The following is a 57545-nucleotide window of genomic DNA, read 5'->3' on the forward strand; positions in this document are numbered from 1 at the left end:
CTTCCCCTCCCCTCCCCCCACCCCCCCCCCCCCCCCCCCCCCCCCCCCCCCCTCCCCCCCCCCCCCCCCCCCCCCCCCCCCCCCGCTCCGGGGATCCCCAGGGAAGGTTCCATGCTGCGCACTCCGACAGGCGGTGCCGCGAACGGCTCCGCAGGCCAGGCCGACCGGCTCGTGAGCATCGGCGCGGTGATCACGATGCTGCGGGACGAGTTCCCCGAGGTCACCATCTCGAAGATCCGCTTCCTGGAGGCGGAGGGGCTCGTCGAGCCCCGGCGCACCCCCTCCGGCTACCGCAAGTTCAGCACCGCGGACGTGGAGCGGCTCGCCCGCATCCTGCGGCTCCAGCGCGACCACTACCTGCCGCTGAAGGTCATCCGCGAGCAGCTTGACGCGGTCGACCGCGGGGACCGGATCCGCATCCCCGCGCCCGCGGTCCACGGGGAGTCCGCCGATGCGGCCCCGCCGCCGGCCGCCGCCGACGGGGAGCCCGCGGCCCCCGCCCGGGTGGGGCGGGCCGAGCTGATCGCCGCCGCCGAGGCGGACGAGGAGCAGGTGGCCGCCTGGGAGGCTTACGGGCTGCTCGCCGAGGCCCCCGGCGGCGGCTTCGACCAGGATGCGCTCACGGTGGCCCGCCTGCTCGCCGACCTGGGGCGGTTCGGGCTGGAGCCGAGGCACCTGCGGGCCATGAAGGCCGCCGCGGACCGGGAGGCGGGCCTGCTGGAGCAGGTCGTGGCACCGCTGCGCCGCCACCGCAACCCGCAGACCAGGGCACATGCGGAAGCCACCGCGAAGGAGCTGGCGGGGCTGTCCGTACGGCTCCACGAGGCCCTGGTGCAGAGCGCCCTCGGGGTGCGGCTGCACTGACCGGACGGGCCCGACTACCCAAACCTGCCGGGCACGTCCTAGGGTTGCTGTGTGAACGAGCTCGACGTTGTGGGTGTCCGGGTGGAAATGCCCTCGAACCAACCGATCGTGCTCCTGCGTGAAGTGGGAGGCGACCGGTACCTCCCCATCTGGATCGGACCGGGGGAGGCGACCGCGATCGCCTTCGCGCAGCAGGGCATGGCCCCCGCCCGTCCGCTGACGCACGACCTCTTCAAGGACGTGCTGGAGGCGCTGGGTGAGGAGCTCACCGAGGTCCGGATCACGGATCTGCGGGAGGGCGTCTTCTACGCGGAGCTGGTCTTCGCCAGCGGGGTCGAGGTCAGTGCCCGCCCGTCCGACGCGATAGCGCTGGCCCTGCGGACCGGCACGCCGATCTTCGGCAGCGACGGCGTGCTAGACGACGCCGGAATCGCCATTCCGGACGAGCAGGAGGACGAGGTGGAGAAGTTCCGCGAGTTCCTCGACCAGATCTCTCCGGAGGACTTCGGCACGGGGCCGCACTGACGGCCGGTTCCCCGCAAACTGCGGAGCCGGCAGCCCATTCGGCGATCCTTTCCCGGTTTTGGGGCACGGGAAACCACTCTCAGGGTGATTATCACTCGGCGTGCCGAGTGTGGCGATCGTTGACGCACCCCTGGCGACTGCCTACCTTCGAGGGGGCAGGCAAGGACGGAGGGTCGGCGTGAGAGTCACGGGCGACGGTACGACCGGGGGCATCCCCGCACGGAGTGACGGTGGGCCGTACCCGCTCCACGGCAGTGCGGCGGGCTCCGCTCACCGTCAGCCGGAGACCACGCCGGGCACCGCGCCGGCGGCGCCTCCGGCCGCCGAGGTCGTCGGATACCGCGGCCCGACCGCCTGCGCGGCGGCCGGGATCACCTACCGGCAGCTCGACTACTGGGCCCGCACCGGGCTGGTGGAGCCCACGGTGCGGCCCGCGTACGGGTCGGGGACGCAGCGGCTGTACAGCTTCCGCGACGTCGTCGTCCTCAAGATCGTCAAGCGGTTCCTCGACACGGGCGTGGCCCTGCAGAACATCCGCAACGCCGTGCAGCACCTGCGGGAGCGCGGATTCTCCGACCTCGAGCGCGTGACGCTGATGAGCGACGGCGCCACCGTCTACGAGTGCACCTCGCCCGAGCAGGTCGTCAGCCTGCTCCAGGGCGGCCGGGGCGTCTTCGGCATCGCCGTGGGCGTCGTCTGGCACGACGTGGAGAAGGCGCTGTCCCAGCTGCACGGCGAGCGGGTCGACACCGGCGAGACCGTCGTCGGGCACAACCCCGCGGACGAGCTGGCCGCGCGCCGCAACCGGGCGGGCTGACCGGCCGCACGCCGGCCGCCGCCTTGTCAGAGGCATAGGGCAGCATCGGGCCGTGAGATCCGCGCCGACCATCCTCCACCTGGACATGGACGCCTTCTACGCCTCCGTGGAGCAGGCGTCGAAGCCGAGCCTGCGCGGGAAGGCCGTGATCGTCGGCGGGCTCGGCCCCCGCGGGGTCGTCGCCACCGCCTCGTACGAGGCGCGCCGCTTCGGGGTGCACTCGGCCATGCCGACGGCGCAGGCCAGGCGGCTGTGCCCGAACGGCGCCTACCTGGTGCCCCGCTTCACCCTGTACCGGGCGGTCAGCGACCTCGTCATGGGGCTGCTGCGGGAGCTGTCGCCGCTGGTGGAGCCGCTCAGCCTGGACGAGGCCTTCGTCGACCTGGAGGCGGGCGGCACCGCCTGGGACGCCGCCTCCGCGCGGGAGGCGGGGGAGCGGCTGCGCGCGGACATCGCGGCCGCGACGGGCCTCAGCGGTTCGGTGGGGCTGGCCGGCTCCAAGATGCTGGCCAAGGTGGCCTCGGAGGAGGCCAAGCCGGACGGACTGCTGCTGATCGAGCCGGGGACCGAGCGCGCGCTGCTCGCCCCGATGCCGGTGCGCACCCTGCCCGGCGTCGGCCCGGCCACGGGCGAGCACCTGAGGCGGGCCGGGATCACCACGGTCGGGGAGCTGGCGGAGGCCGGCGAGGACGAGCTGGTGCGGCTCGTGGGGCGGGCGCACGGGACCGGCCTGTACCGGATGGCGCTGGGGCTGGACGACCGGCCGGTGGTCGCCGAGCGCGACGCGAAGTCGGTGTCCGTCGAGGACACCTTCGACGTGGACCTGCACGACCGGGTCCGGATCCGGACGGAGGTGCAGCGGCTCGCCGACCGTTGCGTGGGGCGGCTGCGCGCCTCCGGCCACTCGGGGCGGACGATCGTGCTGAAGGTGCGCCGCTACGACTTCTCGACGCTGACGCGCTCCGAGACGCTCCGCGGCCCCACCGACGACCCGGCCGTGGTGCGGGAGGCGGCGGCGCGCCTGCTGGAGGGGGTGGACACCACCGGCGGGGTGCGGCTGCTGGGCGTCGGGGTCAGCGGGCTGGCGGACTACACCCAGGAGGACCTCTTCGCGCAGTCCCTTGCCGATACGGCGGCCGGGGCGCGGCCGCAGGGGGCCGATCCCGGCGCGCAGGCGGCCGTACGGCCGCTGCCAGGTGCGGACGGTGCGGGAGGAACGGAAGGGGCGTCTGAGGTCGCCGGTGGCGGTGGTGCAGGCGGGGCGGCCGAGCCCGCCCCCGACCGGCACTGGCCGGCCGGCAGCGACGTCACGCACGCCGTGTACGGGCCGGGATGGGTGCAGGGCAGCGGCGTCGGGCGCGTCACCGTCCGCTTCGAGCAGCCGGGATCCCCGCCGGGCCGGGTCCGGACCTTCCGCGTGGGCGACCCCGACCTGGCGCCCTCCGAACCGCTGCCCCTCGTCGGACGCGGCGATGCCCCCTCCGCGGAGTCCGCCGAGGGGGCCGGAGCAGGACCGGGCGCGCTCTGAGGACTGCTCCCGGACTACTCCTCGTCCGGGTCGCCGGAGGCCAGGTGGCCCACATCACGCCGGAACGCGATCTCCGACGGCGGGGTCACGTCCAGGCCGTAGTGGTGGTAGAGCTGGAGCTCCTGCTCGGGGGAGAGGTGCCGGCCCACGCCGAAGTCCGGGGCGTTCCTGATCAGGGAGCGCTCGAAGGGGACCCGGAGGGTGTCCCCGACCAGCTCGCTCGGTTCCAGCGGGACGAAAGCGTCCCGGCTGAACAAACCGGTCCGGACGGCCGCCCACTCGGGGACGCCCGTCGCGTCGTCGAGGTAGACCTCGTCGACGGTGCCGATCTTCGCACCGCTGCGGTCCAACGCCTTGCGGCCGATCAGGGTGCGCGGGTCGATGTCGGTCTGCACGGTCACCTCCACGAGCTCGCAAGCCTCCGCTATGACAACAAAAGGGCATATCCGGGTGGGGGGCCACTCGAGGGAGCCCCCGGAAGCGCGCTGGTAGGCTGGGTATCGGCTGACGACCCTGTGCGGGAGAGTCCTCCACCGAGTTCGACGGAGGCGCCGAAGGAGCAAATCCTCCCCGGAATCTCTCAGGCATACGTACCGCACGGACGAGGCCACTCTGGAAAGCAGGAGCGGGTCCCGGGCGCGTGCCGGTCCCCCCTCCTCACCGACGGTGAAAGCCGGATCCCCGCGGAGATTCCGCAGGGGCCCGGTGAAGCTCTCAGGTTGAGATGACAGAGGGGGAGGCCGTCCGGGTGCCCGCGCCGTGGTGCCCCTCGCAGGTCGTACGACCCAGGAGGCCTCCGTACATGACCGCCAACCGCATTCCGCTCTCCCAGCTGGAGCGAGGCATTCCCTTCGAGCAGCGCCACATCGGCCCGGACGCCGAGGCGCAGGCCAAGATGCTCGCCCATGTGGGCTTCGGCTCGCTGGACGAACTGACCGCTGCCGCGGTGCCGGATGTGATCAAGAGCGCGGCCGCGCTGGACCTGCCGGAGGCGCGGACCGAGGCCGAGGTGCTGGCCGAGCTGCGGAGCCTCGCCGCCCGCAACGAGGTCCTCGCCCCGATGATCGGCCTCGGCTACTACGGGACGTTCACCCCGCCGGTGATCCTGCGCAACGTCATGGAGAACCCGGCCTGGTACACCGCGTACACCCCGTACCAGCCCGAGATCTCCCAGGGCCGTCTCGAGGCGCTCCTGAACTTCCAGACCGTCGTCGCCGAGCTGACCGGCCTGCCGACCTCCGGCGCCTCCCTCCTCGACGAGGGCACCGCGGCCGCCGAGGCCATGACCCTCGCCCGCCGCGTCGGCCGCGCCAAGGGCAGCGTCTTCCTCGTCGACGCGGACGCCCTGCCGCAGACCATCGCGGTCATCGAGACCCGCGCCGAGCCCATCGGCATCGACGTCGTCGTCGCCGACCTCTCCGAGGGCATCCCCGCCGAGATCGCCGAGCGCGGCGTCTTCGGCGTGCTGCTCCAGTACCCGGGCGCTTCCGGCGCCGTCCGCGACATCAAGCCGCTCATCGACCGGGCCCACGAGCTCGGCGCGATCGTCGCCGTCGCCGCCGACCTGCTCGCCCTGACCCTGCTGGCCTCGCCCGGCTCCCTGGGCGCCGACATCGCCGTCGGCACCACCCAGCGCTTCGGCGTCCCGATGGGCTTCGGCGGACCGCACGCCGGCTACATGGCCGTCCAGGACAAGCACGCCCGCTCGCTGCCCGGCCGCCTCGTCGGCGTCTCGGTCGACGCGGACGGCAACAAGGCCTACCGTCTGGCGCTGCAGACCCGCGAGCAGCACATCCGCCGCGAGAAGGCCACCAGCAACATCTGCACCGCGCAGGTGCTGCTCGCCGTGATGGCGGGCATGTACGCCGTCTACCACGGCCCCGAGGGCCTGCGGACGATCGCCCGCCGCACCCACCGGTACGCGGCGCTGCTCGCCGCCGGCCTGCGGGCCGGCGGGGTCGAGCTCGTCCACGGCTCCTTCTTCGACACGCTCACCGCGCGGGTCCCCGGCAAGGCCGCCGAGGTCGTCGCCGCCGCCCGCCGCCACGGCGTGAACCTCTTCCAGGCCGACGCCGACCACGTCTCCGTCTCCTGCGACGAGACCACCCTGCGCGCCCACGTCGAGGCCGTCTGGACCGCCTTCGGCGTCACCGCCGACATCGAGGCCCTCGACGCCGCCACCGCCGACGCGCTGCCCGAGGACCTGCTCCGCTCGGACGCGTACCTGACCCACCCGGTCTTCCACCAGCACCGCTCCGAGACCGCGATGCTGCGCTACCTGCGCAAGCTCGCCGACAAGGACTACGCGCTGGACCGCGGCATGATCCCGCTGGGCTCCTGCACCATGAAGCTCAACGCGACCACCGAGATGGAGCCGGTGACCTGGCCCGAGTTCGGCCAGCTGCACCCCTTCGCCCCCGTCGAGCAGGCCGAGGGGTACCTGACGCTCATCCGCGAGCTGGAGGAACGTCTCTCCGAGGTCACCGGCTACGACAAGGTCTCCATCCAGCCGAACGCCGGCTCCCAGGGCGAACTCGCCGGCCTGCTCGCCGTCCGCGCCTACCACCGCGCCAACGGCGACGAGCAGCGCACCGTCTGCCTCATCCCGTCCTCCGCACACGGCACCAACGCCGCCAGCGCCGTGATGGCCGGCATGAAGGTCGTCGTCGTCAAGACCGCCGACGACGGCGAAGTCGACACGGACGACCTGCGTGCCAAGATCGAGCAGTACCGCGACGAGCTCGCCGTGCTGATGATCACCTACCCGTCGACGCACGGCGTCTTCGAGGAGCACGTCGCCGACATCTGCGCCCAGGTCCACGAGGCCGGCGGCCAGGTCTACGTCGACGGCGCCAACCTCAACGCCCTGGTCGGCCTCGCCAAGCCGGGCCACTTCGGCGGCGACGTCTCGCACCTGAACCTGCACAAGACGTTCTGCATCCCGCACGGCGGCGGCGGCCCCGGCGTCGGCCCTGTCGGCGTCCGCGCCCACCTGGCCCCGTACCTGCCGAACCACCCGCTGCAGCCCACCGCCGGACCCGAGACCGGCGTCGGCCCGATCTCGGCCGCCCCGTGGGGCTCGGCCGGCATCCTGCCGATCTCCTGGTCGTACGTGCGCCTCATGGGCGGCGAGGGCCTCAAGAGGGCCACGCAGGTCGCGGTGCTGGGCGCGAACTACATCGCCAAGCGCCTGGAGCCCCACTACCCGGTCCTCTACACCGGCCCGGGCAACCTCGTCGCACACGAGTGCATCATCGACCTGCGCCCGCTGTCGAAGGCGACCGGCGTCAGCGTCGACGACATCGCCAAGCGCCTGATCGACTACGGCTTCCACGCGCCGACGATGTCCTTCCCGGTGGCCGGCACGCTCATGATCGAGCCGACCGAGTCCGAGGACCTCGCCGAGATCGACCGGTTCTGCGACGCCATGATCGCGATCCGCGCCGAGATCGAGAAGGTTGCCTCCGGCGAGTGGCCGGCCGGGGACAACCCGCTCGCCAACGCCCCGCACACCGCGGCGGCGCTGGGCGGCGAGTGGAGCCACGCGTACACCCGCGACGAGGCGGTCTTCCCCGGCGGCGTCTCCGCCGCGGAGAAGTACTGGCCGCCGGTGCGCCGCATCGACGGCGCCTTCGGTGACCGCAACCTCGTCTGCTCCTGCCCGCCGCTGGACGAGTACGACAACTGAGGCACCCGTCCGCTCGGCCCCCGCCGGGGCCGCGCGGACATGACACAAAGGCCGGCCCGGGAGCGACGCTCCCGGGCCGGCCGTCTACCGTCGGTTCCGTGCTGATTCCGGCTAGGCCGCGGCCTGCGCCGCCGCGAGCGGGCGGTGCGGGGCGATGATCTGGCCGTCCGGCAGCAGCTCACCGGTGTCCTCGAAGAGCAGGACGCCGTTGCACAGCAGGCTCCAGCCCTGTTCCGGGTGGTTCGCCACGGGCTTCGCGGCCTCCCGGTCGGCGGAGTCGGCTGACGGGCACGCTGGCTGGTGCTGGCACATGGATGCGTTCTTTCGCTGCGGTGTGGTCTGTGTGCTGCGGCTCGATGCCTGGTTCATGGCCGCCCCCCGTTGTCGACGACTAGATGCGGTCAGGGTCCCAGTGTTGCCCCACGGACTCGAGTCCGCAGGGATTTCCGGGAGCTGTCCTCACAGATTGATGACGCATCACTCGTGCGGGCGGTTCAGCCCAACTCCCCTGTCAATTCGGATGGTTCGCAGGTGGCCCGGCTGGGCTAGGCCGAATGGGCCATACGGGCGGGGGCCTGCTCCGTCAGGCGGCCGGAGCGGCGGGAGTGGCCAGTGGGGGGCGTACGGGCGGGGCCGGCGGGGTCAGCCGGTGGGTCATCACCGGCAGCAGCTCCGACACCGGGTGCGGCCGGTAGGCGGCGATCCCGGGAGGGGCGGGCGCGAGCGGGACCAGCAGGTCGGAGGCGGCCGGCAGGCCGGAGGAGGCGTCGGCCCCGACCGCCCCGTGCAGCCACAGCGTCAGCATGTACAGCTCCGGCACCGACAGCAGCCGGGGCTGGTAGCCCTTGCCCAGCGACTCGGCCTGGCGCAGGGCCCGTTCGGTGGCGGCGACGTACGGGCCCTCGAAGAAGTGGGAGAAGGCCCAGCCGTCGGCGGTCAGCCGGACGTCCGCCGCGGCGATGTGCCGGTCGCCGCCGCGGATCAGGAAGCGCCACCCGACGAGCCGGGTCCGCGGGGGGCGGGCCGGCGTGCCCGGGTGGGAGACGCCGAGCCGGTCCAGCACGTGGACGGGCAGGGGCAGTTCGGCGGTCAGCGGGCCCTGCTGGGCGCGCAGGGCGGGGGTTCCCGCCGCGACGGCTGCGGGGGAACCGAGTGCCGCGAGGACGCTGCGCAGGGCGGGCGCGGGAGCCGGGGGGACATGCAGCGGCATGGTGGGTCGCCTCTCGGTTGGGAGACCTGTGGATCGGGGCGGGGTGCGGGGACGGCGCTGTCGCATTCTGGGGTCAGAGGGGGGCTGAGGGGCAATGGCCGCGCGCCAACTCTCTGCCTCGTTTGCGGAGTTTATACGACATGTGTTCACACAGTGTTTCGGCTAGCCGTCCGGGCTATTGCCGGCAAGGCGCTTACCGGTCCCACTGAGATGGCATTCATGCCGTCTGTGCGCGAACATGTCGCGCTGACCTCGGAGGTTACCCGACGGGGGCTCGGCTGGAAAGCGCCGATTAACCGCGACCGGCAAAGACGATGCGGAATTTGCATACAGTGACTTGCCAGGCGAATGTGCCATGGCGCCCTTCGGCCAATCCGGCGCACGCCTCCCGCTCCGGCCGCCGCCGCCGCGTTATCGATCACGCCTCCGGGGCATCATCGACCGTACACGCGCGCCCGGGACCCGGGCGGCGCCCACTCGAGGAGGGACGCTCCGATGGGGGAGAAGGTCGTGGCGGGCGGATTCGACCTGTCCGATCGACGGCGGTACCGGAGGAAGCTCCACGAGTGCCTGGAGGGGCTGGAGCGGCTCTTGGCGGAGAAGAGGTTCGACAGGCCCAGGAACATGATGGGACTGGAGATCGAGCTGAATCTCGCGGGATCCGACGGTATGCCGCGCATGGTGAATGCGCAGGTTCTCGAGCGCATTGCGAGCCAGGATTTCCAAACGGAACTGGGAATGTTCAACCTGGAGGTGAACGTCCTCCCGCACCGGCTCGGCGGCCGGGTATTCGACCAGCTCGCCGAGGAGCTGAGCGCGGGCCTCGGCTACGCCCACCGGCAGGCGGCGGACATGGACGCCGGGGTGGTGATGATCGGCATCCTGCCCACCCTCACCCGCTCCGACCTGGTCACCGCCAACCTCTCCGCGGTGGACCGGTACTCGCTGCTGAACGAGCAGATCCTGATGCTGCGCGGAGAGGACTTCCTCCTCGACATCGACGGGGTGGAGCACCTGGTCTGGAGCACCGGGTCGATCGTCCCGGAAGCGGCCTGCACCTCGGTCCAGCTGCACCTGCAGGTGACGCCGGGCCGGTTCGCCGACGTGTGGAACGCCGCGCAGGCGGCGACCGCCGTGCAGATAGCCGTCGGCGCCAACTCGCCGTTCCTGTTCGGGCACGAGCTGTGGCGCGAGTCGCGGCCGCCGCTGTTCACACAGGCCACCGACACCCGGCCGCCCGAGCTCCAGGCACAGGGCGTGCGGCCGCGCACCTGGTTCGGGGAGAGGTGGGTGGAGTCCGTCCACGAGCTCTTCGCGGAGAACGTCCGCTACTTCCCGGCGCTGCTGCCGATCTGCGACGCGGAGGAGCCGCTGCGGGTCCTCGCCGAGGGCGGGGTGCCCGGCCTCCAGGAACTCGTCCTGCACAACGGGACCGTCTACCGCTGGAACCGGCCCGTCTACGGGGTCGTGGACGGGGTGCCGCACCTGCGCGTGGAGAACCGCGTCCTGCCCGCAGGCCCGACCGTCGCCGACGTCGTCGCCAACGCCGCCTTCTACTACGGGCTCGTACGGACCCTGGCGGACGAGCAGCGGCCGGTGTGGACGCGGCTGCCGTTCGCCGAGGCGGAGGCCAACTTCGACGCGGCCTGCCGGTACGGGATCGACGCGCGCCTGCGGTGGCCGCGGCGCGGCCGCGGCGCGGGCCTGGCGGCCGTGCCCGCCGTGCGGCTCGTCCTGGACGAGCTCCTGCCGATGGCCGCGGCCGGGCTCGACGCCTGGGGCATCGAGCCCGCCGACCGCGACCACTACCTCGGCATCATCGAGGAGCGCTGCCGGCGGCGGGTGAACGGGGCCACCTGGCAGGTGGACACCTACCACCGGGCGGTCGCGGCCGGGATGGACCGCGACGCGGCGCTGGCCGCGATCACCCGCCGCTACAGCGAGCTGATGCACAAGGGCGACCCCGTGCACACCTGGCCCGTCGGGCTCGTGGACGAGGAGGCGCAGGCCCCCGTTCCGGCGCAGCGCGGCTGAGCCCGCCGCCGCCCGCGGGCGGTCCCGTTACGCCGAAGCACTCCAATGATCCCGCCGCGCCCCGGAGGGGGCAGTATGGGGTGGTCGGAAGCAGAGGGCGGAACGGGAGACTCACGTGCGGGCGCAGCCGGAGCCGGTGGTCGGAACGTTGCAGGAGGACGGGCTGCGGCGGATGCTGCGGACCGAGACGCTGCTGGTGCTCGCCCTGTCGCTGGGGGCGAGCTCCGTCTCGTCGCTGATCAGCTTCATCGGCGCGCTGACCAAGCCGGGTGCCCTCAAGGACCAGGCCGCCACCCTCAACGGCTCGTACGCCCCCGGCCGGCCCTGGCTGGACCTGGCCTGGCAGCTGTTCGGCATCACCACCGCCCTCGTGCCGGTGCTGCTCGTCGCCCACCTCCTGACCCGCGAGGGGGCGCCGGGGCTCCGCGTCCTCGGCTTCGACCGGACCCGGCCCGGCGGCGACCTGGCCCGGGGGGCGCTGGTCGCCGCCGGGATCGGCAGCGCGGGGCTGGCGTTCTACCTGGCCGCGCAGGCGGGCGGGTTCAACCTCACGGTGCAGCCCGAGGCGCTGCCCGACGTGTGGTGGAAGTTCCCCGTGCTGATCCTCTCCGCGGTGGAGAACGCCGTCGTGGAGGAGGTCATCGTGCTGGCCTACCTGCTGCGCCGGCTGGACCGGCTGGGCTGGTCGCCGTGGGGCGCGCTCGCGGCCAGCTCGGTGCTGCGCGGCTCGTACCACCTCTACCAGGGCATCGGCGGGTTCGTCGGGAACATGGTGATGGGCGCCGTGTTCGTCCTCCTCTACCGGCGGTGGGGGCGGGTCGGGCCGCTGGTCGTCGCGCACTCCCTCCTCGACATCGTGGCGTTCGGCGGTTACGCGCTGCTCGCCGGCAGGGTCGGCTGGCTGCCCACCCCTGGATAGCGGTAGGGCCCGGATGACGGCAGGGCCCGGACAGCGGTCAGGGGCGGGCGAGGAGCTCGCCGTCGATGACGGTGACCGCGTGCCCGGTCAGGAGGGTGCGCCCGCCGGCGAGGGTGACGCGTACGAGGCCCTGGCGGGCGCCGCCCTGGAGGCCGGTCAGCCGGGTGCGGCCGAGCCGGGCGGCCCAGAACGGGGCGAGGGCGGTGTGCGCGCTGCCCGTCACCGGGTCCTCGTCGATGCCGAACGCGGGGAAGAACCCGCGCGAGACGAAGTCGTACCCGCGGGAGGGGTCCTCGGCGGGCGCGGTGACGACGACCCCTCGGCGGGCGTAGGCGCGCAGCGCGGTGAGGTCCGGGGTGAGCCCGCGTACGGCGGCCTCGTCGGCGAGCTCGACGAGGAGGTCCCCGATGTGCTCCGAGGTGTCGTGGACGGAGCGGATCCCGGCGCCGAGCGCGTCGCGGACGGCGGGGTCCGGCTCGACCGGCGTCAGGGACGAGGTGGGGAAGTCCAGGGTGATCGTCCCGTCCTCGGCGGCTTCGGCGGTGAGGACGCCGCAGCGCGCACGGAACCGGATCGGGCCGCCGCGGCCGGCGAGGCCGTTCGAGGCGAGGACGTGGGCGGTGGCCAGGGTGGCGTGGCCGCACATGTCGACCTCGGCGGTCGGGGTGAACCACCGCAGCGCCCAGTCGGCGCCGCCGCCCGGCGGCAGCGGGTGGGCGAAGGCGGTCTCGGACAGGTTCACCTCGGCGGCGACCTGCCGGAGCCAGGCGTCGGGCGGGAAGCCGCCGTCCAGGAGCAGGACGCCGGCGGGGTTGCCGCGGAAGGGGCGGTCGGTGAAGGCGTCGACGATTCGGAGGCGCATGCGGCGACGGTACGGCCGACCGCCGCCCCGCGACAAAAGCCGTACCCGTGCTACCGGGCGGCCCGGCGGAGCCGCAGGTCCCGGTGGAGGAGCCACGCCGTGGCGGCGACGACCGCCCCGCCGACCGAGGGCACGAGGGGCCAGGGGAGTCCCGTCCACACGGCCACCAGACCCGTGCCGGCGCAGACGGGCCCCGTGACGGTGAGCAGCCACTTGCCGTACGGGCGCCAGGTGAACAGGCCGGGATCGCGCGGCCGGGCCAGGCGCACCCCGCCGAACAGCAGCGCCAGCGCCGCCAGCAGTCCCGCGAGAGTGCCGATCGCGGCCGCCGTCTGCGGTTCGTCGCGGGGGGCGTCCGACGAGTCCTGCCTCGCGCCCCCCTCGGCGACCGCCACGACGGCGCCGCGCCACACAGTGCCGGTGACCCGGTCCCCCTGCCGGAGCCCGCTCAGCACCGGTTGCGTATTGCCGAACCTCACGACCGGCCTGGAGTGGGGCTCCGGGCCGAGGAGGGTGGCGTGCATGCGCCTGTGGCGCAGATCGACGTCCTCGACGGTGAAGGCGACCTCCCGCAGGCAGTCCTCCGACCCGGGTACCACCGTGCGGGCCGGGCACGCCCCGGCCGCCCGGTACTCGCGGTAGAGGGCGCGATCGGCGGGCAGCCAGGCGGTGAAGACCCAGTGGCAGGCCAGTGCGGCGGCCAGGGAGAGGAGGAGCAGCCCTGCGCCCGCCGGCCGGCTCCGGCCGGCCCTCGCCGGAGGCGGCGGTCCGCCCGCCTCCCGGACGGTGCCGATTCGCGTCGCGGCCATCGCTGTTCCCCCTGCCGTTCCCGTGGCGTGCGAAGGGCTCCAGGCTCTGCCAGCCGTGATCAAGGGGACAAGGAGATCCGCCAGCAGCCGGAGACCGCCCGTCCTTGCCGTACGCGGGCAACGTGTCCGCCCGCACCCGTGGGCGCGGCGCGGCGTGCGACCGGCCGCGCCGGGTTCAGGCGACCAGGGCCGCCAGGTTGCACAGGGACTCGTCCAGGGCCGCGGCCGCGGAGTCCTTCAGTCTTCCCGCCATCAGGGAGACGGCGGCTCCCGTGAACTCCCCGTCGATCCGGACGGTGGTGGCGGGGCCGTCGGGGAGGAGGGTGTAGCGGGTCAGGATGGACACGCCCATCGGGCCCTTCCCGGTGAGGGTGAGGAGCCGTTCCTCCTCCAGTTCCGAGACCGTCCAGACGACCTCGGCCGGGAAGCCCATCATCTTCATGTTCTCCTCGAAGGCCGCGCCGACCGCGAGGGCCGCGGGACCGCCCTTCGGGAATCCGGTGTGCGTCGCGCTCCACCTGCCGTACGCCGGCCAGTCCGTCAGCTGGGCCCAGAGCCTCGCCGGGGACGCCTCGATGCGTGCGTGCGCGGTGACTTCGGCCATGCGGCCACCCCATCTCGGTCGGATACGTGCGGCGGAACGTAGCCCCGGCGGGTCGAAGGCGCAATGCTGACGGCTCGTCAGAATCGATGGTACCGGTCACGGCCGGTTCCGGGGCCGTCTCAACAGGTGTCACCCCCATGACGCTCCTGACATCCCCCTGTCATGATGTGCGGATGCACGCGTCTGGAAAGAACGCGGGACTCGGCCTGGCCGTCGTCTCGGCGTTCGCGTTCGGTGGTTCGGGAGTGGCTGCGAAGCCGCTGATCGAGGCGGGCCTGGACCCGCTGCACATGGTCTGGCTGCGGGTGGGCGGGGCGGCGCTGGTGCTCTCCCCCCTCGCCTGGCGCCATCGCGACCTGCTGCGCCGCAAACCCCTGCTCCTCGCGGGGTTCGGCCTCGTCGCCGTCGCGGGCGTCCAGGCCTTCTACTTCGCCTCCCTCTCGCGGATCCCCGTCGGCGTGGCCCTGCTGCTCGAATACCTGGGTCCGGCGCTGCTGCTCGGCTGGATCCGCTTCGTCCAGCGCAAGCCGGTCACCCGGGCCGCCGCGGCAGGCGCCGCCCTCGCGGTCGTGGGCCTGGCCTGCGTCGTCGAGGTCTGGTCCGGGCTGAGCCTGGACCCGCTCGGGGTGCTGCTCGGCATCGCCGCCGCGTGCTGCCAGGCCTTCTACTTCGTCTTCGCCGACCAGGGCGCGGACGGGGACGACGTACCCGACCCGCTCGGCGTGATCGCGTACGGGATGCTCATCGGCACCCTGGTGATGACGGTGATCGCCCGCCCCTGGGAGATGGACTGGTCGGTGCTCGGCGGGCAGGCGCTGATGGGCGGTACCGCGGTGCCCGCGCCGGTCCTGCTGGGCTGGGTGGTGCTGGTCGCGACCGTCTTCGCCTACCTGACGGGCGTCGTCTCCGTGCGCAGCCTCTCCCCGCAGGTGGCCGGTGTCGTGGCATGCCTGGAGGCGGTCGTCGCCACCGTCTTCGCCTGGATCCTGCTCGGCGAGCACCTCTCCGCCCCGCAGGTGGCGGGCGGTGCGCTGGTGCTCGCGGGGGCCTTCGTCGCCCAGTCGGCCCGGGCCGCCCGCGCGTCCCGCGCCAAAGGCTCCGGGGTGGCGGCCCGGTCCGCCGGGGCGGGCGCCGAGGCGGCGGAGGATGCGGATCCGATTCTGCTGGACCGGGGGGCGGGCGCCGCTTAAGGTGGGCGCGTGTACTCCTCTGTGCTTTCGCCGCCGGCCGCCTGAAGCGGGCGGCCGCCGCGCATCCACGCGTCCCCGCCCGGGGTGGTCCCCGGGTCCGGCCGTGCTGCCCGCGAAGCGATGACCAGCACATCCGCTCATCCTTCACGACCGCACGGAGTCACACGTGTCGTATTCCACGCCCTCTGCCGGGCGCAGCCTGATCTACCTCGTCGTCGCCGGCGCCGCCTGGGGCACCGCCGGGGCGGCCGCCTCGCTCCTCTTCCTGGCCAGTGACCTCGGTCCGCTCGCCCTGACCTTCTGGCGCTGCGCGGGCGGACTCGCCGTCCTGCTCGGCGTGCTCGCCGTGCGCCGCCGCCCGCGCCCCGCTTCCGCCGCGCGGCCCTCGACCGGCTCGCTGATCGCGACCGGTCTGCTGTTCACGCTGTTCCAGGCCGCGTACTTCGCCGCCGTCCGCGACACCGGGCTGGCCGTCGCCACCGTCGTCACCCTCGGGGCCGGGCCGGTGCTCATCGCGGTCGGCGCCCGCCACTGGATGGGGGAGCGGCTCGGCAGCGGCGGTGTCCTCGCCGTCCTCGGGGCCCTCGCCGGGCTCGGCGTGCTGGTCCTCGGCAGCGGCGGCGGTGAGGTGCGGCCGGCGGGTGTCGCCTGGGCCCTCGTCTCCGCCGCCGGCTACGCCGGAATGACGCTGCGGGCCCGGCTCCTCGGCCGGCGAGGCGCGGGTGGCGACCCGCTCGTGACGACCGCCTGGTCGGCGGGGGTGGGGGCGCTGTGCCTGCTGCCGCTCGCCGCCGCCGAGGGGAGCGGGCTGCTGCCGCACGCCGCCGACCTCGGGCGGGTGGTGTGGTTGCTGGCGTACGTCGCCGTCGTACCGACGGCCCTCGCCTACGCCCTGTACTTCACGGGGGCGGCGGCCGTGCGGGCCGCGACCGTGTCCGTGGTGATGCTGATCGAGCCGGTCAGCGCGGCCGTGATCGCCGTGCTGGTCCTGGGGGAGCGCCTGACGGGCGCCGTCGTGCTCGGCACGGTGCTGCTGCTCGCCGCCGTCGGGGCGCTGATCGCGGCGGAGGCCCGCCGGCCCGCCGACCGAGGCGTCGCCGGCGGCGGCGGTACGGGCGGTGGCGGTGCGGGCGGGCCGGTCGGACGGCCCGGCTCCGCACGGGCTCAGAGCTCCGCGAGGTAGGGCGGGGCGGCGATCCCGGGGGCCAGGTCGGCGGCCGGGACGGGGGTGCCGTACGCGGGCGCGACCGGGACCACGCCCGACCAGTACGGCAGGCCGAGGTCCTCCGGGTCGTCGTTCGGGCCGCCGGTCCGCACCTTCGCCGACACCTCCGCCAGGTCCAGGCGGATCACCGCGGTCGCCGCGAGCTCCTTCGCGGAAGCGGGCCGGGAGTCCGCCGACCGGCCCGGCACCACCTGGTCGACGAGGGCGTCGAGGGCCCGGCGCCGCTCGTCCTCGTCGGTCACCTGGCGGGCCGTGCCGTGCACGACCACCGAGCGGTAGTTCAGCGAGTGGTGGAAGGCGGAGCGCGCCAGGACCAGGCCGTCGACGTGGGTGACGGTGACGCAGACGGGCAGGCCGGGGTCGGTGCGCCCCGCGGCGAGCAGGGGCCGGGAGCCCGTGGAGCCGTGGACGTAGAGGGTCTCGCCGAGGCGCCCGTACAGCGTCGGCAGGACGACCGGGGCGCCGTCCCGGACGAAGCCGAGGTGGCAGACGTACCCCTGGTCCAGGATGGCGTGGACCGTCTCGCGGTCGTAGCGCGCCCGTTCGCGCGAACGGCTCGGGACGGTCCGGTCGGTGGGCGCGTAGGAGGCCCCGGCCGGTGTCGGCGTCTCGGTCGTGGCGGTCATGGCGCACTCCATTGCACTAGTGCATAATCGGCTTTGTGCTAGGAGAATATCGGATCCGTGGGCGGCGCGCATCGGAGATCGCCGCCGCCGTCGAGGCGGGCGTCGCCTCCGGCGCCCTCGCGCCCGGCACCCTGCTGCCGCCGATGCGTGAACTCGCCGGGGAGCTGGGTGTCAACCCGAACACGGTCGCCGCCGCCTACCGCGCCCTGCGCGAGCGCGGGGTGATCGAGACGGACGGCCGCCGCGGCAGCCGCGTCCGCGGGCGCCCCGCCACCGCCCCGCGGGACCAGCCGCCGCTGCCCCCGGGGGTGCGTGACGCCGCCTCCGGCAATCCGGACGTCCGGCTGCTGCCGCCGCTCGGCGCGGCGCTCGCCGCCGCCGCGGCCCGCCACGCGCAGCGGCCCACGCTGTACGGGGACGAGCCGGTCCTGCCCGAGCTCGCCCGGGCGGCCCGCACCGCCCTCGACGCGGAGGGCGTCGCGGCGGGCCCCGTCGCCGTGACCTCGGGGGCGCTCGACGGGATCGAGCGGGTGCTGGCCGCCCATCTGCGGCCCGGGGACGCCGTGGCGGTGGAGGACCCGGGTTGGGGGAGCCTCCTCGACCTGGTCGCGGCGCTCGGGCTGCGCGTCCTGCCCGTGGCGGTGGACGACGACGGCCCGACGGCCGGCGCTGTCGCCGAGGCGCTCCGGCTCGGGGCGCGGGCCCTGGTCGTCACCGCCAGGGCGCAGAACCCGACCGGCGCGGTCGTCGCCGCCGGGCGCGCGGCGGAGCTGCGGCCCCTCCTGGCCGCACACCCGGATCTGCTCGTCATCGAGGACGACCACGGGCACGGCATCACCGACGCGCCCCTGCACCCGCTCGGCGGGGCGACGGCCCACTGGGCGCTCGTCCGCTCCACCGCGAAGGCGTACGGGCCGGACCTGCGGCTGGCCGTCCTCACCGGGGACGCGGTGACCCTGGACCGGGTCCGCGGGCGGCAGCGGCTGGGACCCGGCTGGGTGAGCCGGCTGCTCCAGGACGCGGTGGTCGCGCTGTGGACCGCCGGGGCGGTGGACCCCGTACGGGTCGCCCGCTCGTACGCCGAACGGCGGGACGCGCTGATCGCCGCCCTCGCCGGACACGGGGTACGGGCCCATGGCCGCAGCGGGCTGAACGTCTGGGTGCCGGTCGCCGACGAGGCGGGCGCGGTCGCGCGGATGCTCGCGGCCGGCTGGGCGGTGGCGCCGGGAAGCCGGTTCCGGGTGCGGTCGGCGCCGGGGGTGCGGGTGACGGTGTCGGGGCTGGAGCCGGCCGAGGCACCCGTACTGGCCGGAGCGCTCGCCGCGGCGGTCCGGCCGGGCGCGGGCGGCCGGACCGTCTGAAGGGCGGATGCCGGCTGGTGCCGTGACCCGGTGAACCCTCCCGGTCGCGCGGGCCCGGCCATGATCCGCCGGACAGGCCCTAGCGGCGGCGGGCCTGGGTGAGCGCCGCGCCCACCAGGATGATCGCGGCGCCCACCGGGGTGTTCCAGTGCAGGGTCTCGCCGAGCAGGGCGACGCCTGCCGCGGTCGCGATGACCGGGATGAAGTACGTGACCATCTGGGCCGTCGTCGGCCCGACCTCCGCGACCAGGCCGTACTGCATCTGGAGCGCCATGCCCGTGCCGAGCGCGCCCAGGGCGACCACCGACAGCGTCGGCCACAGCGGGAACGCGCCGGGGGCGGTGGTGAACGCGGCGCTCACCAGGAGCAGCTGCGCCGTGGAGAGCAGCAGCTGGCCGCCGGTCAGCGCGACCGGGGACCCCGGGACCGACGCCAGGGTGCGGCGGACGTAGATCCAGCCGATCGGGTAGCAGAGCGAGGCGAGCAGCGCGAGGGCGGTGCCCTTGGCGTCGATGCCCGCGAAGCCCTGCCACGCGCCGAGGACGGTCAGCACGCCGAGGAAGCCGAGGCCGAGGCCGGCCACCCGGCGGCGGGTCGGCCGGTCCTCCGAGAGGGCGACCAGCGACAGCGCCATGCCCCACAGCGGGGAGGTCGCGTTGCAGATCCCCGCGAGGCTGGAGGGGATGGTCAGCTCGGCGTACGAGAACAGCGAGAAGGGGGCGGTGTTGAGCAGCAGGGCGGCCACGGTGAGGTGCATCCAGGTGCGGCGGCCGCGCGGCAGCGGCTCACGGCGCAGGAGCAGCACCGCCACGAGCGCGAGCGCGCCGAAGGACACCCGGCCGAGCGCGACGTGGAACGGCGCGTACGCCTCGGTGCCCACCTTGATCAGCAGGAAGCTGAACCCCCAGACCACGGACAGGAGCGCGAAGCGCAGCCGCCAGTCCACGCGGCTCGCGGTGCGCGCGGCACGGGAGGTGCCGGTGGCCGGCGAAACGGAGGCTCGGGGTGTGGTGGGTGCGCTCATGACAGGTACTCTGCTGCGCTCAACTACGTAGCACAAGCAAGATTCTTTACGGACGACGGCGTAGCATCGCTTACATGTTGAACCTGGAGCGCCTGCGCACCCTCGACGCCCTCGCCCGCCACGGCTCCGTCGGGGGCGCGGCCGACGGGCTCCACGTCACCACCTCCGCCGTCTCCCAGCAGATGGCCAAGCTCGAACGCGAGGTCGGCCAGCCGCTGCTGGCCAAGAACGGCCGCGGCGTCCGGCTCACCGACGCCGGGCGGCTGCTCGCCGAGCACGCGGCCCGGATCCTCTCCCAGGTCGAACTCGCCCAGGCCGACATCGAGGCCCGGCGCGGCTGCGCCGTCGGCGAGCTGCGGATCGGCGCGTTCCCCACCGGAATGCGCGGCCTGCTGCCCCGGGCGCTGACCGAGCTGCGCACCCGCCACCCCGAGCTGAGGCCCCTCGTCCGGGAGCAGGAGCCCGCGGAGGGCATGGCCGCCGTCGTCCGCGGCGACCTCGACCTGGCCATGGCCATCGACTGGCCCAACAAGCGGATGCCGGTGCCGGGCGAGCTCACGAGGGAGCACCTCCTCGACGACCTCTGCGACATCGCGGTCCCGACCGGGCACCCGCTCGCCGGCCGCACGCTGGTCTCGCTGGGCGAGTTCGCCGACGAGGAGTGGATCTCCTGGAAGGAGGGCCAGTTCTGCCACGAGTGGCTCGTCCACACCCTGCGCGGCATCGGCGTCGAGCCCCGCATCCGGCACATCGCCGAGGAGCACCACACCCAGCTCGCCTTCGTCGAAGCCGGCCTCGGGGTGTGCGTCACCCCGCGCCTCGGCCGCGGGCCCGTCCCGGCCGGCGTGCGGCTGCTGCCGGTCGGCGAGGCCGTCCGCCGCCACGTGTACGCGGTCTGGCGCGCCGACGCCGACCGGAGGCCCTCCGTCCGGGCCGCCCTGGAGGCCCTGCGCATCGCCGCCGGGGCGGGCGAGCGGCAGGCGGGGACCGGCTGAGCAGGCCGGCCGGCCTGGCCCGGCGGGGCGTCACAGCTTGCGGAAGTCCCAGGAGGCGGCCGACTCCGGGGTGAGGCGGATCCAGGCGTGGCGGCCGTCATGCGGCATCTGCGCCACGCCGAAGTTCTTCACGGGGAAGATCCGCTCCACCTCGTCGAGCTCCGGGCAGGGCGCACCCGTGCGCGGGGCCTCGCCGACGAATTCCGCCCTGCCGGACAGCTCGATCCCGCGCAGCTCCCCGTACTCCTCGCCCGCGTCCACCACGACCGACAGCCGGGGGTCCGCCCGCAGGTCCGCCCAGCGGCGGCTGCGCGTCAGCGAGTACAGCCACAGCGAGGTGCCGTCCCAGGCGAACCACAGGGGCCCGACGTGGGGCCGGCCGTCCGGGGAGGCGGTCGCAACCCGGCAGGTCCGCTGCTCGCGCAGGAAGGCGTCCGCCTCCGCGGCGGTCATCATGATGCGGCGGCCGCGCCGCTGCGTTCCGAAGGCTCCGGCCAACTGACCCACCCCTTCACATCTGATGGCGTGTCAGGAATCATGGGGCTCCGCCGTCCGCCGCGCCAGGGGGAGCCATGCCGCAATCCGGTCGCCGCCCAGCCGACAGCCCCGGCCCTGGGGCTCCGGCCGACACCGCGCTCCTCACCGTCGAATGCCAGCGCGGGGTCGTGGGCGAGGGCAGCGCCCTGCCCGAGCTGGCCCGCGAGGCCCGCGACTCGGGCATGCTGGCTCGGGTGGCCGCACTGGTCGACGCCGCGCACGGGGCAGGCGTACAGGTGCTGCACGCGGTCGCCGAGCGCCGCCCCGACGGGCGCGGCTCCGGCGGCAACGCCCGGCTGTTCCGCGCCGCCGCGCGGCTCCCGGTCCGGCAGCTGGCGGGCAGCCCGGCCGTCGAGGTCGCGCCGCCGATCCGGGTCGCCGAGGAGGACCTGGTCGTACGGCGGCTGCACGGGCTGTCGCCGCTCGCCGGCACCGGTGTGGACGCGCTGCTGCGCAACCTCGGCATCCGCACCCTCGTCGTCGCCGGCGTCTCCGCGAACATCGCGATACCCAACACCGTCTTCGACGCCGTCAACCTCGGCTACCGCGTCGTCGTCCCCGCCGATGCCGTCGCCGGGGTGCCCGCCGCCTACACCGCCGAGGTGCTGCGCCACTCCCTCGCCCTGGTCGCCACCCTCACCACCACCGGCGCGCTGACCGCCCGGTGGGCCGCCGGAGGGGCCGCGGACGCCCCCGCGACGCCGCGCTGACGCTCAGCGGCCCGCCGGCCCGGAAGGCCCGGAAGCCCCGGCGGCAGCGGCCGGGTCTCCGTCCTCCTCCGCCGTCCTGTCGACGAGCACCAGGGCCACGTCGTCCGACAGCGGGCCCCCGGTGTGGCGGACCAGCTCCCGCCTCAGCCCCTCCAGGAACTCGCGGCCGCCGCAGCCGCCCAGCCGCTCCATCGCCTCCGGCAGCGGGAAGAAGGCCCGGTCGCCGTCGCGGGCCTCGATCACGCCGTCGGTGTGCAGCAGCAGCCGGTCGCCGGGCGCGAAGGGGTGGGACTCCGTGCGGCCCGGGGGACCGGTGATGAACTCCTCCAGGCCCAGCGGCGGCATCGGGGAGTCCGGTGTCAGCGGCCGCGCCCGGCCCGCGTGCAGCAGCATCGGCGGGGGATGCCCGCGATTGACGACCTCCACCACCGGCCCGTCCCCGACCTGGGCCACCAGCACCGTGACGAAGCCCTCCAGCAGTCCGTGCGCATCGGTCGCCCCCGCGGCGACGGCGTCCCGCCGCAGGGCCGCCGTGCAGTGGGCCACGACCTCCACCAGGTCCTTCTCGTAGTGCGCGGCCTCCCGGAACGCGCCCAGGACCACCGCCGCCGCCCGGACCGCGGGCAGGCCCTTGCCCCGCACGTCCCCCACGATCATCCGCACCCCGAACCGGGTCTGCACCGCCTCGTAGAGGTCCCCGCCGATCTGCGCCCCCGTCTCCGCCGCCAGGTACATGCTGGCCGCCCGCACCGGCCCCAGCCGCTCCGGCACCGGACGCAGCAGCACCTCCTGGGCCGCCTCCGCGATCCGGCGGACCTGGTTCAGCTCGCTCTCCCGGCGGGTGCGCACGGTGGTGCTCGTCGTCACGCTCGCGATCGACACGAGGAACAGCGCGAGGAAGTTGGCGTACACCTGCCCGCTGCCCCACGCCTGGTTGTACGTGGCCGTCGTGACGCTCACCGCGACCGCCAGCCCGGTTGCCGCCAGGGTGCCCTTCGGCCCCATCGTCACCGCCGCCAGCGCCGGCGTTGCGCACAGCAGGGGGCCGGTGTACAGGAAGTGCAGGGGCGTGAGTTCTATGATGAGCACCGTCAGGGAGATCGCGAAGGGTACGCACTCCGCGAGCACGAACAGGACCTGGTGGTGGCTGCCGGCCCCGGGTCGAGGGGCCGTGTGTACGGGCGCCCGCATGGATACAGCCTGCCCCTTCCGGCCCCGCTGCTGCCACCCGTCGCGGCCCGGCACCGCCGGGCGTCCGTCCTGGAGGTGGAGCACCATGAGCACCGGCCGCGCCGACGAACCCCCTCCGCCCCGGCCCCTTCCCGACCCGGCCGCGGCCGACCCGCCCGGCCATGGCCCCCTGCTCTCCCAGGCCGCGTTCGACGAGCTCTTCGACGCCGTCCGCACCTGGGGGCGCTGGACCCCCGCCGGCCGCGGCGCGTGGAACCGCGTCACCCCCGACCACGTGCGGCGGGCCGCCGTCCTGGTCCGCTCCGGGCGGACCGTCCCCCTCGGCCTGCCCTGGGACACCCGGCCCGGACCCGACAACGCCCGCCCCGCCCTCCACCACATGACCGACCTCGGCGACGTCGAGCCCGCCGAGCCCGCCACGCACAAGGACTTCCTCGGCGCCGACTACCACGGCAAGGCGGTCACCCACCTCGACGCCCTCTCCCACGTCGCCTACCGCGGGGAGCTGTACGGCGGGACGCCCGCCCGGGACGCCGTCGGCGCGGGCGGCGCCCGCTTCGGCTCGGTCGCGGACCTCGGCCCCCTCGTCACCAGGGGCGTGCTGCTCGACCTCCCCGCCGCCCTCGGGGTGCACTGGCTCGAACCCGGCCACACCCTCCACGCCCGCGACCTCCTCGACGCGGAGCGGGCGCTCGGCGCAGCCCTCGACGAGGGCTGCGCGCTGCTGCTGCGCACCGGCCGGCCCCGGCGCCGCCGCGAGGCCGGCCCGTGGGACTCGGGTGCGGCGAGCGCCGGCCTCCACCCGGACGCGGTGCCGCTGCTCGCGGAGCGCGGCATCAGCCTGCTCGGCGGCGACGGGGACAGCGACGTCCGGCCCTCGCCGGTCGCCGGCGTCCACTCGCCCGTCCACGCCCTGGCCGTCGCCGCCATGGGGGTACCCCTGCTCGACAACCTCGACCTGGAGGAGCTGTCCGCGGCCTGCGCCGAGGCCCGGCGGTACGAGTTCGCGCTGGTCGTGGCGCCGCTGATGGTGCCCGGGGGCACCGGGTCGCCCGTCTGCCCGGTGGCCGTCCTCTGACCACCCCCGGCACGGCTTGGCTGGATAAAAGGGATATTCTGGCCAACTAGCGGGGTGTCCGTTCTCGCCGCACCGGTGCGAGGGAAGTGGTGCAGATGGGGGTCGCGGGAGAGCCGATCAGCCCCGTACGCTCCCGTGAGCGGTTCCTTCTGGGCGAGCCGGTCGGGGCGGGCGTGCGGAGCCCGATCCTGCACTCCTGGGAGCGCTGCCGGCTCCTCGGCCTCTCCCCGGACCAGACCGAGCTCCCGTACCGCGACGACTTCGACCCCGACAGCCGGCTCGTCCGCGCCGCCGGGCCCGTCCTCGACCGGCTCGCCGCCCGCTTCGCCGGGAGCCGGATGAACGTCTCCCTCGCCGACGCGGCCGGGACCGTCCTCCAGCGCCGCTTCGGCGAACCCGGGCTCGCCCGCAGCCTGCCGCCCATCCAGACCGTGCCCGGCTTCGTCTTCGCCGAGCGCTTCGCGGGCACCAACGGCATAGGCCTCGCCCTCGCCGAGCGCCGCCTGGTCCAGGTCTACGGCGCCGAGCACTTCGCCGAGCGCTCCCAGTCGAACGCCTGCTGCGCCGTCCCCGTCCGCAACCGGCTCAACGGCCTCGTCGAGGGCGTCCTCTGCTTCGGCTACCCGCGCAGCTGCGAGGACCCGGCGCTGACCGCCCTGATCCGGCGCGCGGCCGAGTCCATCGAGCGCCGGCTGACCGAGCAGGCCTCGCAGCGGGAGCGCGCCCTACTGCGCAGCTACCTCGACACGCGGGCGCGCGCCGGCGCGGACGGGCGGCCGCCCGGAGCCGACGGGGCGTTCGCCTACGCCGGCCCCCACCCGGCGGCCGACACGTCCGGCACCGCGCTGGACCCGCGCGACGAGGCCGTCCTCAAGGAGCGGGCCGCCGAGCTGATCTCCTCGACCCAGCGGGCGGCCGTCGAGGTCACCCTCCTCCACGGCCGCCGGGCCACCCTCCTCAGCCGCCCCGTCACCAGCGGCACCGGAATCGAGGGCATCGCCGTCGAAGCCGTCCTCGCCGACGGCGAAGCGGCCGCCCGGCACTCCACGGCGCTCTCCGGGACGGCGGCGGCGCCCCCCGCCACCCCGCCCACCCCGCAGGCCCCGCCCACCCCGCAGGCCCCGCGCGCAACACCTGCACCTCCGGCCATGCCCGCCCCGCCTGCCGCACGCGCCGCCGCCGAGGGCGCCACCCCCGACGGCGACCGCCCCGACGGCCCGCGTCGCCGGCTCGTACTCGTCGGCGAACCGGAAGTCGGCCGGTACGCCCTCGCCGCACGCCGCCGCCTGGAACTCCTGGCCGAGGCCGGCGCCCGCATCGGGACCACCCTCGACGTCCGCCGCACCGCCCGCGAGCTGGCCGAGGCCGCCGTCCCGGGCCTCGCCGACCACGTCACCGTCGACGTACCCGAAGCGGTCCTGCGCGGCGAGAAGGCCGCGGACGCCGCCACCGCCTTGCAGCGCACCGCCGTCCACGGCATCCGCGACGACAGCGCCTTCCACCCCGAGGGCAGCCCCGTCGAGCTGCGCCCCGGGACCCCCCACCTGCGCTGCCTGGCCGAAGGCAGGGCCGTCGTCGAAACCGGCCTCACCGCCGGCGGACGGCTCCGCGGCCCCCACCCCGCCGCCGCCCTCGGCGGCCGCCCCGCGCATTCCGTCATCGCCGTCCCCCTGCTCGCCCGGGGGAGCCTCCTCGGCGTGGCCGCCTTCTACCGGTCCGAGGACCCCACCCCCTTCGCGGACGACGACGCCTGGCTCGCCAAGGAGCTCTGCGACCGCGCCGCCCTGTGCATGGACAACGCCCGCCAGTACACCCGCGAGCGCACCCTGGCGCTCGCCCTCCAGCGCAGCCTGCTCCCGCACCGCCTTCCCGAGCAGGGCGCCGTCGAGGTCGCCCACCGCTACCTGCCCGCCGAATCCGGAGTCGGCGGCGACTGGTTCGACGTCATCCCCCTCTCCGGCACCCGCGTCGCCCTCCTCGTCGGCGACGTCGTCGGCCACGGGCTGCACGCCGCCGCCACCATGGGCCGGCTGCGCACAGCCGCCCGCAACTTCGCCGAACTCGAACTGGCCCCCGACGAACTCCTCACCCACCTCGACAACCTCCTGGTCCGCCTGGACCGGGAAGAGGGCGGCGAGAGCGACCCGGGCAGCACCGGCATCGTCGGAGCCACCTGCCTGTACGTCATCTACGACCCCACCACCCGCGCATGCACCATGGCCCGCGCCGGGCACCTCCCGCCTGCGGTGGTCCGACCCGACGGCTCCGTCGCCTTCCCCGAACTGCCCGCCGGTCCGCCCCTCGGCCTCGGAGGACTGCCCTTCGAGCCGGCCGAGATCGACCTGCCCGAGGGCAGCACCCTCGTCCTCTACACCGACGGACTCGTCGAGGACCGCCACCGCGACATCGACGACGCCCTCGAAGACCTGCGCCGCGCCCTCGCCCACCCCGGCCGCACCCCCGAGGACACCTGCCGCTCGGTCGTCGACGCCGTCGCACCCGCCCACCCCGAGGACGACATCGCCCTGCTCGCCGCGCGCATCCGCACCCTGCCCGCCGAGCGGATGGCCGCCTGGGACGTCCCGGCCGACCCGGCCCGCGTCGGCGAGATCAGGGCCGCCGCCACCCGCACACTCGCCGCGTGGGGCCTGGAGGAGCCGGCGTTCGCCGTCGAGCTGCTGCTCAGCGAACTCGTCACCAACGCCGTCCGCTACGGCGGCGAGCCCATCCGGGTCCGCATGATCCACGACCGCACCCTCATCTGCGAGGTCTCCGACGGCAGCAGCACCGCCCCCCACCTGCGCCGCGCCGCAAGCACCGACGAGGGCGGGCGCGGCCTGTTCCTCGTCGCGCAGCTCTCCCAGGCCTGGGGCACCCGCTACACCCCCCGCGGCAAGGTGATCTGGGCCGAATGCGCCCTGGACGCCGCGTGAGCCGGCCCGCGGAGGCGCCCGCCCCGCCCGCTGACCCATTGGGACCACAGCGGGGGGCGACATGTCGGATAAGGGTGGGTGGTCACCAGTAGCATCCGGATCACGAACCCGCCAGGCGGCCCCGGAGACGTCCGTGCATGACCCTTCCGACACCCCGAAGAACCCGCCCCGGCCCCCCGCCGAGCCGCCGCTCGTCCGGATACGCGGCCTCGGCAAGCGGTTCGGCGGCACCCTCGCCCTGGACGGCGTCGACCTCGACCTCCACCGCGGCAGCGTCCTCGCCCTGCTCGGCCCCAACGGAGCCGGCAAGTCCACCCTCATCAAGATCCTCGCCGGGATCCACCACGCCGACGCGGGGGAGGCCACGGTCGCCGGACACCCCCTCGGCTCGGCGGCCGCCTCCGCCCGCATGGCCTTCATCCACCAGGACCTCGGCCTCGTCGAGTGGATGACCGTCGCCGAGAACATCGCGCTCGGCACCGGCTACCCGCGCCGGCACGGCCTGATCTCCTGGCACCGCACCCGGGAGCGCTGCGCCGACGCACTGCGGTCCGTCTCCGGGCACCTCGACCCCGACGCCCCTGTCACCGGCCTCGCCCCCGCCGAGCGTTCCCTCGTCGCGATCGCCCGCGCCCTGGCACGCCGCAGCGAACTGATCGTCCTCGACGAGCCCACCGCCACCCTCCCCGCCGCCGACTGCACGCACCTCTTCGCCGTCCTGCACGCACTGCGCGACCGCGGACACGGCATCCTGTACGTCAGCCACCGCCTCGACGAGGTCTACCGGGTGGCCGACACCTTCGCCGTACTCCGCGACGGCCGCGTCGTCAGCCACGGCCCCCTCGCCCCGTACGGCCCCGCCCGCCTCGTCCACGACATCGCGGGCAGCGCACCGGCCGCCCCGCGCCGCCCCCGCCGCCCCGCCGCGGCCCCGGCCGCCGTCCGCCTGCCCCTCCTGGTACTGGAAGACATCACCACCGAACGCACCCGCCCCGTCAGCCTCGAACTGCACGCCGGGGACGTCCTCGGACTCGTCGGCCTCACCGGCGCCGGCCACCTGCACCTCGGCCGGGCCCTCGCCGGAGCCCTCCCGATCCTCGGCGGCCGCGCCCTGCTCGCCGGCCGCCCGCACCGCCCCCGCACCGTCGCCGAAGCCGTCGCCGCCGGTGTCGGGTTCGTCGCCGGCAACCGCCAGGAGGAGGGCTGCGCCGCCGACCTGACCGTCCGGGAGAACCTGCTCGCCAACCCGCGCGCCAACGGCGTCCCCGCCTGGCGGTGGACCGGCGGCCGGCGCGAACGTGCCGAGGCCGCCGCCCTGATCCGCCGGTTCGCCGTGCGCCCCCGCGACAGCGAGGCGCCCATCGCCGCCCTCTCCGGCGGCAACCAGCAGAAGGTCGTCGTCGGCCGCTGGCTGCACGGGCGGCAGCGCCTGCTGGTCCTGGAGGAGCCCACCGCGAGCGTGGACGTCGGCGCCAAGGCCGCCATCCACCGGCTCCTCGACGACGCCCTCGACGCGGGCCTCGCCGTGCTCCTGGTCTCCAGCGACTTCGAAGAGGTCGCCGACCTGTGCCGGCGCGCCCTGGTGTTCGTCCGCGGAGCCGTCGCCGCCGAACTCGCCGGCGCCTCCCTCACCGCGGCCGAACTGACCCGCACCGCCTCCGCCATGCCCGCCGTCACCGGAAGCGCGACCGACCGGTGACCGCCGCCCGCCGCCACCCGCCGGGCCACCGCGCCGGGCACCTCCTCGGCAGCTACGGCCTGCCGGTCCTCACCGCCGCCCTCTTCCTGCTCTTCTCCGCCGCCCTGCCGGATACCTTCCCCACCCGGGACAACGTCTCCTCCCTCCTCTCCAACCAGTCCATCCCCGCCCTCCTCGCGCTCGGCGCGACCCTGACCATCGCCGCCGGCCGGTTCGACCTCTCCATCGGCTACGGCCTGGGCCTCGCCCACGTCCTCGTCATGCACCTCATCGTCACCGCCGGCTGGCCCTGGCCGGCCGCCTGCCTCGCCGTCGTCCTCGGCGGAGCCCTCGTCGGCGCCGCCAACGGCGTCGTCGTCGAATACGGCCGCATCAACTCCTTCATCGCCACCCTCGGCACCGGCAGCTGCATGTACGCCCTCACCGGCCTGATCACCGACGGCAGCCGGATCGTCCCCGGCCCGCAAGGCCTCCCGCCCGCCTTCACCGGCCTCTACGACGCCCGGCTCCTCGGCCTGCCCGTACCCGCCTACTACGTCCTCGCCGCCACCGCCGCCCTGTGGGTGCTCCTCGAACGGCTGCCGCTCGGCCGCTACCTGTACGTCATCGGCTCAAACCCCCGCGCCGCCGAGGCCATCGGCATTCCCGTCCGCCGCCACTCCGTCCACGCCTTCACCGGATCCGGGCTGGTCGTCGGCATCGCCGGCGTCCTCCTCGCCGCCCAGCAGCAGACCGGCAACCCGAGCGTCGGCCTCGACTACCTGCTGCCCGCCTTCGTCGGCGCCCTGCTCGGCTCCACCACGATCCGGCCCGGCCGGGCCAACGCCCTCGGCACGCTCGTCGCCGTCGCCCTCCTCGCCGTCGGCCTCGCCGGGATCGGCCAGCTCGGCGCCCGGTTCTGGGCCACCCCCCTCTTCAACGGCGGAACGCTCCTGCTGGCCGTGGGGCTCGCCGGCTACGCCGCCCGTCGGCGCCTGCGCCCCAGGCCGGACCCCGGGGCCCCGCCCGGCGGCCGGGACGCCCCTGCCGCCCCCGCCGCCCCCTGACGCCGCCGCCCGCCCCCGCCCCGCCGCCCGACCCGTACCAGGAGCACCGTGCACCCCCACCGCAAGACGACCGCCCTCGCGGCCGCAGCCCTGTGGGCGGCGGCGCTCGCCGCCGCGGGCTGCGGCAGCGGCCCCTCCGGCGGCCCGGCCGACCGCACCGCCACCGCCGCGCCGGGCGCCGGAGGCTGCCCCGGCGTCCAGCGCGCGGCGCAGGATGCCGTACGGCGCGCCGAGCGCACCGACACCTCCTGGAACGGTCCCACCACCGGTCCCCGCGCCGTCCCCGGCAAGACCCTCGTGTACGTCGCGCAGACCATGACCAACCCGGGCGTCGCCGGAGTCGCCGACGGCGTGAGGCAGGCCGCCGCGACCATCGGCTGGCGGGTCCGGGTCATCGACGGCGAGGGCACACCGGCCGGCATCCAGGCCGCACTCAGCCAGGCGGTCACCCTGAAACCGTCGGGCATCGTCATCGGCGGCTTCGACCCGCGCCTGACCTCGCAGCAGCTCGCCCGGGCCGAGGCCGCCGGCATCCCGCTCGTCGGCTGGCACGCGGTGGACGCCCCAGGCCCGAGCACCGACCCGGGGCTCTTCACCAACGTCACCACTGAGGTGGCCGACGTCGCCCGGATCAGCGCGGACTGGATCATCGCCGGCTCCGGAGGCCGCGCCGGCGTCGTCCTCTTCACGGACGACTCGATCCCCTTCGCCCGGAACAAGGCCGGGCTGATCAGGCGGCAGCTCGCCGCCTGCCCCGGCGTGCGGCTGCTGTCGTACGAGAACATCCCGATCCCGGACGCCAGCAGGCGCACCCCGCAGGAGGTCTCCTCCCTGCTGTCCCGCTTCGGCGGCGACTGGACGTACTCGGTCGCCATCAACGACCTGTACTTCGCCGACGCCGCCCCGGCGTTCCGCGCCGCGGGCCGCCCGGGCACCGGGCCGCCGCTCAACATCGGCGCCGGAGACGGGGACCCGTCCGCCTTCCAGCGCATCAACGCCCGGCAGTTCCAGGCCGCCACCGTCCCCGAGCCGCTCACCCAGCAGGGCTGGCAGATCGTCGACGAGTTCAACCGCGCCTTCGCGGGCAGCCCCGCCAGCGGCTACGTCGCCCCGGTCCACGTGGTCACGGCGGCCAACAGCGGCGGCGCCACCTCCTGGGACCCCCCGGGCTACCGCCCCGCGTACGAGCGGATCTGGCGAGGCGCCCCGCGCGGCTCACTGCCCGGCATGGTCGAGGACGACGATCTCGGCACGTACGCCACGAAGCCGTCTGCTGAGGCGCGTTGACCCGCGGCGATGAGGGCAGCGTGGCACGGGGTCTGCGCGGTGGGGGTTGAGGCGCGGTCCGCGGAACCGGATGCGCTCCTGCGCGCCCCCTGGGGTCTTCCGTACGCCCTGCCGTCCGAGGCATCCCCTCTTTGATCATGAAACCGTCACCAGGAGTGACCGACAGCCGGCATCGGAGTCGTGACCGCGCGTCCACCGCCCGGCCGGCCTGTGCCGTCGTCGGTCACTCCCGAGCCCCCGGCCTCAGGAAAGGCACCGGATGATCCTGCGCCGGTACACACCGCGCCCCTTCGCCGCCCTGGTCGCGGCCCTGCTCCTCGCTACGGCCCTCGTCCCGCTCACCGCCGCCTCTGCGAGGGCGGCGACCCCGATCTGTCTCAGCGGTGCACTGGAGTACGACTTCCTCAACGCCGAGGAAGGACCCTCCAAACCCCTCCGCTCCAAGCGGGTCCGAACCGCCGGGGTCGAACTCTGGGGCAACGAGAAGCCGACCGACGCCCCGCGCCCGCTCGCCTCCGGGTTCACCGCGACCGACAACGGTGGCTTCCACCTCTGCTACACGCCCACCACGACCACCACGATGAGCGCCGCGTGGGTGCGGTTCAACGCGCAGTACCTGAACCTGTGGAAGGTCACCGACAACTCGGGGCGCGTCCACAGCTTCGACACCCCTTCCCGCACCGACATCGCGAGCAGCGCGGACCTCGGCGTCGTCAAGGTCCCCGCGGCCGTCTCGCGGGCCTGGCACGCCTTCGACACCGTCTTCGACCTGTACATCACCCGCACCAACGATGTGAGCCGCTGCTGGGCCGCCAGGGAGACGGACGACAGCGCCTGCACCGGCGCCACCATCCGCTGGGGCGAGGAGTACAGGGAGACCGGCTTCAACGCCGACGACGGTGTCGTCCAGCTGTCCGGCGCCGACCCGGACTCCCAGCACGTCACCCTGCACGAGCTGGGCCACTTCTTCATGTGGGTGCTCTACGGGCGCACCTACCCCGCCGTCACCAACTGCACGCCGCACTACGTCCACGCCGCCAGCTCCGACACCTGTGCGTGGACCGAGGGCTTCGCCGACGCGGTCTCCACGTACATCAGCGCCGAGTCCCCGCCGCGCTTCGTCTTCAACGACGGAAACAGCATCCCCCTCGCCTACGGCAACGGCTGGGGCGTCGGGGACACCGTCCAGGGCAACGTGGCCGGCTCGCTGATCGACCTGAGCCACTACCACGACGCCGGCTGGGACAGGACCCTCGACCTACTCGCCCGGAAGCGGCCGTCCACCTTCGCGCAGTACTTCAACGCCCGGCCGGCCGCCTATCCGCCGCTCGCCACCACCGGACCCGTGCTCGACAAACTGCTCAAGCACGCCGTCGACTACGGCCCCAGCATCGTCGGCGACGGCAAGTACCACACCCTCACCAACGGCAGCGGGCTGGCACTGGAGCACGCCAACGGCTGCTCCATCCCCTTCGACGGCTCCAACGCCTACCTCACCGCTGTCGACACCACCCGGCCCCAGCAGCGCTGGAAGGTGGACGCCAACGGGGACGGCACGGTCACGATCACCGACGGCTGCTCCACCCCCTTCGTCCTGACCGCGCAGCAGAACAGCCAGACGGCCGTCACCGCCAGGCCCGTCTCGCAGAATCCGCCCTACAAGGCGTGGAATGCCACCAAGGCCAACGGTACGTGGCGGTTCACCCTGCCGGTTATCGGGAGCTCCCTCGACACCCAGGGCGTCTCCTCGGGTGCCCTTGCCACCCTGAGGCAGGCGAGCCCCGCGAACTCCCAGTCCTGGGTGGCCATGCCCTGACGCCCCCCGCACGGACCCGTCGCGCACGCTCCTCCCTCGCAGGCCGGTCTCCCTGACATGTGGTCATTCGCACCACCCATGCATGCGGTCATCGCTTCGACCGCTGCACGACGGATGCGGCGGTAGCGGCTGGACGCCGGGACCGCCGCCCGTCGCCAGGGCCGCCGCCCCGAGCGGGCGTTACCGGCCGTTCTCCGGATGACGACGGCCCGTGACGGAGCCGGAACGGGCGGTGCACCGACCGGGGCTCGAAGAGGGGAGTGGCGAAGACCGCGCGGTCCTCCACAGCGCGCAGTCGGCGCCCCGACGCGAACCCCCCACGCCTGGGCCGGACTTCCCGCGGACCCGTTTCCCCGCCGGCGCATGGCATTCCCCGGCCCGGCCGGGCGCCGCCCCGCACCATTTCACGGACCTTTCCAGGCAGCCGGCACCGGTGACGCCGCGGGGACCGTGCGGGAGGAGGCGGGAGAGCCGGCCGCCGCACGTACCGGCGGCCGGCAGGCTCCCGCATGACCGAATACCACCCCATCGGGCGGCTGGCCGATTCTGTAGCCGCCGTGTTGTCGGGCAATCGACGCCGGGACATGATCACTTCTGGCGCGGCCTGACGACCCGTCGGCTCGGGCGCCTCCTTTCTGTCGCCGCGCGCGAATTTCACGCCCCGTCATACGCGTTTTCACCGCAAAGGAACCTCGGACTGCCATGGATAAACGCTCTGGATTTCTTGCCCTCACCACCGCGGGCATAGTGCTGTGCACCGCTGGCCTCGCCCCCTCCGTCAGCCAGGCGGCCGGCGCCGCCCCCGTGCGCAGCGACGGGAAGGGCTCCTACGCCGAGGCGAACGGCCTGACGGCGGATGACATCAGGCTCATCAACGCACTGAACGAGAGGGCTCTGGACCTGGGCCGGCCGGACAAGACCCCGGGGGAGGGCCTGCCGAACGCCGCCGAGTCCCTCCTGCCCTCCGCCGGCGGCAGGGTGACTCCGCCCGCAGAGCCCCTGGACCGGATGCCCGACGCATACCGCGCCCACGGGGACAGGGCCACCACCGGCATCAGCAACTACATTCGCAAGTGGCAGCAGGTCTACAGCCACCGCAACGGGCAGGCGCGGCAGATGACCGAACGGCAGCGAGAACAGCTCTCCTACGGGTGCGTCGGCGTCACCTGGGTCAATTCAGGCCCCTATCCGACGAACAAACTGGCCTTCGCGTCCTTCGACGAGGACAAGTACAAGAACGCCATGGAGAACACCAGCCCCCGACCGGGCGAGACGCGGGCCGAGTTCGAGGGGCGCATCGCCAAGCAGAGCTTCGACGAGGCAAAGGGATTCAACCGCGCCCGTGATGTGGCAGCCGTCATGAACAAGGCCCTGGAAAACTCCCACGACGAGAATACCTACCTGACCAACCTCAAGGCGGAGCTCACAAGGAAGAACGACGCTCTCGCCGGCGCGGACAGCCGCTCCGACTTCTACGCGGCTCTGCGGAACACCCCGTCCTTCTGGGACAGCAGCGGGGGCGACCGCGACCCCTCCAAGATGAAGGCCGTCATCTACTCGAAGCACTTCTGGAGCGGGCAGGACCCCTGGAGCCACGCCGACAAGAGGAAGTACGGCGACCCCGACGCCTTCCGCCCCGAGCGGGCCACCGGCCTGGTCGACATGTCGAAGGACCGGAACACCTCACGCAGCCCCGCCAAGCCCGGCAAAAGCTACGTCAACTTCGACTACGGCTGGTTCGGGGACCAGAAGGAAACCAACCCTGACAACACCATATGGACCCACGCCAACCACTACCACTCGCCGGGAGGCGGCATGGGTCCCATGCAGGTCTACGAGAGCAAATTCCGCAGCTGGTCCGCCGGATACACCGACTTCGACCGCGGAACCTACGTCATCACCTTCATACCCAAGAGCTGGAACACCGCTCCGGCCAAGGTGAAGCAGGGCTGGCCGTAAGAACCTGCGGCCGGACCGGGCACTCCGGGCGCCGCCGGCCGGGGCCCGTCCGCCGCGGCAGGCCGCTGTGCGCACGACAGTCCCACACGGCACCGGTCCACGGGACCACCGCCCGCCGGCCGTGCGGCCCAGAGGCCTCCCCTGGGACCGCACGGCCGGCCGCCTGCGTCAGGACCCGGCGTTCGCACCGGCCCCCTGCGCCGCCCCGCCGCGGAACTTTCGTCCAAGACAAGCGCCCGCGACCCGGCGAACCTGGAGCCATGCCCAGAGACGACACCGGGGACGCACCCCAGCAGCGCCGCACCGCCCACCCCCGCTGGGAGGTCGCCCGCCTCCCGCACGGAACCTCCCTCGACGGCGTGCGGATGGCCGGGTACCGGGACCGCACCGGCGGCAGGCTGGACATGCGGGTACTGCCCCAACCCGTCGTGATCGTCGTCATCGGGCTGGGCACCGGCCCGATCACGGTGGAGAGCGCCTCCGGACACCGGTCACTGCCAGGCCTCGTCGCCTCCCTGTCACCACGTCCGGCCCGCATCCGCGCCGACGGCGTCGAATGCGTCGAGGTGGCGTTGCCACCGCCGGCCGCCTACGCCCTGCTGGGCGTCCCCCCACGCGAACTGGACGGCTCCATCACCGGGCTCGACGACCTGTGGGGGCGGCCCGCCCGGCTGCTGCGCGAGCAGTTGGCCGACACCGCCTCCTGGCAGGAACGCCTCGCGCTCACCGACGGATTCCTCAGACGGCGGGCCGCACAGGCCCCGCCCATGGCAGCCGAGGTCGCCGCCGCCTGGCACGCCATCGTCGCCGGCCGGGGCCGCGTACGCGTCGGCGACCTCGCCGCGTCCTGCGGATGGAGCCGCAAGCGGCTCTGGGCCAGGTTCAGCGCCCAGGTCGGCCTGACCCCCAAGCGCGCCGCCATGCTGGTCCGCTTCGACCACGCCGCCCGGGCTCTCCTCGCCAGCGAACGCGCCGACGACGTCGCCATGGCCTGCGGATACGCCGACCAGCCCCATCTCCACCGCGACATCCAGGCCCTCGTCGGCTGCACACCCCGTGCACTGGCCGGCCTGACCGCGTCCACCCAACCCTGACGGGCCCCTCCCCGGCCGTGCCGGTGATCGGCCGATCCGAACGAAGGAGACACACACCAGTGACGAACACCAAGGCCCGGGCAGCACAGACAGCGGCAGGACGGGAGCTCGTCGTCCGCCTCACGTTCGGGAGCATGGCCGCGCACACCCTGCGCGCGGCAGCCCGCCTGGAGGTCGCCCGATTCATCGGCGACCGGCCGGCTACGGCCGCCCAGGTGGCCGCCGCAGCCGGAACCGCGCACCAGCCCATGATCCGCCTGCTGCGCGCCCTGACCGCCCTCGGCCTCCTCACGGAGGACGCCCCCGACACGTTCTCGGTGACCCCGGCGGGCGCGCTCCTCGACCCCGCCCACCCCGACTCCCTCACGTCGTTCGTCCGCACCTTCACCGATCCGGCGATCGTGCGCGCCTGGGAGCACCTGGACCACAGCGTCCGTACGGGAGAAACCGCGTTCGACTCCGTCTTCGGCACCGACTTCTTCAGCCATCTCGCCCGACACCCCGAACTCTCCGCGGACTTCAACACGGCCATGAGCCAGGCCACCTCCGAGACCGCCGCCGTCCTGCCGAGAGCCTTCGACTTCAGCCGGTCCACCTCGGTCACGGACGTCGGCGGAGGCAACGGCACCCTCCTGGCCGCCGTCCTCGACGCGCACCCGCACCTCACCGGCGTGGTCTTCGACACGGCCGACGGACTCGCGGACGCGGCGGGGACACTGGCGCGGCACGGGCTGCGGGACCGCTGCTCCCTCACCGCCGGGGACTTCTTCCGATCGGTCCCGCACGGCTCGGACGTGTACCTCGTCAAGAGCATCCTGCACGACTGGACGGACGCCCAAGCGGTTGCGATCCTGCGCCACTGCCGCCGGGCACTGCCGTCCGGAGGCACCGTTCTGATCGTGGAGCCCGTACTGCCCGAGGCCGTCGGCACGCAGGACGAGGGCACCTACCTGAGCGACCTCAACATGATGGTGAACATCGGCGGCAGGGAGCGCACCCGCGCGGACTTCGAGGAGGTGTGCCGCCGGGCGGCCCTGCGCGTCACGTCGGTCACCGAGCTCGCCGGCGCCGCCCCGTACTCCCTGATCGAGGCCGTGGCCCACGGGGTTCCTGCCGGCGCCGAACCGCCGCGCTGAGACGGGGGACCCTCACTTCCAGTCGAGCGTGCGCCACGGGCTGGCCGGGTCCGCGGTCAGGACGCGGTGGGTCGCCAGGACCGTCTCGTACCACTCGCCGAACTCCTCCTCGTCGAAGTGGAGGCAGCGGCCCAGGACGTAGGCGGCCGAGAAGTCCTCCCACGAGCGGTAGTTGACCTGCACCAGGCGCCCGGCCCGGACCACGGCCGCCTCCGCCTCCTGCAGCGAGCACAGCCGGGCGGCGAGCCCCCAGCGGGCCATGCCCGAGGCCCGCCCGTAGTCCCAGGCCTCGACGCTCCGCACGAACCCCCCCTCGGGCAGCAGGCCGTCGGCCCGGAACCGCGCCTCGTAGCGGGCGATACGGCCGATCAGCCGCTTGAGACCGGCCACCTGCCCCTCCAGCTCCTCCGCGCTGACGGTGCTGCCCGGGGTGACGCCGTCCGCACTCAGGCGGGGCTCGGCGGCGCCCTCGGCCCGCCGGCGCACCACGTTCACCGCGGCCCGGCGCCAGTGGTCGATGTCGACGGGGCCCGCGAAGTCCAGGGCCATGGAACGGCGGAGTTGCAGGACGAACTCCCACGATCCGCTGACCATCCCGGCGCGCAGCAGCAGTTCCTGCGTCTCCTGCCACTCCGCACGGGTGGTGACGCCCCACCAGCGTTCCAGCATGCGCTTCTCGTCGCGGTAGCCGCAGCCGTGGTAGGCCATCGAATTCCAGTAGCGCCCGTTGCGCACGTTGATGTGCGCGCCGACCGCGAGGCCGAAGGCGACGGGACCGGTGCGGGGGCCGCCCACCTCCAGGGTGTGGACGACGTCCTGGGCCAGCCCCGGCCGTTCGACCGGGGCGGAGTGACGCTGCCACAGGGCGCGCCCCTGCGGCCCGGCCGGCAGGACGCCCTCGCAGGGGCTGCCGGGGTTGACGACGAGGTAGGGCGGGTCGTCCTGCTGCCACACTTCCGCGAACCAGCCCAGGTCGTAGCAGTTGTAGACCGGGTCGGCGACCGGCGGCGGCAGCATGCCGCCGGTGTAGACGGCCAGGCACATGCTCTGGGTCTGCGGGTTCCAGTACGGGTGGAAGCGGGTGCCGCCCGCGCTCGCGTCGACGTACGCCATCGACTGCATCATGTACAGGTCCGCGCGGGCGACGAGGTCGTAGTACGCGGGCCAGTCGCCGCGCGCCTTCGCCTCGTACAGCCCCCGCTCGACCGCGCTCGGTGCCTGCCATCCCTGCGCCGATGCCGCCGGATTGGGCAGGGCTCCTTCCTCGTGACCCGCTGCCAGACTCATGGGGAAAACCCTAAGGGCCGGCCCGCCACAGCCGGCACGCCGGCCCCGTCGGCGAGCGCGGGCCGCTACCCCCTCTGCCGGGCCTCGCGCGGGGAGCGGGCCGGGAGGGGTTCGCCGGGGTCGGCCGGGCGGCCCTCAGGCAGCCAGCCGAGCTCGCGGTCGATGCAGTGGCGGTCACGAGGTTCCCTCTCGGGCGGCGGCAGGCGCGTGGGGGCGGAGCCGGGCGCGGCGGTGGGTTCTTCGGCCGTCGGGAGCCCTTTCGGCAAGGCAGCGGGTACGCGGGACGGGGCAGCCGCCCCAGCCGTTGCCGGCTGGGGCGGCCCGGCGTCAGGCGGGACGGTTCACCTCGTGACCCGTGCGCTGCTCGAGCTCCCACAGCGTCCGGAACAGCCCGGGTTCGCGGGTGAGCTGTTCGTACGTACCCACCTGCACGAGGCGCCCCCGGTCGAGGACGACGATCCGGTCGGCGACGGCGACATTGGCCAGCCGGTGCGTGATCAGGAGGACGGCGCGGTCTTTGGCCAACTGCCGCAGGCCGGTGAAGACATGGTGCTCAGCGCGGGCGTCGAGGGCGGCCGTGGGCTCGTCCATCACGAGCAGGGCGGCCTGCCGGTGGAACGCCCGGGTCAGGACGACGCGCTGCCACTGCCCGCCGGACAGTTGGTGGCCGCCGAACCACTCGCTCGTCAGGAGGGTGTCGAGCCCGGACCGCAGCTCGGGCAGCATGCCCGCGGCCCCGGACGCCTCGCAGGCTGCCAGGAGGGCGCTGTCGCTGGTGTCGCCCTGCCCGAGGGTGATGTTGTCGCGGAGGGTGAGCGGCAGGTAGGTGAACCTCTGCGGGGCGAGCGCAACGTATCGCCACGCCTCCCACGGCTCCAGCCGCGCGGTGGTCGCATGGTCCCAGGCGACTTCCCCGGCGGTCGGCAGCAGCAGACCGCAGATCAACCGGGACAGCGTCGTCTTGCCCGACCCGTTCTCCCCGACCAGCGCCACGATCTCCCCGCGCCGCACCTGCACCGACACCCCGATGAGGCTGTCCTTCTCCGCGCCGTCGTACCGGTACGTCACTTCGCGGACCTCGAACCGCTCCGGCGCCGCCGGCAGCAGCTCCGCACCGCGCGAGGCCGCCATGGCCTGCCCGTGGGCGTTGTCGAGGAAGTTCTGCCAGTCCTGCACGTACCAGCCGGTCCGCACCAGCCGGGCCCCGCCGTTGATGATGCCCCGCACGGAGCTGGTCGCCGTCTGCAGGGCGAAGACCGCGCCGCCCCCCGCCGCCAGGTCCATCCGGCCGGAGACCAGGAGCCACAGCAGCGTCGCCCAGACCGCCGCCGACGCGACTCCGCCGGCCGCCGCCCCGACCAGGCCCATCCAGGCCCCGGTGCCCGCGGCCTTGCGCTCGGCGGCGTTGACCGACGCGGCGAGACGCCGGTAGCGGCCCAGGAGGAACGGGCCGGCCAGGCAGGCCCGCATCTCCTCGCTGGACTCCATGTAGGACATGTGCCACCGCAGCTTGTGCAGCATCCGCCGGCGCCCCGACGTCTCCAGCCCCGCCAGGTACACCACGCGCGCCGCCCGCACGTACGCGGCGGCCTGCGGTAGGCACGCCAGGAGCAGCAGGGGAAGGAGAAGGGGGTGGATCACGGCGAGGACGGCCGCTCCGGCGACGAGGGTCGCGGTGGCGGCCAGCACGTCCTGGGCCTCCTCCACGAGGTCGGGGGTGACCTGGGCGCCGCGGTCGGCGATGTCGTAGGAGTCGTTGTAGCCGGGCCTGTTGTTCGCCGCCGCCTCCGCGCCGAGCGCCGCCTCGACCATGCTCACCTCCGCAGCCCGGGCGAGCACGGGGCGGAGCCGGCCGGTCAGCCACGTCACAGTGATCCCCAGCAGGGCACGCAGACCGGCGGCCGCGGCGATGACGGCCAGCTGCGGAGCCGCCTCCCGCAGCCGCTCCGTGATGTCACCGGAGGCGATCAGAGCGGTGAGTGTCCCCGTGACGGCGAACAGGCCCAGGGCGGCCAGCACGCCGGAGCCGACCTGGCACGCCAGCAGGCCGGCCGTCGCGGTCCGGTCCACCTGCCAGGCCATGGCCAGCGACCGCCGCACCAACGAGGGCAGGCGCCGTGCCATCGTGGCGGTCGTCATCTGCTCGCCGGCCCGCAGCCGGGATTCGTCCCGGAACCGGAACTCCTCCTCCTGCGCGGAGCTCGTGTTCTCCGGGTGTGTTCCCTCGGTCTCGTCTGTACTCGCCTGTCCGGATGTGCTGTCCACGGTCAAGCTGTCCCCCTGCTCTCGTGGTCGGGGCCGGTTCGCGAGGCTCAACGAGCCAGCCGGAATATCGAACGTGTGTATTTCGGTCGGCCGTGAAACCCCGGGATGGCGCGGCCAGGGGAGCGTGAGGGATGCATCGACCCGCCTCCCGCAACGGGGCTGAGGGGGAGGGGGGGTGGCCGAAACGCCGACGGCGCCGCCACGGGTGCCGAGGCGGGCGCGTCGGCACCCGTGGCGACTCGGGCCCAGCTCGTGGCCCGCACCCGGGCAGTTGCTCATCCGGGCATCGTGACCCTGGCTCTGCGGCCCGCACACTCGTCGCCGCCGATCACGCTCGGTTACTATGCTCACTTCACGCCGGAAGCCGGCAGCAAGGGGCGCGCACCATCGACGGTCTGCGGGGGAGCGGGGATGACCGGCCCGTCGGCCGAGACTCCCCGGATTCTCCCCGGCGCCGCTGACCGGTGAGGCTGAAGAGATGGGTGGCCTGGGAAAGTGTTGGAAGAGGTCGTAGCGACCCGCTATGTCACGCCCCTGCGTGAGGGCGGATCGCTCCCGGGGATCGTCGAGGCCGACGATCTCGGCACGTACGTCATGAAGTTCACCGGGGCCGGCCAGGGGCGCAAGACGCTGGTCGCCGAGGTCGTCTGCGGGCGGCTGGCGCAGCGGCTCGGGCTGCGCGTGCCGCGGCTGGTGCAGATGCAGCTCGACCCCGTCATCGGGCTCGGCGAGCCCGACCAGGAGGTGCAGGAGCTGCTGAAGGCCAGCGGCGGACTGAACCTCGGGATGGACTACCTGCCCGGCTCGATCGGCTTCGACCCGCTCGCGTACCGGGTCGACCCCGTCGAGGCGGGGCGCGTCGTCTGGTTCGACGCCCTCGTCAACAACGTCGACCGGTCCTGGCGCAACCCCAACATGCTGGTGTGGCACGGCGACCTGTGGCTCATCGACCACGGCGCCACGATGATCTGGCACCACAACTGGCCGACCGCCGCCGCGGCCGCGGACAAGCCGTACAACGCCTCCGACCACGCGCTCGCCCCGGTGGGCCCGGACATCGCGGCGGCCGCCGCGGAACTCGCCCCGCTGGTCACCGAGGAGCTGCTGACCGAGGTCGCCGCGGACGTGCCCGACGAATGGCTCGTCGGCGAGCCGGGCTTCGACTCCGCCGGCGCCGTCCGGCGCGCCTACGTGGAGGCGCTGCTGCCGCGGGCGGCGGGCGTCCACGAGCGGATCTCGATGGTGCCCGAGGCGAAGGCGCCGCAGAAGCCGCCGGGCTGGCTGACGGACCACCTGCCGGAGTGGCCCCACAAGACCGGCGGGGCCGGGGGCCGGAGCGGCGGCCAGGGCGGCCCGGACGGGCGCAGCGGGCAGGACGGCAGCGAGCGGAAGAGCGGCGACGAGTGACCGGGCGGGACGTCTTCGAATACGCGCTGGTGCGCGTGGTGCCCCGGATGGAGCGCGGCGAGTGCTTCAACGCCGGGGTGATCGTCTACTGCAGGGCGCGCTCGTACGTCGCCGCCCGCACCCACCTCGACGAGGCCAAGCTCCTCGCCCTGGACCCCGGCGCCGACGTGACCGGCGTACGGGCGGCCCTGCGCGGCGTCGAGGGCGTGTGCAGCGGCGGCGAGCAGGCCGGCCAGGCCGCAGGCGACGACGCGGGGCGCCGCTTCCGCTGGCTGATCGCGCCGCGCAGCACGGTGGTGCAACCGGGGCCGGTGCACACGGGCCTGACGGCGGATCCGGAGGCCGAGGTGGAACGCCTGCTCGACCTGCTGGTGCGCTGATCCGGACGTTCGGGCGGGCCCCGGGCCCGGCGCCGTTGACACCGGGTGCCGGGGCTCCTAGCGTCTCCTCAGCTGAGGCTACTAAGCGGTTGCTCACCCACGGGCGGCCGCGCAGAGGATTCCAAGGGCGAGGAGATCCAGCATGTCCACCACCGAGCAGCGCGTAGCGATCGTGACCGGGGCGGCCCGGGGCATCGGCGCGGCCACCGCCGTGCGCCTGGCCGCCGAGGGCCGTGCGGTCGCCGTACTCGACCTCGACGAGGCCGCCTGCAAGGACGCCGTCGAGGCCGTCACCGCGGCCGGAGGCAAGGCCGTCGCCGTCGGCTGCGACGTCTCGGACGCCGCGCAGGTGGAGGCGGCCGTCGAGCGCGTCGCGAGCACGCTCGGGGCGCCGACCATCCTGGTCAACAACGCGGGCGTGCTGCGCGACAACCTGCTGTTCAAGATGAGCGAGGGCGACTGGGACACCGTCATGAACGTGCACCTGCGCGGTGCGTTCCTGATGTCGAGGGCCTGTCAGAAGCACATGGTCGACGCGCAGTTCGGCCGTATCGTCAACCTCTCCAGCAGCTCGGCGCTCGGCAACCGGGGCCAGGCCAACTACTCCGCCGCCAAGGCGGGCCTCCAGGGCCTGACCAAGACCCTCGCCATCGAGCTCGGCAAGTTCGGCATCACCGCGAACGCGGTCGCGCCCGGCTTCATCGCCACCGACATGACGGCCCAGACGGCCGCCCGCGTCGGCATGGGCTTCGAGGAGTTCCAGGCGACGGCCGCCACCCAGATCCCGGTCCAGCGCGTCGGGCGCCCGGAGGACGTCGCCCACGCGATCGCCTTCTTCACGGGGGACGCCGCGGGCTTCGTCTCCGGCCAGGTCCTGTACGTGGCCGGCGGCCCGCTCGGCTGACGGCGGCGTCGGGAGGCAGGCGGAGAGAGGCAGGGGAGAGGCGATGGCGTACGAGGGAACGGACAGCGGCAGGGTCGCGCTGATCACCGGCGCGAGCCGGGGCATCGGCCGCGGCATCGCCGAGGCGCTCGTGGCCCGGGGCGACCGGGTGTGCATCACGGGCCGCAACGAGGAGGCGCTGAAGGAGGCCGTCGAGGCGCTCGGGGCGGACCGGGTGATCGGTGTGGCCGGGAAGGCACACGACGAGGCCCACCAGGCCGTCGCGGTCGAGCGCACGATGGAGGCGTTCGGGCGTGTGGACTTCCTGATCAACAACGCGGGCACGAACCCCGTCTTCGGCCCGATCGCGGACCTCGACCTGGGGGTCGCGCGGAAGGTCTTCGAGACGAACGTCGTCTCGGCGCTCGGCTTCGCCCAGCGGACCTGGCACGCCTGGCAGAAGGAGCACGGCGGCGTGATCGTGAACATCGCCTCCATCGCCGGCGTCTCGGCCTCGCCCTTCATCGGGGCGTACGGCATGAGCAAGGCGGCCATGATCAACCTGACGCTCCAGCTCGCGCACGAGATGGCGCCGGGCGTCCGCGTCAACGCGATCGCCCCCGCCGTGGTCAAGACCAGGTTCGCGCAGGCGCTCTACGAGAACCGGGAGGCGGAGGCCGCGGCCGCCTACCCGCTGGGGCGGCTGGGCGTTCCGGCCGACATCGGCGGAGCTGCGGCTTTCCTCACGTCTGCGCAAGCGGAATGGATCACCGGTCAAACGCTGGTCGTCGACGGGGGAATGTTCCTCAATGCCGGAGTTCACTGACCGATAATCGGACGTATTTGCCTCCTGACGGGAGGCAAATACGTATCGAACAGGTGCTAAATCGGTCAAGCGGCGCACTAAACCTGCCCATTGGATTTGTGCCGCACTGCGGTAGGGTCTGCCGCACCCCTGGCTGATCGAGGAGCGTGCACGTGTTCAACCGGACCAGAAGCCTGCAGATCACTGCGGCCGTTGCGTCCATATCCCTGCTCGCCGGATGCGGTCTGCTTTCGGACGACAGCAAAGACGCCGAAAAGAAGATCACCGTCGGCACGACGAGCGCCCCCACCACCCTCGATCCCGCCGCGGCCTGGGACGGCTCCTGGGAGCTCTACCGCAACGTCTACCAGACCCTCCTGGCGTTCCCCACGGGCTCCGCCAAGCCCCAGCCCGACGCCGCGCAGAACTGCGAGTTCACCGACTCCGCGAACGAGTCCTACCGCTGCACCCTGCGCAAGGGGCTGAAGTTCTCCAACGGCGAGGCGCTCGACGCGAAGGCCGTCAAGCACTCCCTCGACCGGATCCGGACCATCGGCTCCAAGGTCGGCCCGAAGGACCTCTTCGGCAGCCTCGACCGGATCGAGACCCCAGACGCGCAGACGGTCGTCTTCCACCTGAAGACCCCGGACGCCACCTTCCCCTTCGTCCTCGGCTCGCCCGCCGCCTCGCTGGTCGCGCCCGGCGTGTACCCCGCCGACAAGGTCCGCGAGGACGGCAAGGTCACCGGCTCCGGCCCGTACGTCCTGGAGTCGTACAAGGAGGGCAGCGAGGCCGTCCTGACCGGGAACGCCACCTACAACGGCTTCGCGAACCGCCGCAACAACGGGGTCACCATCCGCTACTTCGCGGACGCCGGCCAGATGATCTCCGCCCTCAAGGCGAAGGAGATCGACGCCACGTACCGAGGCCTCTCCGCCGCCCAGGTCAGGGAGCTCCAGGACCCCGCGGCCCACGCCCAGGGAGTCCAGGTCGTCGAGAACGTCGGCTCCGAGATCCGGTACCTGGTCTTCAACCCCAAGGACGACCCCAACGTCGCCAAGCCGGCCGTCCGCCAGGCGATCGCCCAGGTCATCGACCGCGGCATGCTCGTCTCCAAGGTCTACCAGGGCACCGCCGAGCCGCTGTACTCGATGGTCCCCAAGGGCGTCGTGGGCCACAAGACGCCCTTCTACGACAAGTACGGCCAGGCCGACGTGGCCAAGGCCAAGAAGATCCTCAAGGACGCGGGCATCACCCAGCCTGTCGAGCTGACCTTCTGGTACACCACCGACCGCTACGGCGCATCCACCGCGGACGAGTTCACCGAGATCAAGCGCCAGCTCGACGAGAGCGGCCTGTTCAAGGTCACCCTGCGCGGCCAGCCCTGGAAGGCCTTCCAGGAGGGCTACAAGAGCGGCCAGTACCCCGTCTTCGGCCGAGGCTGGTTCCCCGACTTCCCGGACCCCGACAACTTCATCGCCCCGTTCGTCGGCAAGGAGAACGCGGTCGGCACCCCGTACGAGCCCGCGCAGATCCTGACCGACCTGCTCCCGAAGTCCCGCCGCGAGGGCGACCGCGCGGCCGGCATCCCGCAGTTCGAGCAGGCCCAGCAGATCTTCGCCGAGGACGTCCGCCTGCTGCCCCTGTGGCAGGGCAAGCTGTACGTGGCCGCACGCGAGGACATCGCGGGTGGCGAGCGCGCGCTCGACCCGCAGACCGTCTTCCAGATGTGGGAGCTGTACCGCAAGACCAGCTGGTGATCCGCCCCGCAGGGAGCGCCCGGGGCCCGCACCGGCCTCCGGGACCCCCTGCGGGTGAAGCACTGTCAGTGGCGGCCGGTAGGTTCGGGGACGTTGCACGCGTTGCGCGTACTTGTACTACCGGAGGTTGTCGCCGTGACCCAGATGCTGCCCGAGTCCTGGCTCCCCGTCCTCGGCGGGGAGCTGGACCAGCCCTACTTCAAGGAGCTCACCGAGTTCGTCGAGGAGGAGCGGGCGAACGGGCCGGTCTACCCGCCCCGCGAGCAGGTCTTCGCGGCACTGGAGGCCACTCCCTTCGAGAAGGTGAAGGTGCTGGTCCTGGGCCAGGACCCCTACCACGGCGCGGGCCAGGGGCACGGCCTGTGCTTCTCCGTCCTGCCCGGCGTGAAGACGCCGCCCTCCCTGCGCAACATCTACAAGGAGATGCAGGCGGAGCTCGACCTCCCCGTCCCGGACAACGGCTACCTGATGCCGTGGGCCGAGCAGGGCGTCCTCCTGCTGAACGCGGTGCTGACCGTCCGCGAGGGCGAGCCCAACTCGCACAAGGGCAAGGGCTGGGAGAAGTTCACCGACGCGGTGATCCGCGCCGTCGCCGACCGGCCCGACCCGGCCGTCTTCGTCCTGTGGGGCGCCTACGCCCAGAAGAAGCTCCCGCTGATCGACCTGGAGCGGCACGTCGTGGTCAAGGGCGCCCACCCGTCCCCGCTGTCCGCGAAGAAGTTCTTCGGCTCCCGCCCGTTCACCCAGATCAACGAGGCCGTCGCCGCGCAGGGCCATGAGCCGATCGACTGGCGGATCCCGAACCTCGGCTGACCCACCACCGCGCCTCGGCCCCCTGGCCGGTGCCTCCGGTTAGCGTCGGGACGGTCAGACCGGAGCCGGTCTGGCAGGGCGAGCAAGCCGGAGGCCGCGGTGACCGAGCAGCAGGAGGCGTCGGAGGACGCCGTCATGACCCGGATCGGCCAGGCGGTCATCCTGCTGCACGCCGGGGACCGCGAGGAGGCCCGCAACCGGCTCCGCGCCCTGTGGAGCGAGCTCGGCGAGGACGGCGACGGCCTGCACCGGTGCACGCTCGCCCACTACCTGGCCGACGCCCAGGACGACCCGGCCGACGAGCTGGCCTGGGACCTGCGGGCCCTGACCGCCGCCGACGCGCTGCGGGAGGGGCTTCGCCCCCGGCAGGAGGTTCCGCCGCCGGCCGTCCGCGTGTTCTACCCCTCGCTGCACCTGAGCCTGGCCGCCGACTACGCCAAACTCCAGCGCACCGCCGAGGCCCGGCTCCACCTGGAACGGGCCAGGGCCGCGGCCCGGGCGCTCCCCGACGACGGCTACGGGGTCGGCGTACGGGCCGCCATCCGCCGCCTGGAGCGGCGGCTGGCCGGGGAACCGGGGCAGGGGCCCCTGCCGTTCCCCGGCCAGCACCCCTGAACGGCCGCACGGGGCCCCAGACGGCCCGCCAGCGCCCGCATCGGGGCGCGCCCCGGCCGCCCCGCCGCCCGTCGGCGGGCGCCGTCAGCGGCTCTCAGCCGCCCTCGACGGCTCCGCAGATCCGCGCCTCCGGGCTGTCCGGCGACCACTTGCCGTGCCTGCGTCCGAACGCGCACACGTCCTCCGGGCGGACGGGCAGCTGCTCCACGACCTCGCGCGGCACCCGCGCCTCCGGCGCCGCGCGGTCGCGCGGCGCCTTCCCTCCCTGGTCGGGCCTGCCGGCCTTCCCGGGCGGCAGCGGCTCCGGGATGTCCGGGACGGGCGGCGCGGCCCTTCCGGGAGGCGCCCCCGCGGGGGCCGCGGCGGGCTCCGCCGCGGCCGCCACCGCGGGACCGGAGCCGGTGCCGGAGGCCGTCGGGTGCGCGGGCTGCCCCGGCACCGCCTTGAGGGCCTCCAGCGCGGGCGCCTGGACCTCCACGGGGCCCGACGGGCCGGTCGGCTCGTGCCGGGGCGGCGTGCCGGCCGTCCCCGGGGCGCCGGCGGGCTGCATCGGGGCGGGCGTCACGTTCATACAGCCGGACACGGCCGAGACGGCGCAGGCCACCGACAGCAGCAGTTTCGTCGTGGTTCGGGTTGGATGCACTCGCGCAACTCTGCTGTGCGAGGACCCCGTTGTGAAAACCGGGAGCCGGAAATGACCCCGCACGGGTGACGCACGTCAGCCGGACACCGCCAGTCGGACACCCGTTCCGCGACGCCGGACGTCAGTCGCCGGTGGCGCCGTCGAGCTGCTCCCGCAGCAGGTCCGCGTGCCCGTTGTGGCGCGCGTACTCCTCGATCATGTGCGTGTAGACCCAGCGCAGGCTGAACACCTCGCCCCGGTGGTGGCTGTCGGCCTTCGACACCAGGTCCAGGGCGCGGCCCGCCGCGGCCTTGCGGGCCTCCTCGACCTCCGTGCGCCACACCCGCTCCGCGTCCGCCCAGGTGTCCTCCGCCGTGAAGTGGAAGTCCCCGTCCCGGTCCTCGCGGGTGACGTAGAGGTCGGGCAGGTCCTCGCCGAGCATGATCTCCCGGAACCAGTACCGCTCCACCTCCGCCATGTGCCGCACCAGGCCCATCAGGGACAGCTCGGAGGGCGGGAGGGGCGCCCTGCGCAGGTCCTCCTCGGCGAGGCCCTCGCACTTCCAGGCCAGGGTGGCCCGGTGGTAGTCCAGCCAGCCCTCCAGCATCTCGCGTTCGCCGGCGCAGGTGGGGGGTTCGGTGCGGGAAGATCCCGGTGTCGTCGTCATGGCGGCCATCCTGGGCCAACGCGAGCCCCACCACCAGCGATTAAGCTGCGGGGATCGGACAGGGCACGACACGGAGGTGCACGGTGAAGGTCGGCGTCATCGGACTCGGCGACATCGCCCGCAAGGCGTACCTGCCCGTCCTCTCCGCCCGCCCCGGTCTGGAGCTGCACCTCCAGACCAGGACCCCCGCCACCCTGGAGCTCGTCGGCGACACACACCGGATCCCCGCCGCGCACCGCCACACCGGGCTCGACGGGCTGCTGGCCGAGGGCCTCGACGCGGCGTTCGTGCACGCCCCGACCTCCGCCCACCCCGAGATCGTCGCCCGGCTGCTGGAGGCCGGCGTCCCGACGTACGTGGACAAGCCGCTCGCCTACGAGCTGGCGGAGTCCCGCAGGCTGGTCGAGCTCGCCGAGGCGCGCGGCGTCGGCCTCGCCGTCGGCTTCAACCGCCGCCACGCCCCCGGCTACGTGCAGTGCGCCGACCATCCGCGCGAGCTGATCGTCATGCAGAAGAACAGGGTGGGGCTTCCCGAGGACCCGCGGACCCTCGTCCTCGACGACTTCATCCACGTCGTCGACACCCTGCGCTTCCTGGCGCCCGGCGAGACCGACCGCATCGACGTGCGCGCCCACGTGCGCGACGGGCTGGTCCACCACCTCGTCCTGCAGATGTCCGGCCCCGCCTTCACCGCCCTCGGCATCATGAACCGCCGCTCCGGATCGCCCGAGGAGGTCCTGGAGGTGTCAGGGCAGGACACCAAGCGGCAGGTCCTCAACCTCGCCGAGGTCATCGACCACCGCGGCCAGCCGACCGTGCGCCGCCGCGGGGACTGGGTGCCGGTCGCCCGCCAGCGCGGCATCGAGCAGGCCGTCGACGCCTTCCTCGAAGCCGTGGCCGCCGGGAAGGTGCTCAGCGCGCGGGATGCGCTGCTCACCCACGAGCTGTGCGAGCGGGTGGTGCGCTCGGCCCAGGAGCAGGCCTCCTGAGCCGCAGCGCCCGCACCCCGGCGCCCGCCACCCAGCCGGCCAGAAGCAGTACGGAGGCGGCCACGGCCCAGTCCCCGAAGCGGACGTAGGCCGTGGCGCCCCCGGCGAGGGGGACCTCGTACACCTCGGCAGTGCTCGCGGAGACCGGCAGCCGCGGGCCGACCGGCTCGCCCGACGGGCCGTGGACCGCGGTGATCCCGGTGAGCGTGGCGTGCACGACGGGGCGGCCGGTCTCCGCGGACCGCAGCGCGGCGAGCGAGGCGTGCTGCGCGGGCGCCCAGCTCTCCTGGAAGGTGGACGTGGCCGACTGGGCGACCAGCAGGCCGGCCCCCTCGCGCACCAGGTGCCGGCCCATGTCGGGGAACGCCGACTCGAAGCACACCAGCGGGCCGATGCGCACCCCCGACCCGCCCGGCAGCTCCATCACCACCGGGGCCGCTCCGCGCCGGCGGTCCTCGCCCGCAGCCCTGCCGACCGATGTCGCCCAGCCGAGCAGGGGCCGGGCCGGCACGTACTCCCCGAAGGGGACCAGGCGCATCTTGTCGTACCGGTCGCCGGTCGGGCCGTCCGGGCCGACGAGCACCGAACTCTTGAAGATGCCCTCCCCACCGCCCCCGCCGGGCGCAGCGGCCGTCCCGGCGCCCGCACCGGCCTCGGCGGGCCGCCGGGCGTCGACGTTCACCAGGACCGGCGCCCCCACCGCCGCGGACAGGGCGGCCAGCCGCCGGGCCAGGTCCGGGCGCGCCGACAGATCCGCCCCGACGCTGCTCTCCCCCCACACCACCAGGTCGAGCGGCCGCCCCGCCAGCGCCCGCGTCAGCCGCTCCCCGGCGGCGAAGCGCCGCTCGGCGCTGTCGGGCCCGTCGGCCACCAGACCCGGCTGGACCACGGCCACCCGCAGCCCGCCGGACACCTCCGGCCGCGGCGCCCACATCCACACCGCCCCCGTCAGCACCGCGCACCCCGCGAGCCCCGCCACGGCCGGCGCCCGCGCCGCCGGAACGGCGACCAGCAGCACCACCGCACAGTTCACCGCCACCACCAGCAGGCTCACCAGCCACACCCCGCCCACGGAGGCGAGCCGCAGCGCCGGGCCGACCTGCCACTGGCTCGCCCCCAGCAGCCCCCACGGCCCGCCCAGCCCCTGCCACGACCGGACCAGCTCCGACAGCAGCCAGCCCGCCGGGACGATGAACAGCGCGGCCGCCGCCCGGCCCGCCGCCGGCGCCCCGCCGAGCAGCGCCCGCACCAGCAGCGCCCATGGGATCCACAGCACGCCCAGCAGGGCCGCCACCGGCAGCAGGAACACGTGGAGACTCGGCAGCAGCCAGTGGTGCACGGCCAGGATGAAGCCCGCCCCGCCGAGCCAGCCCTCCAGCGCCGCGCGCCGCCCGGTCGGCGCCGAGCGCAGCAGCAGCATCCAGGGCACGAGCGCCGCGTACGCCCACCACCACAGCGCCGGCGCCGGGAACGCCAGGCACGGCAGCGCGCCCGCGGCGACGGCGGCGGCCGCACGGGCGAACCGGGTACGCCTCGGGATCATGACGCGCCTCCGCTTCCAGTGTGGGGCAGGGCCCGGCCGGCAGCCCCTCAGCGGGACAGCCGCCACTTCTCGTGCACGGCGACGCGCGTGATCCGCCAGCCGTCCCGGTCGGAGCGGGCCAGTGTGAAGGAATAGCGCCCGGCCGCCACGAAATTCGGCGCGGCACCGGCGACCGGAGGCCGCGCCGCCTCCAGCCGCATCGGGTTGACGAAGTCGGCCCCCACCTGCGCCCGCACCGCAGGCCAGCCCCTTCCGTCCCCCTCCAGCCGGACCAGCCGGTTGACGACGAGGTGCTGGCGCACCGGGAACCGCCGCAACGCCTCCGCGAGCCAGTCGGCCACCTCGCCGGCCGGACCCTCGATCCCGCCCGCCGAGGTGTAGTCGGCTCGCCCGCCGGGAGCGAACAGCGCCCGGTAGGCCTCCCAGTCGCCGTCGTCCACGGCCACCGCGTACCCCGTGACCACCTCGTCGATCGCCAGCCGGTCCATCACGGCGGCGAGATCCCCGCGCTGCGTCATCGGGTCAGTGTGGGGGCCCGGCGCCGCCCGGCCAAGAGGCGTGCGCGCACCGGGCCGGCACCGGCGCGGTCAGTGGCCGGAATGCGCCTCCGGCTGCCGGACCACCACCAGGAACGCGTCGCTGGCCAGGTCCATCACCACCTCCGCCGGCACGCCCTCCCGTATCCGCTGCGCGGCGTACTCCTCGGCGGGCCAGCTCCCGCGCAGATCCCAGATCGGCGCCGGCCCCCACCGGTGACCGGGCCGTCGGCCGCACCGATGACCGGGCCGTCGGCCGTGCGCCGCCCCGCCGTCACCGGGCTCCGTGGGAACCCCCTCCGAGCAACCACGGCTCGCACTAGTCTTTGCCGGGATGTCCGCCGGGGAGGGGAGCCGTCAGCCGTGCAGTCTCTGCAGGACCAGGATCCGGACCGGGTCGCCGACTACCGGCTCATCGGCAGACTGGGCGCAGGCGGGATGGGCGTGGTCTACCTGGCCCGGTCGCCGCGCGGCCGGATGGTGGCGGTGAAGACCATCCGCGCCGAACTGGCCGCGAGCCCGGACTTTCGCCGCCGATTCGCCAAGGAGACCGCCGTGGCGCGGCAGGTCGGCGGGGAGTGGACGGCTGCCGTCCTGGACGCCGACCCGGACGCGGCGCTGCCCTGGGTGGCCACGGCGTACGTCGCCGGCCCGACCCTGTACCAGGTGGTGACGGAGCAGCACGGTCCCCTGCCTGAGCGTTCCGTACGCGGTTTGGCCTCCGGGTTGTGCCGCGCTTTGGGGGACATCCACGAGGCCGGGATCGTCCACCGCGACCTGAAACCGTCGAACGTCATGGTGACCATCGACGGGCCGAAGGTGATCGACTTCGGGATCGCCCGCGCCGCGGACGCCTCCACCACGGGCGGCCTGACCTCCACGGGCGTCGTCGTCGGCTCGCCGGGCTTCATGTCGCCGGAGCAGATCAGGGGCGAGAGGCTGACGGAGGCCAGCGACATCTTCTCGCTGGGCGCTGTCCTGACCTTCGCAGCCGCCGGCCGGCTGCCTTTCGAGGCCACCGAGGGCCAGTTGCACGCCCTGATGTACCGGGTGGTGAACGAGCCCCCGGACCTCACCGGCGTACCGGAGCCGTTCCTCGGGCTGATCAAGGACTGCCTCGCCAAGGATCCCGCCGCCCGCCCGACCCTCTCCGAGCTGCGGGACAGGGAGGAGACGCAGTACCGCTCCCTCGGCCCGTGGCTGCCGCCGGAAGTGCTGGCCCGACTGGGCCAGAAAGCGGTGCAGCTCCTCGACCAGGAGGATCCGCGCACCCGGATGGCGCCAAGAGCCGAGGCGTCGGCTCCGGCAGCAGCGGCGGCGGAAGCCGTGACTGTCTCCGGAGGGCCGCACAGGCCGCCCACCGCACCGCTCACCGTGTCACCCTCCGACGCCGCCTCCCGCACCGCCGACGGGGAAGGCCGGACGGTGGTACCCAGGCCGCGACTGGCCGACGAGCGCCGCCGCGCGCGGGGCCACGAGACTCCGGCCGACGGATACCGGGCCGCCGTCTACTGGCTCCTCACCCTCGTCGCCCTGACCTCCGCGCTCACCGTCGCCCAGCAGCTGTACGTCGCCTCGGGACAGGGTCTGCTGTACCGGAAGCCTCTGCCGGACGGGGACGGCATCTGGGACCTGACGGAGTGGGACGTCCTCTCGTTCTCCCTCCTCTGGTACACCCAGCTCTGCTTCGGCAGCGCGCTGGTGCTGGCCTGGCTCGTCTGGTTCGGCCGCGTCCGCGCCACCGCCGAGAAGTTCACGCCCGGTCGACTGCGGTACCACCCCTCGATGGCGGTGATCGGCTGGTTCATCCCCGTCGCGAACCTCTTCCTTCCCAAGCAGATCGCCAACGATGTCTGGCACGCCTCCAGCCCCGGCCACGACCCCGCACCCGCCCATGCGCTGAACGCCTGGTGGGCGCTGTGGCTGCCGACCTTCCTCGCCTGGCCCTTCGTTTTCTGGACCCCTTGGACGGCGCTCCTCAAGGAGCACTCCGAGTACTCGTTCTCGCACGGCGGCAACGTGTACGCCTACGACTTCCTGCCGGAGACCTGGGTCAACCTCGTCCTGCACGCCCTCGCCGTGCCGGCGGCAGGCGCCGCCGCGCTCTTCGTCCGCCGGCTGACGGCGATGCAGGCGGGTCGCCCCGACAGGTGACGGCACGCCGCTCGCCACCCGCATCGAGATGTCCGCCGGCGCGCTGCGGATCGAGGTCGACGGCGTCGGGGTGCTGCCCCTGCCGTTGCGCGCGCCGGTCACCAAGAAGCTGATCGCGCAGGCCCGGCAGGCCCGCTTCGGCCGCGGTGAGCAGACCCTGGCCGACACCAGCGTGCGCGATACCTGGGAGATCACCCCGGACCGGATGACCCTGGGCGGCCCCGACTGGGACCGCACCCTGAGCGGCGTCCTCGACGGCGTCCGTACCGCGCTCGGTCTGCCGCCCAGCACCGTCCTGCGGGCCGAACCGCACGCGCTGCTCGTCTACGGCAAGGGCCAGTTCTTCCTGCCGCACCAGGACTCCGAGAAGGACGACTCCATGGTGGGCACTGTGGTGGTCTCCCTGCCCTCGCACCACACCGGCGGTGAACTCGTCGTCTCGCACGCCGGCCGGAGCGTCGTCCACCAGGCGTCCCGGGAGAAGCTGACCTTCGCTGCCTTCTACGCGGACTGCCTGCACGAGGTAAAGCCCGTCAAGTCCGGCTACCGCGTCACCCTCACCATGAACCTCCTCGCCGAACGCGCCCGCCCGGCCGCCGACCTGGCCCGCTGCCTGACCGAACACTTCACCGAGCCGGCCGAAGAGCGCTACGCCTACGGCCGCCGGAAAACGGCGCCCCCGAACCGCCTCGTGTACCTCCTCGACCACGAGTACACCCAGCGTGGCCTGGACTGGGACCGCCTCAAGGGTGCCGACGCCACACGTGCCACCCGGCTCCGCCAGGCCGCCCGGCAGGCAGGCTGCGAGGACGAGGAGTGCGAGGGCGAGTGCCTCCTCGACCTCGACGGGGAGCCCGGGGCCGAGCGCCGCCGCAGTGGCGACTTCTCCGACTGCGAGCTGGGCGACCTGATCGACGACGAGACCACCCTCGGCTGGTGGACCCGCCCCGACGGCGCCGACGGTGAGCAGATCTCCCTGCCCGTCTCCTACGCCGAGGTGTGCGCCACCACCGAGAACAAGGACCTCACGCCCTACCAGTCCCAGTACGAGGGCTACATGGGCAACTACGGCAACACCCTGGACCGCTGGTACCGGCGGGCCGCAGTGGTGCTCTGGCCCCGGCAACGCTCGTTCGCGGCACGCGCCGAGGCCGGCTCCGAGGGAGCCCTGCGAGAACTCCAGGGCCACCTGGACACCGGGGAGTCGGAGCTGGCGCGTACGCTCGCCCGGTCGCTCGCCCCGATCTGGAAGCACCGCGGTTCGGGCGAAGCGGCCGCTCCACTCTTCACTGCCGCCCTGCACGTCGCGGTGGGACTGGACGAAGCGGACACCGCCACGATGCTCCTTGCGCCCTTCGGGGTGGAGGCCCTGGGCCAGCGACACGCCCCCGATCTCGCGCAAGCGGCCGCACGGTACGGGCGGGCGTGGTCGCGCGGGGCCGTCGGCAGCTGGTTCGGCCCGGTCGCCGCGTACACCGGGGCGGATCGCGCAGCATGGCTCGAGTCTCTGCCCGGCCTCTGTGCCGCGCTGCGGACCGCCGACGGTGACGGAGACGCGGTGGCGGCACCACTGGTGGAGGCCGTGTGGCAAGCGGCCGAGCAGCAGCTCACCGGCTGGCTCGACGTAGGCCGCGAGGCGGAGCGCCGCGCGGGCATGGAACGGCTGGGAGCTCACTTGGCCCGCATCCTGCAGGCGTGCGACCTGAAAACCGCCGACACGATCGTCACCGCGCTGCGCGGCCTGCCGGACACCGCCCTGGAATGCCTGCTCCCGGCCCTGCGCACCGCGGCCCACCGACCGACGGCCATACGGGACGGGGCACCCGCGGCCCGCGCCTTCCAGACGCTCGCCGACCACTGCGAGGCCCGGCTCACCGCGGCCGTCACCCGCCCCGTACGCGCGGCGGACGACTGGTCGCTCACCCCGGCCGGTACCTGCCGGTCCGGCTGCGCCCTCTGCCCCGACCTCGACGCCTTCCTCACCTCGCGCACCCGTCGGGTCATGGATTGGCCGCTCGCGAAGGACCGGGGCCGCCACATCCACAGCCGTATCGATCTGGCCGACCTGCCCGTGTCCCACACCACCCGGCGGCAGGGACGCCCCTACACCCTGGTCCTGACCAAGACGAACGCGGTGTTCACCCGTGAGCAAGCGGCCCGCATCCGCGCCGAGACCGACCTGGCGTGGCTGCGGGAGAAATGGCCCCGGCCCCGCGGCTGAAAGGGGACAGACCAGCCCCGCGGCTCGCGCGCCTGGAACCGGCAGCCCGCACCCGGGACGCGGATGCCGCGTCCCGGCCGGCCGCGCACCGCCACCTGCCGTTACCGCGCGGCCGCGCAATGGCTACTGCGCGTCGTTCTCCCGGTACTTCTGGGGACTACGGCTGCACCACGTGTGCATGATCGGCGGGCTGCCCGTGCTGTTCGCGCTGGCCGGTGCCAAGGCCGACGGGCGCGAGACGTTGCGCGACATGCTCGACACCGCGCCGGACGTGACGGCCTCCCACTCCCGGCAGACGATCACCGGTGACAGGAACTACTACGGCCGCGAGATCGAGCGGGACCTGACCGAGTGTGAGCTGGTGCTGTTACGGTCGAACCGCAAGGAAGAAGCCGGGCGGGCCCGCACCCCCGCCGCTTGTCAGCAGCTGGACCGTCTGGAACGGCACGAGGTGTTCGGCGGCGCCCTGCCACTGCCGGGCCCCACGGAGGCAGCCCGCCCGAACATCTCCGTGTCAATCTGGCGCACCCTCGCTCACTCACCGCGTTCACGCCTGCGAGTCCTCCTTCAGCCTCCACATCGTCTGGACCCGCCTCGACCGCGTCGACTTCACCCCCGCCGCCCGTCTCGACCCGACCGCCGACCACCTGGTTGGCGATGTGACCGGCCGCTACGAGCCCCGCGAATCGTTCGCCTTCGTCCTTGCGGGGTCGTGAGGCGGCTGAAGCCGGGCCCCGGCGTCCGGCAGAGAGTCAGGGCACGAGGCTGTCGAGGTCGATGTCGAGGGGGATGGGGACGGAGACCTTCAACCGGTTGCGGTGGATGCCGGTGGCCACGTAGCTGCTGGTCATGACGTCGAGTTCGTAGGTGTGGACGGTGGGGGCGCCGGCCTCGTCCTCGACGCGCCAGAAGTGGGGGATCCTGGCCTGTGCGTACTTGAAGGGCTTCAGGGACCGGTCGCGGTCCGCCGACTCCTCCGAGACGACCTCGATGACCAGGGCGACGTCCTCGGGCGCGTACCAGGTCCGGTCGGGGTCGTAGGAGGCGGTGGTGAGCAGGATGTCGGGCTCGGGGCGGCTCTTCTTGTCGAGCCGGACGGTCATCTCTCGCTCGGCGTCGAACCCGTCGGGGGCGGCCTGGCGCAGGGCGAAGGTCAGGTTCTCCACCAGCCGGGCGTGCCAGGACCGCTGCGGCGACATCATGAAGATCAGGGCTCCGTCGATGAGTTCGGTGTGCCGCGGTGCCTCGGCGAGGTGGTCGAGGTCATCGGCTTCCCAGCCGCTGATCCTGGGCGGGATCATCCAGTCGGGGAGTTCGGCGGGCACGGCTTCCTCCAGGCGCCTCGAAGAGGTCAGGGGCCTTCATCCCGGATCGCGGACGCGGGCCCGACGCGGGTGTCAGCGTAGTCGAGCGACCGGACCGCCCGGAGCAGATATGACAGGCTCTGCGGGCACAGTTCCCCGACCGGCCGGGAGATGCACGTGGTCCACGAGACCGTCTACCAGGCGCTCTATGCCCAGGGCCGGGGGCCAGCTGCGGCGTGAGCCCACCAGCCCCCCGCGTTCCGGGCGCGCCCACCGCAGGCCACTGCCGTCGGTCGCGGTTCACCACCCCCATGGTGACGATCAGCGAACGGCCCGCCGAGGCCGAGGACCGGGCCGTGCCCGGCCACTGGGAGGGCGATCTCATCATCGGCGAGGACGGCGAGTCCGCGATCGGCACCCTGGTCGAACGCGCCACCCGCTACGTGATACTCCTGCGACCCGGCCAGCCCCTGGCAGCGCGGCTCGAACGAGAACACGAACGGCCTGCTGCGCCAGTACTTCCCCAA

The 57545-nt window shown here is 73.8% G+C and carries 48 protein-coding genes, 2 pseudogenes and 1 riboswitch (1 of these 51 running past the window's edge); of the genes and pseudogenes, 33 read left to right on the top strand and 17 right to left on the bottom strand.

Translation table 11 applies throughout. The annotated features are described in order from the left end of the window. Window positions 1–111 precede the first annotated feature (111 nt). The 4 genes from ftsR to ACZ462_RS27660 all read left to right on the top strand — a co-directional run bounded on the left by ftsR (window position 112) and on the right by ACZ462_RS27660 (window position 3734). Window positions 112–864, top strand: coding sequence for a transcriptional regulator FtsR (ftsR, locus tag ACZ462_RS27645; protein ID WP_467805196.1), 753 nt, complete (start codon window positions 112–114; stop codon window positions 862–864). A gap of 51 nt (window positions 865–915) precedes the next feature. Further along, window positions 916–1389, top strand: coding sequence for a bifunctional nuclease family protein (locus ACZ462_RS27650; RefSeq protein ID WP_114056665.1), 474 nt, complete (start codon window positions 916–918; stop codon window positions 1387–1389). A gap of 178 nt (window positions 1390–1567) precedes the next feature. Continuing rightward, window positions 1568–2206, top strand: coding sequence for a MerR family transcriptional regulator (locus ACZ462_RS27655; protein WP_467805198.1), 639 nt, complete (start codon window positions 1568–1570; stop codon window positions 2204–2206). A gap of 52 nt (window positions 2207–2258) precedes the next feature. Continuing rightward, a complete protein-coding gene (locus ACZ462_RS27660) occupies window positions 2259–3734 on the top strand; it encodes a DNA polymerase IV (RefSeq protein WP_467805199.1) in 1476 nt (491 codons plus the stop codon). Between the two features lie 14 nt (window positions 3735–3748). Here the strand turns inward: ACZ462_RS27660 and ACZ462_RS27665 are convergent, their stop codons facing one another. Beyond that, entirely contained in the window at window positions 3749–4129 is a 381-nt protein-coding gene (locus ACZ462_RS27665; RefSeq protein WP_467805200.1) for a PRC-barrel domain-containing protein, read from the bottom strand. A gap of 113 nt (window positions 4130–4242) precedes the next feature. Beyond that, window positions 4243–4340: riboswitch (glycine riboswitch) on the top strand. A gap of 196 nt (window positions 4341–4536) precedes the next feature. Between ACZ462_RS27665 and gcvP the strand changes: the two genes are divergently transcribed. Beyond that, window positions 4537–7422: an aminomethyl-transferring glycine dehydrogenase gene (gene gcvP / locus ACZ462_RS27670; RefSeq protein ID WP_467805202.1), complete on the top strand. Its 2886-nt coding sequence runs from the start codon at window positions 4537–4539 to the stop codon at window positions 7420–7422. Window positions 7423–7533: 111 nt separating this feature from the next. Here gcvP and ACZ462_RS27675 read toward each other — a convergent pair whose 3' ends face one another. Continuing rightward, entirely contained in the window at window positions 7534–7734 is a 201-nt protein-coding gene (locus ACZ462_RS27675) for a DUF5999 family protein (protein WP_281277949.1), read from the bottom strand. A 271-nt stretch (window positions 7735–8005) separates the two neighbouring features. After that, window positions 8006–8632 (bottom strand): hypothetical protein, encoded by a 627-nt coding sequence (locus ACZ462_RS27680; RefSeq protein ID WP_467805203.1) that lies wholly within the window; start codon window positions 8630–8632, stop codon window positions 8006–8008. 495 nt (window positions 8633–9127) lie between these two features. Between ACZ462_RS27680 and ACZ462_RS27685 the strand changes: the two genes are divergently transcribed. Together ACZ462_RS27685 and ACZ462_RS27690 are read left to right on the top strand one after the other, a co-directional pair. Then, a complete protein-coding gene (locus ACZ462_RS27685) occupies window positions 9128–10666 on the top strand; it encodes a glutamate-cysteine ligase family protein (protein ID WP_467805204.1) in 1539 nt (512 codons plus the stop codon). A 172-nt stretch (window positions 10667–10838) separates the two neighbouring features. Beyond that, entirely contained in the window at window positions 10839–11585 is a 747-nt protein-coding gene (locus ACZ462_RS27690) for a CPBP family intramembrane glutamic endopeptidase (RefSeq protein WP_467805356.1), read from the top strand. A gap of 37 nt (window positions 11586–11622) precedes the next feature. Here ACZ462_RS27690 and ACZ462_RS27695 read toward each other — a convergent pair whose 3' ends face one another. From ACZ462_RS27695 to ACZ462_RS27705, 3 genes are all read right to left on the bottom strand, one after another. Further along, window positions 11623–12447, bottom strand: a complete 825-nt coding sequence (locus ACZ462_RS27695) for a PhzF family phenazine biosynthesis protein (protein ID WP_467805205.1) — start codon at window positions 12445–12447, stop codon at window positions 11623–11625. Between the two features lie 50 nt (window positions 12448–12497). Then, window positions 12498–13256 carry a hypothetical protein gene (locus ACZ462_RS27700; protein ID WP_467805206.1) on the bottom strand — a complete coding sequence of 253 codons (759 nt, stop codon included), beginning with the start codon at window positions 13254–13256 and terminating at the stop codon, window positions 12498–12500. A 175-nt stretch (window positions 13257–13431) separates the two neighbouring features. Continuing rightward, complete coding sequence (locus tag ACZ462_RS27705; protein ID WP_467805207.1) at window positions 13432–13860, bottom strand: type II toxin-antitoxin system Rv0910 family toxin; 429 nt, start codon at window positions 13858–13860, stop codon at window positions 13432–13434. A gap of 173 nt (window positions 13861–14033) precedes the next feature. On the opposite strand from ACZ462_RS27705, the gene ACZ462_RS27710 reads away from it, so the two are divergent. Continuing rightward, the gene (locus ACZ462_RS27710) at window positions 14034–15050 is read left to right on the top strand and encodes an EamA family transporter (protein ID WP_467805208.1); all 1017 of its coding nucleotides are present in this window, start codon (window positions 14034–14036) and stop codon (window positions 15048–15050) included. 166 nt (window positions 15051–15216) lie between these two features. Continuing rightward, window positions 15217–16233 carry a DMT family transporter gene (locus ACZ462_RS27715; protein ID WP_467805209.1) on the top strand — a complete coding sequence of 339 codons (1017 nt, stop codon included), beginning with the start codon at window positions 15217–15219 and terminating at the stop codon, window positions 16231–16233. On the opposite strand, the gene ACZ462_RS27720 is transcribed toward ACZ462_RS27715, so the two are convergent. Then, window positions 16215–16901, bottom strand: a complete 687-nt coding sequence (locus ACZ462_RS27720) for a pyridoxamine 5'-phosphate oxidase family protein (protein ID WP_467805210.1) — start codon at window positions 16899–16901, stop codon at window positions 16215–16217. The two genes, ACZ462_RS27715 and ACZ462_RS27720, sit on opposite strands and share 19 nt — an antisense overlap. 35 nt (window positions 16902–16936) lie before the next feature. On the opposite strand from ACZ462_RS27720, the gene ACZ462_RS27725 reads away from it, so the two are divergent. Continuing rightward, complete coding sequence (locus ACZ462_RS27725) at window positions 16937–18262, top strand: aminotransferase class I/II-fold pyridoxal phosphate-dependent enzyme (protein WP_467805211.1); 1326 nt, start codon at window positions 16937–16939, stop codon at window positions 18260–18262. A gap of 79 nt (window positions 18263–18341) precedes the next feature. Here ACZ462_RS27725 and ACZ462_RS27730 read toward each other — a convergent pair whose 3' ends face one another. After that, window positions 18342–19286, bottom strand: coding sequence for a DMT family transporter (locus tag ACZ462_RS27730; protein ID WP_467805212.1), 945 nt, complete (start codon window positions 19284–19286; stop codon window positions 18342–18344). Between the two features lie 74 nt (window positions 19287–19360). On the opposite strand from ACZ462_RS27730, the gene ACZ462_RS27735 reads away from it, so the two are divergent. Beyond that, window positions 19361–20281 carry a LysR substrate-binding domain-containing protein gene (locus tag ACZ462_RS27735; protein ID WP_467805213.1) on the top strand — a complete coding sequence of 307 codons (921 nt, stop codon included), beginning with the start codon at window positions 19361–19363 and terminating at the stop codon, window positions 20279–20281. Window positions 20282–20311: 30 nt separating this feature from the next. On the opposite strand, the gene ACZ462_RS27740 is transcribed toward ACZ462_RS27735, so the two are convergent. Further along, window positions 20312–20737, bottom strand: coding sequence for a pyridoxamine 5'-phosphate oxidase family protein (locus tag ACZ462_RS27740; protein WP_467805357.1), 426 nt, complete (start codon window positions 20735–20737; stop codon window positions 20312–20314). Window positions 20738–20853: 116 nt separating this feature from the next. Between ACZ462_RS27740 and ACZ462_RS27745 the strand changes: the two genes are divergently transcribed. Further along, window positions 20854–21528: a cysteine hydrolase family protein gene (locus ACZ462_RS27745; RefSeq protein ID WP_467805214.1), complete on the top strand. Its 675-nt coding sequence runs from the start codon at window positions 20854–20856 to the stop codon at window positions 21526–21528. 3 nt (window positions 21529–21531) lie between these two features. Here ACZ462_RS27745 and ACZ462_RS27750 read toward each other — a convergent pair whose 3' ends face one another. Further along, window positions 21532–22719 (bottom strand): PP2C family protein-serine/threonine phosphatase, encoded by a 1188-nt coding sequence (locus ACZ462_RS27750; RefSeq protein WP_467805215.1) that lies wholly within the window; start codon window positions 22717–22719, stop codon window positions 21532–21534. An 85-nt stretch (window positions 22720–22804) separates the two neighbouring features. Between ACZ462_RS27750 and ACZ462_RS27755 the strand changes: the two genes are divergently transcribed. The 9 genes from ACZ462_RS27755 (at window position 22805) to ACZ462_RS27795 (ending at window position 36767) form a co-directional block, all read left to right on the top strand. Next, window positions 22805–23797 carry a cyclase family protein gene (locus tag ACZ462_RS27755; RefSeq protein WP_467805216.1) on the top strand — a complete coding sequence of 331 codons (993 nt, stop codon included), beginning with the start codon at window positions 22805–22807 and terminating at the stop codon, window positions 23795–23797. Window positions 23798–23892: 95 nt separating this feature from the next. Then, window positions 23893–26730, top strand: a complete 2838-nt coding sequence (locus tag ACZ462_RS27760; RefSeq protein ID WP_467805217.1) for a SpoIIE family protein phosphatase — start codon at window positions 23893–23895, stop codon at window positions 26728–26730. Between the two features lie 133 nt (window positions 26731–26863). Beyond that, a complete protein-coding gene (locus ACZ462_RS27765; protein ID WP_467805218.1) occupies window positions 26864–28429 on the top strand; it encodes a sugar ABC transporter ATP-binding protein in 1566 nt (521 codons plus the stop codon). Beyond that, window positions 28426–29475 carry an ABC transporter permease gene (locus ACZ462_RS27770; protein ID WP_467805219.1) on the top strand — a complete coding sequence of 350 codons (1050 nt, stop codon included), beginning with the start codon at window positions 28426–28428 and terminating at the stop codon, window positions 29473–29475. Before ACZ462_RS27765 ends, ACZ462_RS27770 begins: the two co-directional genes overlap by 4 nt. A 48-nt stretch (window positions 29476–29523) precedes the next feature. Next, window positions 29524–30762, top strand: coding sequence for a substrate-binding domain-containing protein (locus ACZ462_RS27775; protein ID WP_467805220.1), 1239 nt, complete (start codon window positions 29524–29526; stop codon window positions 30760–30762). Between the two features lie 259 nt (window positions 30763–31021). Next, window positions 31022–32578 (top strand): RICIN domain-containing protein, encoded by a 1557-nt coding sequence (locus ACZ462_RS27780; protein WP_467805221.1) that lies wholly within the window; start codon window positions 31022–31024, stop codon window positions 32576–32578. 702 nt (window positions 32579–33280) lie between these two features. After that, window positions 33281–34537 carry a protein-glutamine gamma-glutamyltransferase gene (locus ACZ462_RS27785; RefSeq protein WP_467805222.1) on the top strand — a complete coding sequence of 419 codons (1257 nt, stop codon included), beginning with the start codon at window positions 33281–33283 and terminating at the stop codon, window positions 34535–34537. Between the two features lie 260 nt (window positions 34538–34797). Then, window positions 34798–35631 carry a helix-turn-helix transcriptional regulator gene (locus ACZ462_RS27790; RefSeq protein WP_467805224.1) on the top strand — a complete coding sequence of 278 codons (834 nt, stop codon included), beginning with the start codon at window positions 34798–34800 and terminating at the stop codon, window positions 35629–35631. A 59-nt stretch (window positions 35632–35690) separates the two neighbouring features. Then, complete coding sequence (locus tag ACZ462_RS27795; protein WP_467805225.1) at window positions 35691–36767, top strand: methyltransferase; 1077 nt, start codon at window positions 35691–35693, stop codon at window positions 36765–36767. A 12-nt stretch (window positions 36768–36779) separates the two neighbouring features. On the opposite strand, the gene ACZ462_RS27800 is transcribed toward ACZ462_RS27795, so the two are convergent. Next, the gene (locus ACZ462_RS27800; RefSeq protein ID WP_467805226.1) at window positions 36780–38054 is read right to left on the bottom strand and encodes a DUF1266 domain-containing protein; all 1275 of its coding nucleotides are present in this window, start codon (window positions 38052–38054) and stop codon (window positions 36780–36782) included. Between the two features lie 327 nt (window positions 38055–38381). Continuing rightward, the gene (locus ACZ462_RS27805) at window positions 38382–40211 is read right to left on the bottom strand and encodes an ATP-binding cassette domain-containing protein (protein ID WP_467805359.1); all 1830 of its coding nucleotides are present in this window, start codon (window positions 40209–40211) and stop codon (window positions 38382–38384) included. A gap of 603 nt (window positions 40212–40814) precedes the next feature. Between ACZ462_RS27805 and ACZ462_RS27810 the strand changes: the two genes are divergently transcribed. The 7 genes from ACZ462_RS27810 (at window position 40815) to ACZ462_RS27840 (ending at window position 46982) form a co-directional block, all read left to right on the top strand. Beyond that, window positions 40815–41726 carry a HipA family kinase gene (locus ACZ462_RS27810; protein WP_467805228.1) on the top strand — a complete coding sequence of 304 codons (912 nt, stop codon included), beginning with the start codon at window positions 40815–40817 and terminating at the stop codon, window positions 41724–41726. Further along, window positions 41723–42106 carry a DUF3037 domain-containing protein gene (locus tag ACZ462_RS27815; RefSeq protein WP_467805229.1) on the top strand — a complete coding sequence of 128 codons (384 nt, stop codon included), beginning with the start codon at window positions 41723–41725 and terminating at the stop codon, window positions 42104–42106. The genes ACZ462_RS27810 and ACZ462_RS27815 overlap by 4 nt, the downstream gene beginning before the upstream one ends. 142 nt (window positions 42107–42248) lie before the next feature. Beyond that, the gene (gene fabG, locus ACZ462_RS27820) at window positions 42249–43010 is read left to right on the top strand and encodes a 3-oxoacyl-ACP reductase FabG (RefSeq protein WP_467805230.1); all 762 of its coding nucleotides are present in this window, start codon (window positions 42249–42251) and stop codon (window positions 43008–43010) included. 43 nt (window positions 43011–43053) lie between these two features. Then, entirely contained in the window at window positions 43054–43815 is a 762-nt protein-coding gene (locus ACZ462_RS27825; RefSeq protein ID WP_467805231.1) for an SDR family oxidoreductase, read from the top strand. A gap of 152 nt (window positions 43816–43967) precedes the next feature. Then, a complete protein-coding gene (locus ACZ462_RS27830; protein ID WP_467805232.1) occupies window positions 43968–45554 on the top strand; it encodes an ABC transporter substrate-binding protein in 1587 nt (528 codons plus the stop codon). 144 nt (window positions 45555–45698) lie between these two features. Next, on the top strand, window positions 45699–46367 hold the full coding sequence (locus tag ACZ462_RS27835) for a uracil-DNA glycosylase (protein WP_467805361.1): 669 nt from the start codon (window positions 45699–45701) through the stop codon (window positions 46365–46367). A 99-nt stretch (window positions 46368–46466) separates the two neighbouring features. Then, window positions 46467–46982 (top strand): hypothetical protein, encoded by a 516-nt coding sequence (locus ACZ462_RS27840; RefSeq protein ID WP_467805233.1) that lies wholly within the window; start codon window positions 46467–46469, stop codon window positions 46980–46982. Window positions 46983–47076: 94 nt separating this feature from the next. On the opposite strand, the gene ACZ462_RS27845 is transcribed toward ACZ462_RS27840, so the two are convergent. Then, complete coding sequence (locus ACZ462_RS27845) at window positions 47077–47625, bottom strand: hypothetical protein (protein WP_467805234.1); 549 nt, start codon at window positions 47623–47625, stop codon at window positions 47077–47079. Between the two features lie 121 nt (window positions 47626–47746). Further along, on the bottom strand, window positions 47747–48271 hold the full coding sequence (locus ACZ462_RS27850; RefSeq protein WP_467805236.1) for a DinB family protein: 525 nt from the start codon (window positions 48269–48271) through the stop codon (window positions 47747–47749). A gap of 83 nt (window positions 48272–48354) precedes the next feature. Between ACZ462_RS27850 and ACZ462_RS27855 the strand changes: the two genes are divergently transcribed. Beyond that, window positions 48355–49260, top strand: a complete 906-nt coding sequence (locus ACZ462_RS27855; RefSeq protein WP_467805237.1) for a Gfo/Idh/MocA family protein — start codon at window positions 48355–48357, stop codon at window positions 49258–49260. Here ACZ462_RS27855 and lnt read toward each other — a convergent pair. Further along, a complete protein-coding gene (gene lnt / locus ACZ462_RS27860) occupies window positions 49205–50803 on the bottom strand; it encodes an apolipoprotein N-acyltransferase (RefSeq protein WP_467805238.1) in 1599 nt (532 codons plus the stop codon). The two genes, ACZ462_RS27855 and lnt, sit on opposite strands and share 56 nt — an antisense overlap. A 47-nt stretch (window positions 50804–50850) precedes the next feature. Beyond that, window positions 50851–51321, bottom strand: coding sequence for a nuclear transport factor 2 family protein (locus ACZ462_RS27865; RefSeq protein WP_467805240.1), 471 nt, complete (start codon window positions 51319–51321; stop codon window positions 50851–50853). Window positions 51322–51702: 381 nt separating this feature from the next. Between ACZ462_RS27865 and ACZ462_RS27870 the strand changes: the two genes are divergently transcribed. The 3 genes and pseudogenes from ACZ462_RS27870 to ACZ462_RS27880 form a co-directional block, all read left to right on the top strand. Further along, the gene (locus tag ACZ462_RS27870; RefSeq protein ID WP_467805241.1) at window positions 51703–53493 is read left to right on the top strand and encodes a protein kinase domain-containing protein; all 1791 of its coding nucleotides are present in this window, start codon (window positions 51703–51705) and stop codon (window positions 53491–53493) included. Between the two features lie 28 nt (window positions 53494–53521). Continuing rightward, complete coding sequence (locus tag ACZ462_RS27875) at window positions 53522–55714, top strand: 2OG-Fe(II) oxygenase (protein ID WP_467805242.1); 2193 nt, start codon at window positions 53522–53524, stop codon at window positions 55712–55714. A gap of 118 nt (window positions 55715–55832) precedes the next feature. Then, window positions 55833–56117: pseudogene (locus ACZ462_RS27880) on the top strand (IS982 family transposase); the annotation flags it as partial. 349 nt (window positions 56118–56466) lie between these two features. On the opposite strand, the gene ACZ462_RS27885 reads toward ACZ462_RS27880, so the two are convergent. Further along, window positions 56467–57039, bottom strand: a complete 573-nt coding sequence (locus ACZ462_RS27885; RefSeq protein ID WP_467805243.1) for a Uma2 family endonuclease — start codon at window positions 57037–57039, stop codon at window positions 56467–56469. 135 nt (window positions 57040–57174) lie between these two features. Here ACZ462_RS27885 and ACZ462_RS27890 point away from each other — a divergent pair. Beyond that, window positions 57175–57545: pseudogene (locus tag ACZ462_RS27890) on the top strand (IS30 family transposase); its annotated part runs 193 nt beyond the window's last position; the annotation flags it as partial.

It is taken from the genome of Streptomyces sp. NPDC031121, from assembly GCF_055570615.1.

Coding starts and splice junctions, on each gene's coding strand:
- ACZ462_RS27690 (WP_467805356.1), top strand. CDS start 10,839: ATGCTGCGGACCGAGACGCTGCTGGTGCTCGCCCTGTCGCTGGGGGCG.
- ACZ462_RS27800 (WP_467805226.1), bottom strand. CDS start 38,054: ATGAGTCTGGCAGCGGGTCACGAGGAAGGAGCCCTGCCCAATCCGGCG.
- ACZ462_RS27740 (WP_467805357.1), bottom strand. CDS start 20,737: ATGATGACCGCCGCGGAGGCGGACGCCTTCCTGCGCGAGCAGCGGACC.
- ACZ462_RS27875 (WP_467805242.1), top strand. CDS start 53,522: ATGTCCGCCGGCGCGCTGCGGATCGAGGTCGACGGCGTCGGGGTGCTG.
- lnt (WP_467805238.1), bottom strand. CDS start 50,803: ATGATCCCGAGGCGTACCCGGTTCGCCCGTGCGGCCGCCGCCGTCGCC.
- ACZ462_RS27790 (WP_467805224.1), top strand. CDS start 34,798: ATGCCCAGAGACGACACCGGGGACGCACCCCAGCAGCGCCGCACCGCC.
- ftsR (WP_467805196.1), top strand. CDS start 112: ATGCTGCGCACTCCGACAGGCGGTGCCGCGAACGGCTCCGCAGGCCAG.
- ACZ462_RS27705 (WP_467805207.1), bottom strand. CDS start 13,860: ATGGCCGAAGTCACCGCGCACGCACGCATCGAGGCGTCCCCGGCGAGG.
- ACZ462_RS27710 (WP_467805208.1), top strand. CDS start 14,034: ATGCACGCGTCTGGAAAGAACGCGGGACTCGGCCTGGCCGTCGTCTCG.
- gcvP (WP_467805202.1), top strand. CDS start 4,537: ATGACCGCCAACCGCATTCCGCTCTCCCAGCTGGAGCGAGGCATTCCC.
- fabG (WP_467805230.1), top strand. CDS start 42,249: ATGTCCACCACCGAGCAGCGCGTAGCGATCGTGACCGGGGCGGCCCGG.
- ACZ462_RS27850 (WP_467805236.1), bottom strand. CDS start 48,271: ATGACGACGACACCGGGATCTTCCCGCACCGAACCCCCCACCTGCGCC.
- ACZ462_RS27825 (WP_467805231.1), top strand. CDS start 43,054: ATGGCGTACGAGGGAACGGACAGCGGCAGGGTCGCGCTGATCACCGGC.
- ACZ462_RS27720 (WP_467805210.1), bottom strand. CDS start 16,901: ATGACCGCCACGACCGAGACGCCGACACCGGCCGGGGCCTCCTACGCG.
- ACZ462_RS27675 (WP_281277949.1), bottom strand. CDS start 7,734: ATGTGCCAGCACCAGCCAGCGTGCCCGTCAGCCGACTCCGCCGACCGG.
- ACZ462_RS27695 (WP_467805205.1), bottom strand. CDS start 12,447: ATGCGCCTCCGAATCGTCGACGCCTTCACCGACCGCCCCTTCCGCGGC.
- ACZ462_RS27755 (WP_467805216.1), top strand. CDS start 22,805: ATGAGCACCGGCCGCGCCGACGAACCCCCTCCGCCCCGGCCCCTTCCC.
- ACZ462_RS27785 (WP_467805222.1), top strand. CDS start 33,281: ATGGATAAACGCTCTGGATTTCTTGCCCTCACCACCGCGGGCATAGTG.
- ACZ462_RS27680 (WP_467805203.1), bottom strand. CDS start 8,632: ATGCCGCTGCATGTCCCCCCGGCTCCCGCGCCCGCCCTGCGCAGCGTC.
- ACZ462_RS27760 (WP_467805217.1), top strand. CDS start 23,893: ATGGGGGTCGCGGGAGAGCCGATCAGCCCCGTACGCTCCCGTGAGCGG.
- ACZ462_RS27685 (WP_467805204.1), top strand. CDS start 9,128: ATGGGGGAGAAGGTCGTGGCGGGCGGATTCGACCTGTCCGATCGACGG.
- ACZ462_RS27735 (WP_467805213.1), top strand. CDS start 19,361: ATGTTGAACCTGGAGCGCCTGCGCACCCTCGACGCCCTCGCCCGCCAC.
- ACZ462_RS27730 (WP_467805212.1), bottom strand. CDS start 19,286: ATGAGCGCACCCACCACACCCCGAGCCTCCGTTTCGCCGGCCACCGGC.
- ACZ462_RS27865 (WP_467805240.1), bottom strand. CDS start 51,321: ATGACGCAGCGCGGGGATCTCGCCGCCGTGATGGACCGGCTGGCGATC.
- ACZ462_RS27835 (WP_467805361.1), top strand. CDS start 45,699: ATGCTGCCCGAGTCCTGGCTCCCCGTCCTCGGCGGGGAGCTGGACCAG.
- ACZ462_RS27750 (WP_467805215.1), bottom strand. CDS start 22,719: ATGCGGGCGCCCGTACACACGGCCCCTCGACCCGGGGCCGGCAGCCAC.
- ACZ462_RS27780 (WP_467805221.1), top strand. CDS start 31,022: ATGATCCTGCGCCGGTACACACCGCGCCCCTTCGCCGCCCTGGTCGCG.
- ACZ462_RS27745 (WP_467805214.1), top strand. CDS start 20,854: ATGCCGCAATCCGGTCGCCGCCCAGCCGACAGCCCCGGCCCTGGGGCT.
- ACZ462_RS27700 (WP_467805206.1), bottom strand. CDS start 13,256: ATGGCCGCGACGCGAATCGGCACCGTCCGGGAGGCGGGCGGACCGCCG.